Origin of the sequence: Nocardioides jishulii, assembly GCF_006007965.1 — a bacterium.
GTDB lineage: Bacteria > Actinomycetota > Actinomycetes > Propionibacteriales > Nocardioidaceae > Nocardioides > Nocardioides jishulii.
The window spans coordinates 2892927-2950060 of sequence record NZ_CP040748.1; the positions used below are offsets into that span (position 1 = coordinate 2892927).

Here is a 57134-nt window from a genome sequence, read left to right on the forward strand (position 1 = left end):
GTCGCGCAGGTGGACGGCGTACGCGTGGTCGTGCCGCCCGACGCGACGCTGGTGGCGCTCGCCTGTGACGAGACCCTCGACCCGTTCACGCTGACCGACGAGATGACGGCGCGGGGCTGGTACGTCCAGCCGCAGATGTCGTTCCGAGGGCGGCCCGCCACCGTGCACCTGTCGGTGAGCGCGGCGACGGCCGACGTGGTCGACGACTTCCTCGAGGCCCTGGACCAGGCGGCGAAGGCCTCGGTGGCCGCCGGTCCCGTGGTCGTGGACCCGGGCGTGGTGACCTTCATCGAGTCACTCGACCCCGCCCGCCTCACTGACGACGACTTCGAGGGCCTGCTGGCCACCTCCGGGCTGATGGGCGACCCCGACGCAGGGCTGGCCCTCCCGGAGCGGATGGCGGAGGTCAACGCGTTGCTCGACGTGGCCGCGCCATCGATGCGTGAGGCCCTGCTCGTGGCCTTCCTGGACCGGTTGGCGCGCCCGGTCCGCTACTGAGGCATTCCCAGGCCCACAACTGGTCGATGAATGCGGTGCCACGAGCGTCTCGACGCATCCATCGACCAGTTCCTCCGGGCCTCCCCATGTGCACACCCCGGTGCGTGGTCCACAGGCGCTCAGGAGCGGCGTACGCCCTGACTCACCGACCACGACGCTGGCTCCATGGAGGTGCGTCTCACCCGGAGCGGCGAGCATGCCGGAGGTGACTGGGTCCGGGTGACCCACGGCGCCCACCGGCGCCGAGACGCCGACGATCCGTTCCTCTCCGACCTGCAGGCGTGGTTCCGAGTCCTGCCGACCTCGTCGCGGTTCACCCACCTGACAGCCGCCCGGCTCTGGGGTTTGTGGCTGCCACCCCTTCCGGCGGGGCTGCCGGTGGTCGTCGCCTGCGACCCCTCGCGAAGCCGTCCCCGTCGGCTCGGCCTGAGCGTGGTGCGACCGACCCGGCTGGAGGCAGCCTCGACGGTCGCCGGGCTGCCGGTCGATCCGGTCGAGGTGGCACTCCTGGCGGCATGTCGCGACGTCGGCGACCTGGACGCGCTGGTCCTGGTGGACTCCGCCCTGCGTGCAGGGCTCACGACTCCAGCGGCCCTGCTCCGAGTCGCGGCCACCCGGACCCGGGGCGCACCGCGACTGCGCCGGGTGCTGGGTCTCGCGGATGGGCGTGCGGAGTCGCCGTGGGAGACGATGCTGCGCGCCCTGCATCACCACGTCGCGGCATCGGTCGAGCCGCAGTTCGAGGTCGTCGACGAACGTGGAAGCTTCGTTGCTCGAGGCGATCTGCGTCTCTCAGGTCACCGAGTCCTGCACGAGTACGACGGTGGAGTTCACCTCACGGTTGACCAGCAGCGGTCAGACCTGCGCCGAGCCCGGCGGCTCACCAGCGCGGGCTGGGTGCGCCGCGGCTACACCAGCGAAGACGTGTTGCACCGCGCCGTCGGCGTGCTGCGCGACATCGACGACACGCTCGGACGCACCCACGACCCCAGGCGCATCCGAGCGTGGCACGACGAACTGCGTACGTCCTGCTTCACCTCGGCTGGCCGGGCGACCCTGCAGGCGCGCCTCGCCACATGAAACAGCAGACTGGTCAATGGATGCGTGCTGCGACGTGAGAAGGCGCATCCATTGACCACTTCGTACGCCGCCCGCACCCACCGCAGTCGGTTAGGTTGCGCGTCATGGACGGACTGGACGAGCTGGTGGAGCGTGGCCTCATGGCCCCCGACTGGGCCGCGGCCCTCCTGGCGGTCGACCCGCAGGTCGACGCGACCGTCGCCGCACTGGGTGGCTTCCTGCGCGAGGAGGTGGCGGCAGGGCGGGGCTACCTGCCGGCCGGCAACGCGGTCTTCCGGGCGTTCGAGCGGCCGTTGACCGACGTACGTGTGCTGGTCGTGGGCCAGGACCCCTACCCCACGCCCGGGCACCCGATCGGCCTGAGCTTCGCGGTGGCCAAGGACGTACGCCCCCTCCCGCGCAGCCTCACCAACATCTACCGCGAGCTCGAGGCCGACCTCGGCATCGCGCCCGCGACGCACGGCGACCTCAGCGCCTGGGCCGACCAGGGCGTGATGCTGCTCAACCGCGCATTGACGGTCGGGCCGGGGCAGGCCGGCTCGCACCGTGGTCGCGGCTGGGAGCGGGTGACCGACGCCGCGATCACCGCGCTCGTGCAGCGCGGTGGGCCGTGCGTCGCGGTGCTGTGGGGCCGTGACGCCCAGCAGCTGAAGGGCGCCCTGGGGGCGATCGCGGCGGTGGAGTCGCCGCACCCCTCGCCCCTGTCAGCGTCACGAGGCTTCTTCGGGTCCCGCCCGTTCAGCCGGGTCAACGAGCTGCTGGAGGCGGCGGGCGGCGACCCGGTGGACTGGCGACTGGAATAAAGTTCAACTTTGAATCATTATGGGTGGCATGGAACGCATGCCCTCGCTCTTCATCGGCCACGGAGCCCCGCCCCTCCTCGACGACCCGGTGTGGTCGGGCGAGCTCAAGGAGTGGGCCGCCCACCTGCCGCGCCCCACGGCGATCCTGATCGTCTCGGCGCACTGGGAGTCCGCCCCGATCAGCCTCACGGCCAGCGGAGCCGGCCTGGTCTACGACTTCGGGGGCTTCGCGCCGAAGTACTACAACATGCGTTACGACACCCCCGACTCCACCGCGCTGTCGGCCCGGATCGCGGCGATGATGCCGGCAGGTGTCCCGGTCCACCAGCACCGCAGCCGCGGCCTCGACCACGGCGCCTGGGTGCCGCTCAAGATCATGTATCCCGAGGCCGACATCCCGGTCGTGCAGATGTCGCTGCCCACCCATGACCCGGCCACCCTCATGGCGCTCGGCGAGCGGTTGCGCCCCTTGCGGGACGAAGGCGTGCTCATCATCGGCTCCGGCTTCCTCACCCACGGACTGCCGTTCCTCAAGGAGTTCCGCATCGAGGCGGCGGCTCCTGGCTGGTCCCGCGACTTCGACGCCTGGGCCGCCGAGGCCATGCGGCGCGGAGACGTCGACGAGCTCGCGCAGTACCGGACGAAGGCCCCCGGCATGCCGTACGCCCACCCCACCGTCGAGCACTACACCCCGCTCTTCGTGACGCTCGGCGCCGCGACCAAGGCGGACGACCCTGGCGACCAGCGCATCGACGGTTTCTGGATGGGCCTGTCCAAGCGCTCCCTGCAGGTCGCCTGACCCCCGCAGAGGTGAGAAGATGCGCGCGTGAAGATCCTGTCGATCCAGTCCCACGTCGCCTACGGCCACGTCGGCAACTCCGCCGCTGTCTTTCCGCTGCAGCGCCGGGGCCACGAGGTGTGGCCCGTCCTGACGGTGAACTACTCGAACCACACCGGCTACGGCGAGTGGGGCGGCCCGATCATCGCGCCGGAGGACGTGGCGAGCGTGATCGACGGCATCGAGGCGCGTGGCGCGCTGGGCCAGGTCGACGCCGTGCTCTCCGGCTACCAGGGCGGCGCCGGCATCGCCGACGTCATCCTCTCGGCGGTCGACCGCGTCAAGGCGGCCAACCCGGCCGCGACGTACACCTGCGACCCGGTGATGGGCAACGCCCGCTCCGGATGCTTCGTGCACCCCGACGTGCCGCCGATGATCCGCGAGAAGGTCGTGCCGAAGGCCGACCTCATCACGCCCAACCAGTTCGAGCTGGGCTTCCTCACCGGCACCGAGCCGGCCGACCTCGACTCGACCCTGGCCGCCGCGGACGCCGCGATGGACATGGGCCCGAGCACCGTCCTGGTCACCAGCGTCGAGCGTCCGGAGCGCCCCGAGGGCACCATCGAGATGATGGCCGTGACGCGTGACTCGGCGTGGATCGTGCAGACGCCGCACCTGCCCTTCAAGGCCAACGGCTCGGGCGACGTCACCGCGGCGCTCTTCACCGCCCACCTCCACGAGACCGGCTCGCCCGCACAGGCGCTGGCGGCAACCACGTCCAGCGTCTTCGACCTTCTGCAGACCACCCTCGACTCCGGCGAGCGTGAGCTGCAGCTGGTGCAGGCGCAGGAGTTCTTCGCCCACCCGCGCCTGCAGTTCGAGGTCACCCAGGTCCGCTGAGCGACCCCGCAGTCTTCACTGGCCGCGGTACGGCGAGTACTTGATGAGCTTGCGGGTGCGCTTCATCATGAAGGGCGAGGTCTGGCGCTTGAGCCACGGCCGACCGACCCACATGTAGGCGTCGACGTACTTCTTGGCGAGCTGGCGAGTCTTCTCGTCGAGCCCCCAGACCGGGTTCGCGACGTCGGTGGTGGGCGGGATGCCGAGGGTGACGCAGGTGCCCTTGAGCTTCTTGCCGCACACGAACGCGTGGTCGGGGTCCTTGCCGGTGTACCTGCCGAACTCGAAGCCCTTGCCGTTGGACGAGGTGTTGACGATGCCCTTGCGGCCGCGGAGACCCTTCTTGGCGAAGGCCTCGGAGATGTCCGCGACGCGCTGCACGTCCCAGGCGGTCTTGTTGTAGTGCGTGGTGTTGGTGACGACCCCGTCCGCGTGCTGCATGCCCATGGCGGTGAGCAGGCGTACGGCCTCCTTCACGCCGCCCTGGCCGGGCGACGGCCAGTCCCACCCACCCGTCTCGAGGTAGACGCGGGTGTTCGTCAGGGCGCCGTACTCCTTGGCCGCGAAGCGGATCAGCCGTGAGGAGAGCTTGAAGTTGGGCACCGTGCGCAGGAAGGTCGCGTCGGGCTGGAGCATGAGGGCGGTCGGGGTGTCGCCGATGGCCGCAGCCGACGCCCTGATCCACCGCTTGTAGCTGGCGATCTGCTTCTTGGTCGGGGCCTTCTTCTTCGATGCCGTGTACCAAGGGTCCATCCGGAAGATCGTGACCTGGACGAGCGCGTCGGGGTCGCCGTTCTGCGACAGCTCGATGTACCTGCGGGTCTTCGCGGCGATCTCCCCGTCAGGGATCCACGAGCCCATCCAGCCGGCGCGCGGCTGGTTGATGAGCCACCTCAGGTCGGCGCGCTGGGCCTTGGTGCCCTTCTCGTAGGCCACCGAGGCCATGTCGGCGGGGCCGTTGTAGACACCCCACGTGCCGGCGAGCTCCGAGGAGCTGCTGCCGGCACGCATGATCTTGTTGCCGTTGGCGGTGTAGTCGCCGGAGGGGGTGCGCTTGACGACCTTGAGGGCACCGGCCGAGGCAGCGGCGTCGGGAAGGTCGGAGGTCGGGGTGGAGAGGGCGGCGACGATGAGTCCGGCGGACGCCAGCAGAGCAAGACGAGAAAGAGCCACGACTACTCCTTCGGCAGGTGCGCGGTCTTCCTGAGGTCCGCGGAACTTTCACCGTAGGGGAGTCAGCCCCTCGCCGGGGCGACACCGCCAATAGGGGACGAAGTGTGCCGGCAACGCTCGGCGCTGGAGCCGCGTGTCGGAATCGAACCGACGACATCCGTATTACAAGTACGGTGCTCTGCCAACTGAGCTAACGCGGCGTGCGCTCCCTCGAACGCACGCTGATCCTAGTCATCGACAGGTGCACGACGGCGCAGACCCTCGTACGCTGCTCGGCATGGCGCTGCGCATCGTGGCCAGCCGGCCGGACCCGGCCCTGGTCCGACTCCCCTGGCAACTTCCGCTCGAGGAGTGGGGTGACGAGTACGTCGTCCCGCTCCCCCGTGGCCTGTCGCGCCACGTCGTACGCATCGTGCGCCTGAAGTCGAAGGTGTACGCGGTCAAGGAGACCCAGGAGCCCATCGCCTTCGCCGAGTACCGGATGCTGCGCGACCTGCAGCGGCTCGACCTGCCCGCCGTGAAGGCGCAGGGCGTCGTCACCGGGCGCAAGGCGGCGGACGGCTCCCCGCTGCCGACGGCGCTGCTGACCGAGCACCTGCTCTACTCACTGCCCTACCGCAGCCTCTTCAGCCACGGAGTCACCGCTGACCGCATCCCCTCGCTCGTGGACGCGATCGTGGTGCTCCTCGCCCGCCTCCACCTGGCGGGCTTCTACTGGGGCGACGTGTCGCTGAGCAACGTGCTCTTCCGGCGCAACGCCGGCGAGTTCGCGGCCTACCTCGTCGACGCCGAGACCGGGGAGCTGCACGCCTCCGTCAGCGACCGGATGCGGGAGTACGACCTCACCCTCGGCGGGGAGAACATCTTCGCCGAGCTGATGGACCTGCAGGCCTCCGGCAAGGTCTCGGACAAGGTCGACGCCCGCGAGGTCGTCGAGCTGCTGCACGAGCGCTACCGCGTGCTGATGGACGAGCTCACCGGCACCGAGGAGTTCGGCCTCGAGGAGATGTGGCGGATCGAGCAGCGCATCGAGCGGCTCAACGAGCTCGGCTTCGACGTCGACGAGATCGACATCATCACCGACTACGACGGCCAGCGGGTGCAGGTCCAGCCCAAGGTGGTCGACCTCGGCCACCACGCCCGCGAGCTCCAGGGACTCACCGGACTCAGCGTGGAGGAGAACCAGGCGCGGCGCCTGCTCAACGACATCGCCGCCTACACCGCCTCGCACGACCTCGGACGTGAGGACCGTCAGGTCGTGGCCAGCCGCTGGCTCACCGGCGTGTACGAGCCGATCACCGCGATGGTGCCCGACGAGTCGTCGAGCAAGCTGGAGCCGGCCGAGCGCTTCCACGAGATCCTGGAGCACCGCTGGCGGCTGTCCGAGCAGGCAGGCCACGAGGTCGACATCTTCGAGGCGGCCCGCGACTGGATCTCCCAGGTCCTCCCCCAACGCCCCGACGAGGCCATCGCCCGCGACGAGGAGTGACGTCAGGCGCGCGGCACGAGCCCCAGCCGGGCCAGCACCATGGCCGCGATCCGGTTCGGCGGTTGGGCCACGTTGACCACCATGCCCTCCTCGTCCGGCTCGAGGAGCTCGAGGGTGTCGAGCTGGGACTCCAGCAGCGACGACGGCATGAAGTGCTCGCGCGTCTCCATCCGCTGCAGCAGCAACCCCTTGTCCCCGGTCATGTGGACGAAGAAGGTGCGCTCCCCGCCGCGGCGCAGCACGTCGCGGTAGGACCGCCGCAGCGCCGAACAGCTCAGCAAGGTCGGCTGTCCGGCCTCGTCACGCTCGCGGGTCCACGCAGCGAGCGACTCGAGCCATCCCCACCGGTCGGCGTCGGTGAGCGGACGCCCTGACGCCATCTTCGCGACGTTCTCCGGCGGGTGGAAGTCGTCACCCTCGGCGAACTCCCAGCCCAGCAGGTCCCGGACCGCGTGCGCTGCCGTCGACTTGCCCGAGCCGGACACCCCCATGAAGACGAGGTGCCACGGGCTCTCGGTCGTCATCCGACCACCCACAGGCCGCAGGCAAGCACGAAGACCGAGAGTCCCAGCGTCGTCTCCATCACCGTCCACGTCTTCAACGTCGTCTTCACGTCCATCCCGAAGAAACGGCTGACCAGCCAGAAGCCCGAGTCGTTGACGTGGCTCAGCACGGTGGCGCCAGCGGCGATCGCCATCACCAGCGAGACCAGCTGCAGGTCCGTGGGGGCGGCGGTCAGGACACTCGCCGAGATCAGGCCGGCCGTGGTGGTCAGGGCCACCGTCGCCGATCCCTGCGCCACCCGCAGCACGGTGGCGATCACGAAGGCCGAGACGACCAGGGGCAGCCCGAGGTCGCTGAGCGAGTCCGACAGGGCCGTCCCGATGCCGCTGTAGCGCAGCACGCCTCCGAACATCCCCCCGGCGCCCGTGATGAGGATGATCGCGCAGATCGGACCCAGCGCGTCGTTGAGGATCGTCTCCAGCTGGGCCAGCGACCGGCGCTTCGTCCCGAGCGTGTAGGTGGCGTACAGGAGCGTGATGAGGAGGGCGACCGGTGTCTGGCCCAGGAAGATGAAGGTGTCGGCGACCGCCCCGTCCTCCCCGATCGTCTCGTTCTTGCGCAGCGTGTCGAGGATCGTGTTGGCACCGATCAGCACGAGTGGCAGGACCAGCACCGACAGCACGTGGAGGAACGACGGCGGCCGAAGTGTGGCCGTCTCCCGCGCCCCGCCCGTGGCACCGGATCCTCCAGCGTCACCGGATCCTCCCGCGTCGCCCGCGCCGCCCGCTGCCGCCTGCGGGGTCTTCTCGCCGGTGAGCACCGAGTCGTCGATGGGGACGTACACCTTTCCGGCGTAGGTCAGGGTGAAGAGGTAGACACCCACGAACCAGGCGACCACGGCGATGGGAAAGCCCACCAGCAGCGTGAGCCCGACGCTGGCCTGGATCTCGACCGCGGCGGTGACCGGCCCCGGGTGCGGCGGGACCAGGGCGTGCATCGCGGCGAACCCACCGGCGGCGGGCAGGGCGTACATCAGCACGGAGCCGCCGAACCGCTTCGCCACCGAGAAGATGATCGGCAGGAAGACCACGAGTCCGGCGTCGAAGAAGATCGGCAGGCCGAAGAGCAACGCGGCGACGCCGAGCGCCAACGGCGCACGGGACTCCCCGAACCCCGTGATGAGGGTGTCGGCGAGCACCTGGGCGCCGCCGGTCACCTCCAGCAGGCGCCCGATCATGGCCCCGAGCCCGACCAGGAGCGCGACGGTGCCCAACGTCGTGCTGAAGGCGCTGACCGTCACGCCGGCGACGTCACCGATGGGGATGCCGGCCACGATCGCGGTGGCGAAGCTGACCAGGACGAGGGCGACGAACGCGTGCATCTTGAACGCGATGATCAGGATGAGCAGCACCGCGACGGCACCCGCCGCGATGAGGAGCAGCGTGGTTGCTCCGTAGACGGGTTCCATCGGATCCATGCGGCGCACCTCCCTGTGGCGTGCCTCACACGTTAGCCCTTGTCGCCGTCGCCCACGAGCCCTGACGAGGGTGCCAAGGTGGTGACGTGAGCAAGCAAACCCTCCTCGAGCGGCTCGGGCGTCACTCCGCGCGCCACGCGGTCGCGTACGTCCTCACCTGGCTCGTGCTCGTCGTCGCGGGCTTCGTCACCAGCCTCGGCCTCCTCGGCGGCGAGTCCCTCTTCGACCGGTTGGAGACCGGCGACATCGTCGCGCCCGGCCAGGCCACGCAGGCGCGTGACCTGGTCGCGGCCCACGACGACAGCGCGTTGCCGGTGATGCTGCGCGTCGACGGGGTCGACTTCACCGACCCCGAGCTCACGCTCGCCGTGCGCCACGCCGTCCCGCGGCTCGAGAAGATCGAGGGCGTCGGCGAGGTCTCGTCCCCGATGACGCACCCGGGGTGGCCGAAGGACCCTGAGGCGTGGGCGCTGGTGGCCGACAACGACCCGGCGTCGGGGAGCTTCCTGATCGTCGTGGACGCGGGTTCCCAGCTCGACAGCGCGGTCCAGAAGGCCGTCGTGCGCGAGCTGCGCGGCTCCAGCAGCTACTTCATCGCGCCGTACGCCGAGGACCTGCAGGTCGGCGGCACCGGTCTGCTGGTCGACGACATCGTGCAGCAGATCAAGGACGACCTGGCGGTCGGCGAGGGCATCGCCATCCCGCTGTCGCTGCTGCTGATGGTGGTGGTCTTCGGCGGGTTCGTGGCCGCCGGCATGCCGATCGTGGGGGCGATCGCCTCCATCTCGGGGGCGCTGGCGATGCTCCTCGGCTTCTCGCACGTCATGGACCTCGACGCCACCGTGGTCAACATCGTCACGGTGATGGGGCTGGCCCTGTGCATCGACTACGGCCTGCTGCTGGTGAGCCGGTTCCGTGAGGAGCTCGCACGGGTCGCACCGGGGGTCCCCAGCGCCGACCTCACGCGTACGCAGGTCGAGGCGGCGGTCGGGGGCGCGGTGGCGACGGCGGGGCGCACGGTCCTCTTCTCCGCCGTCATCGTGGGGATCGCCCTGTCGGGGCTGATGCTCTTCGAGGCGCCGGTGATGCGTGCCATCGGCGCTGCCGGGGTCTCGGTGGTCGCGGTGGCGTTGCTCGTCGCGCTCACGCTGGTGCCGGCGCTCTGCGCCCTGGGCGCCCGGCGGCTGGGCGAGCGTCGCGGCGCCGAGGCTGCTCCCGACGAGGGAGTCTTCAGCCGTCTGGCAGCCGCCACCCAGCGCCGGCCCGCCCTCGTCACCGCGGTCTCAGTGGCGGTGCTGCTCGTGCTGGCGATGCCCGCCCTCGACCTGCGCCTCAACGCCAGCGGGGTGGAGATGCTGCCGGCGAAGGCCGAGCAGCGGACGTTCTTCGAAGGGTTGGAGCGCGACTTCCCCCTCCTCGCAGCCCCGAGCGTGACGGTCGTGGCCGAGGCCAGCCTCCGGGAGGCCGAGGAGTGGGCCGACGAGCTCTCCGCGGACCCCCTGGTCACCCGGGTGAACCCGCCCCACGAGCTCGGAAAGGACTCCGGACTGGTCGTGGTGGACCTCTTCACCGACGGCGGCGCGATGGGTGACGACGCCCGTGCGCTGGCCGCGCAGCTGCGGAGCGCCGACCCCGGCTTCCAGACGTGGACCGGCGGGCAGGCCGCCTCCCTCGCCGACTTCACCGACTCCGTCAAGGAACGGGCGCCGTGGGCGGCAGGGTGGATCGCCGGGGCGACCTTCCTGCTCCTCTTCCTGCTCACCGGCAGCGTGGTCATCCCGGTCAAGGCCCTGCTGCTCAACGTGGTCTCGTTGGGCGCGAGCATCGGCGTCCTCGTGTGGGTCTTCCAGTACGGCAACCTCGAGGGATTGCTGCACTTCGACTCCACGGGCGGCATCGAGTCGGTGATCCCGCTGCTGGTGCTCGCCTTCGGCTTCGGCCTCTCGATGGACTACGAGGTCTTCCTGCTCGCCCGCATCATCGAGCTGCACGAGCAGGGCCACGACGACGACACGGCCGTACGCCTGGGTCTGCAACGGTCGGGTCGCATCATCACGTCGGCGGCGCTGATCATGGTGATCGTCTTCGCCGGGTTCGCCGTGGGGCAGATGCTGGTGATCAAGCAGACCGGTGTCGCGCTGGCGGTCGCGGTCTTCATCGACGCCACCCTCGTACGCATGGTGATCGTGCCGGCCACGATGACCATGCTGGGCCGCTGGAACTGGTGGGCGCCGCGGTGGATGAAGCGGGTCCACGCCCGCTTCGGGGTCAGCGAGCACACTTCGCCAGTTTCGGGAGAACCGGCGTCAGCCACGGTCTAGGGTGGATTTCATTGGGTCGACCGTTGGGGGCGACGACCACCGACAGGAGAAGACCATGTGGATGCGTCGTGGTACCGCAGCTGTGCTCGCCGTCATGCTGGGCACGCTCCTCGCCGGGTGCGGTCAGGACTCCGAGACCGACCCCAAGAACCTCAACGGCACGTGGGTGCTCGTGGAGTTCCAGGACGGCACGGCCTCCGACCCGCTGATCGAGACCGTCATGACGCTGAAGGACGGACGGGTCTCCGGCAACGCCGGCGTCAACGACTTCAAGGGCGCCTACGAGGCCAAGGACGACGGCACGATCTCGTTCGAGGACATCTCCACCGAGAAGTCGGCAGGACCCCAGGACGCAACTGCCCAGGAGGGGCGCTTCCTGGACTCCCTGGCGAAGGTGGCCTCCTTCGAGGTCGACGAGGCCGAGGACAAGGACGACCGCACCGAGCTCGAGCTGAAGAACAACGTGGGCGTCACCCTGCTGTCCTTCATCGAAGCCCCCTGATGGCCGCTGACTCCTCCGCCCCGCTGCGCGGGCAGGTCGCCGTGGTCACCGGCGGCGCCAGCGGTCTCGGCCTCGGCTTCGCCACGGTCCTCGGGCGCGCCGGCGCCTCGGTCGTCATCAGCGCGCTGCCCGACTCCGGTGTCCCTGCGGCGGTCGCCCAGCTGTCAGCCCAGGGCATCACGGCGGTCGGTCACGAGGGCAACGTCGCCGACCTCGCGAGCGTCGAGGCGCTGCGTGACCTCGCCCTGCAGTGGGGCCGGCTCGACATCTGGATCAACAACGCCGGAGCCCCCGGCATCTACGGCCCCACCCACCAGATCCCGCCCCACGTCTTCGACCGCGTGCTCGACGCCAACGTCCGCGGCGTCTTCCACGGCACCCGTACGGCAGTGGCGGCGATGCTGGAACGCGGCAGCGGGCACGTCGTCAACGTCTGGGGCAAGGGCGCCAGGAAGCCCGTGCCCTGGCAGAACGCGTACGCCTCGTCGAAGGCGTGGAACCGCAGCTTCACCCGCACCGTCAGGGGCGAGCTCAAGGGCACGGGCGTGCGGGTGCACGGCTTCGACCCCGGGCTGGTGAAGACCGAGATGCTCGGCGAGGTGACGGTCGCTCCCGGCATGGAGAAGCGGGTGCAGGCACTGCCGTACGTCGTCGGGCTCTGGGGCCAGACGCCCGAGCAGGCCGCCGCCCCCGTGCTGCGGCTGCTCATCCAGGATCGTGACGACCACGAGGACCTGACTGTGCCGACCGTCGTCACGCGTGGCCTGCGGTCGGCGCTGAAGGGCAATCTCCGCCGTTCGAAGCGCATCAAGATGAACGTACGCACCCTCGACCTGACCGACTGACCCACCCTCGACCGGTCGAGCCTCGTCAGAGCCAGGCGTTGACGGCCGCGGCAGCGGCCTCACCGAACGCGACCAGTCGCGCCTCGGTGACCTGCGAGGGCGTGTCGCGCAGGGTCTCCACCGCGATGCGGGCGGCGTCGTCGAGCGGCCAGCCGTAGACCCCGGCGCTGACGAGCGGGAAGGCGACGGTCCGCGCCCCGAGCTCGTCGGCGACCTCCAGGCAGCGGCGGTAGCAGGAGACGAGCAGCGCAGGGTCCGTCTGACCTGCGCGTCGGTCAGGACCGACCGTGTGGATCACCCAGCGGGCGGGCATGGCGCCAGCGGTGGTCCAGCCGGCGTCGCCGGTGGCGAGACCGTCGGGGAAGCGCCGGACGCAGTCGGCCAGCACCTCGGGGCCCCCAGCGGCGTGGATGGCCCCGTCGACCCCTCCGCCGCCACGCATCCGGTTGTTGGCGGCGTTGACGACGGCGTCCACCGCCTGGGTCGTGATGTCTCCTCGGACCAGCGTCACGTCAGCCATGGACCTACCTCACCACACCCAGGCGCTTGGCGACATCTCACATGGCGCGGGCCAGCGACCGACGCAACGACCAGGCGCCCAGTCCCACCAGGAGCACCGCCATGCCGGCGAGCACGCCCAGCTCCGGGAGGACGTCGACGACTGTCCCGCCGCGGCGCTGCACCTCCGCCAAGGCCTCGTACGCCCAGGCGTGCGGCACCGCGTTGGCGACGGTTCGCATCGTGTCGGGGAAGAGCTCGAGGGGGAACATCGAGCCGCCCAGCGCCGCGAGCACCAGACCCACGCCCACCCCCACGCCGACGGCGGCGCCCTCGTTCTCCAGCAGCGTGCCCAGCAGGATCGCGGCGCCCGCGGCGACCAGCGCGAAGAGCGCGAGGACGACCAGGGCGGTGGGCAGGTTGCCCCACTGCACGCCGAAGAGGAGGGACGAGGCCGCCATGATGTAGGCGCCCTGGAAGAGGCCCAGCACCCAGCGACCGAGCACGGTGCCGACGATCACCTGGCTGGAGGTCACGGGGGCGGTGAGCATGCGGCGCACCACGCCGTAGCGGCGCGCCTGGATCATCGTGGTCGCACCGGTGAGCGTGGTCAGGAAGACGAAGAGCAGCAGCTGCCCGGCGGCACCGAAGTCGTACTGCCCGATGTCGTCGAACTCCTCGCTCACCTGGTCGGTGCTGATCACCTTGACGCCGGACTCGGCGACCTGCGTCCGCGCCCGGGCCAGCGCCTCCTGCGCCTCGGCGGCCGGGACCCCGCGTTCCTCCAGGGCCATCACCTGCGCCTGCTCGGAGCGCACGGCGGCGACGGCTGCCCGCAGGCCCTGCTCCGCCACCTGGGCCGAGGTGGCGGACCCACGCACGACCTCCAGCCGCACTGGCCTCCCCGCTCCGGCGTCCTCCTCCGCCGCCGCGGTCACCCGCACCGCCACGTCGAGACGACCCCGCGCCAGCCGGGTCAGGGCGTCATCCCAGCTGGGGTCGGAGACGACGACGTCCTGACGCTCGAGCTGGTCGACGAGTCGCTCCTGCAGCGGGCCGTCGCCACCCACGACGGCGACCCGTCCCGCATTCGCACCCTCACCGAACTGCAGCCCGATCATCGCCACGAGGAACAGCGGAAAGACGAAGACGAAGAAGATGTTGGACCGGTCGCGAGTGAAGAGCTTCAGCTCCATGCCCGCCACGGTCAGGACCGGCCTCACGACATCGCTCCCCGGTCGGGGACGAAGCGGGAGACCAGGGCCATCACGGCGGCGAAGACGACCATCACCGCCAGTGGGGGCGCCACGTCGGCCAGCGACCCACCGGCAGAGGAGATCCCCAGGCCGCGCAGGAGGGCGGCCACCGGGTTGAGGTCGAGCAGTGTCGACAGTGCGGCGGAGTCCGCCGAGACGGGGAAGAACGCGCCCCCTCCGACCCCGAGCACGATGGCGAAGATCGAGGTGGCCACGCTGGCCTGCTCACTCGTGGCGGCGACGCGCACCAGCACGAACATCAGCGAGGTCGCGGCCGCGGAGGCGGCGACGGCCAGGGTGGCCACCACCCATGGCGACCCGAAGTGGGCGTCGAAGAACCAGCCACCCACGGTGAGCAGCACCGACAGCGAGAGCACCCCCGTCACCATGCTCGCCAACGCCTTGGAGAGCACCACGTCGCGGCGGCGGATCGGGAGGGACCGCAGCCGCGGCAGGGTCCCGTTCTCGCGCTCGACGAGGAGGTTGGTCACCCCGAAGCTGACCGTGAAGAGCAGGAAGAGTCCGGCCTGGCCGGCCACGAGGGCGGCCCCGGCACTGAGCTGCTCGTCGGAGGCCTCGCCGCGCACGAGCTCGTACGCCGGACCTCCCTCGGCTGCGTCCCGCGCGAGCTCGGCGAACTCCGCGGGCGGCAGGCCCACGGAGGCGCCCGCCGCGACGGTGACCGCTCCCCGGGCGTACTGCTGGAGGACCTCGTCGACGACGCTCACCACGAGGTCGTCCTCGAGCCCGCTGCCGTCGTCACCCTCGATGGCCTCGACCGTCACCGACCGCCCTGCCGACACCTCGGCGGTGGTTCCGGGAGGGAAGACGAGCGAGAGCTCCTCCTCGCCGGCCCGCGCCTCCTCCTCGCCTGCCTCGACGACGGTCACCTCCAGCCCGACCTCGTCGAGCTGCCCGAGGACCTCGGTGACGGTGGCGGCCACCTCGTCGCCGGCGGGCGCGGCCACGGCGACGGTGATCGGGGCGAGCTCGCGCTCCTCGGTGTCGCCGAAGACCAGGTTGAAGACGAACATGAGGACCAGCGGGACGATGACCCCGAAGATGACCACGGACCTGTCCCGCAGCCCCTGCTTGAGGTCGTTGAGGGTGAGGACGGCCAGGGCGCGCATCAGCTGCTCACCTCAGTTCCGCAGCGTCTTGCCGGTGACGTGCAGGAAGACCGACTCGAGGGTGGGGCGGGTGATCTCGACGTCGGAGAGGCGGACGCCCGCCTCGGTGGCGGTGGCCACGACGTCGGCGACGAGGGTGGGGGCGTCGCGCACGGTGAGGGTGAGCGCGCTGCGGTCGGCGTCGACGCGCTCGACCCCCGGCCGCGTACGCAGCTTCTCGGCGGCCGCCGGGAGGTCCCCGGCGCCGCCGAGGCGGATGGTGTCGGTCCCGCCGGCGAGCTGGATGAGCTCGTCACGGGTGCCCTCGGCCTGGAGGCGACCGGAGTCGATGATGGCGATGCGGTCGCAGAGCCGCTCCGCCTCCTCCATGTAGTGGGTCGTGTAGAGCACGGCCATGCCCTCACCGGAGAGGGCTTCGACGGACTCGAGGATGGAGTTGCGCGACTGGGGGTCGACGCCCACGGTCGGTTCGTCGAGGATCAGGAGCTCGGGCTGGTGCAGCAGCCCGACGCCGATGTTGAGCCGGCGCTTCATGCCGCCGGAGTACTCCTTGGCCCTGTCCTTGGCGCGGTCGGCCAACCCGATCACCTCGAGGACCTCCCGCACGCGGTGGTCGAGCGCCTCGCCCCGCAGCCCCTGGAGCTTGCCGAAGAAGCGGAGGTTCTCCGTCGCGGTGAGCTCGGGATAGATCGCGAGGTCCTGCGGCACGAGTCCGAGGTGGCGCTTCGGCTCCACCGCGTCGGCCGCCATCGGGCGCCCCGCGATGGTGATGCTCCCGGCGTCGGCCTTGAGGAGCCCAGCGATCATCGAGATCGTCGTCGTCTTGCCTGCCCCGTTGGGTCCGAGCAGCCCGTACGTCTCACCCGGCGCGATCCGGAACGACACGTCGTCGACGGCGGTGAGGTCGCCGAAGCGGCGTACCAGGTGGTCCACGACGAGCACGTCGTCGGGCGTGGGTCGTTCACTCACAGTTCTCTCCCTGGGCAGTTCCTGCCACACCTTGCCCTACCGGGCGCGTCGGCGGAACCGGAACCCGCTTCTTCACCACTTGTTGTGCACGTCCTCGGCGAACCCGACGAGGTCGCGCACCTCGATCCACTCGGCCCCCGCTCCCCTGGCCGTCTCGGCCCGGACGCGGCCCGACCAGTGCCCGAAGACCTGGTGGGTGTGGTGGGCGAGCGCCTTGAGGTCGAGGTGCGACTCCTTGAGGTGGAAGGGCGTCAGGGTCAGCTCGACGTCGGTCCCGGTGACCGTCCAGGGCCGCATCCAGTCGTCCCGGTCGTAGCTCCAGACCAGCTCCTCGCTGACCTTGGTGAGGTGCCCGTCGACGTACAGGGCGTTCTCGACGCTGCCGGTGCCGTCGGTCCACTGGCCGCCGACCTGCACGCCGATGACGCGGCCGTCGACGGTGCCGGCGCCGGCGCCCCAGTTCCAGGTGACGTCGTGGGGCCACCGTCCGCGGCCGTGGTCGAGGGTGGCCCACGACTCGCCCGCCGGTACGTCGTGGCGGGCGCCGTCGACGGTCACGGTGCCGGTGGCGGGGCGGGCAACGTCCTTGACGGTGTACTGCACGAGCTTGTCGCTCCACGGCACCACGACGCCGAGGCTCTCGTGGCCGGCGGGGCGCTGGGCGTGCACGTCGAGCTCGACGCGAGGCCCGCGGGCGCGCAGGTGGGTGCCACCGGTGGTCTCGACGATGTCGACGGTGAGGTGCTTCGTGCGGAGGTGCGCCGCCCCCCTCCCGAGGGTGCCGGGCAGGGTGACCCCGCGGCCCAGCGGCGTGATGGCCTCGTGCAGCACGGTCTGGCCGGTGGCGCGGTCGAGCACCCAGAGGCTGTTCACGCCGGCGAAGTCGAGGTGCGAGACGACCACGGCGACCACGTGGGTCGGGGTGGTGACGGCCCAGTACTCCCACCGCTTGCTGCGCCCCTTGCCGAGGAGCCCCTGGCCGATGCCGTCGGTGGTGACCAGAGGCGTACGGCACCAGCCCACGGCCTCGGGGTTGAGCCGCCCGTCCGGCAGGGTCAGCGAGACGGGTGCGGTGAGCTCGCGCTCGGCGACCGCGATCGGTCGTCGCGGCGCGCCGCAGGCTGCCTCGAAGCGCATCCGCAGGCGCTCGTTGGAGGTGCGGACGACGTCGGCGTCGACCTTGACCACGCGTCGGTCGTAGGTGACCAGACCGTTGGTCTCCTCCTCGACGTCGCTGAGCTGGGTGTGCACGAAGGCGGCCAGGCCCTCCTCGACCGCCGCGCCGACCTGGGCGTGCTGCAACCGCAGGAACGCGCGCTCGTAGGTGTCGCGGTCGGCGATGCGGCGGTAGCCGAACTCCTTGTCGCTCCAGGTGTGCCCGGGCACGCGGTGGGAGTAGCCGCCGTACTCGCTGAGCACCGCGGCCCGCGGGTCGTCGGCGTCGCGCCGGCTGAGCGCGTACGGGCGGACGTAGACGTGGCGACTGACCATGTCGCCGGCGCCCTGGTCGTGCCAGCCGCTGGCGTGGTCGACGGGCCGAGTGGGGTCGAGGCGCTTGACCCGGGCGGCAACCGCGGCGGCGTCGAACTGGCCCCACCCCTCGTTGAACGGCACCCAGGCAGCGATGCTCGGCACGGAGCGCAGCAGCTCGATGGTGGCGTCGACCTCGGCCAGGAACTCCTCGCGGCCCTCGGCGTCCTGGCGGCCGAAGAGGGCGTGGTGGGAGTCGTCGATCCGCAGTCGGGTGGTGGCCACCGGGGCGGTGACGACGGCAGGGCGGTAGTCGCGCCCGCCGTTGACCATGTCCTGCCAGACGAGCACGCCGAGGCGGTCGCAGTGGTGGTACCAGCGCAGCGGCTCGACCTTGATGTGCTTGCGCAACATGGTGAAGCCGAGGTCCTTGGCGAGCTGCACGTCGTGGGCGAGGGCCTCGTCGCTGGGGGCGGTCACCAGCCCGTCGGGCCAGTAGCCCTGGTCGAGCAGCCCGGTGTGGAGGAACGGTGCGCCGTTGAGCAGCAGCCGGGTGCGGCCGCGGGAGTCGGGGCCCTGACCGCATGCACCCAGTCCGAAGGACCGCAGGCCGACATAGCTGGTGGTCCGGTCACGCCCGAGCTGCACGGTGACGTCGTGCAGGAAGGGGTCGTCGGGGCTCCACAGACGCGCATCGCTGCCCAGGTCGAGGAGGGTCGGTTCGTTGACCGGCACGTCGGCGCGGACGAGCTCGCCGCCGTCGGACGCGATCACGACCTCGGCAGTCGGGTAGATCTCGTCGCGCGAAGGGACGACGGTGACCTCGACGGCTGCGGTGCCGGCGGCGTGGTCGAGCACCGGCGTCAGGTGCAGCGTGCGGACGTGGACCGCGGGGACGGCCTCGATCCAGACGGTCTGCCAGATGCCGGAGTGCGGGGTGTACCAGATGCCGCCGGGCTCGAGCTTCTGCTTGCCGCGGCTGCGGTACGAGGTGTCGGTGACGTCGCGCACGCGTACGACGAGCTCGAAGCTGCCCCACGCGGCAGCCGTGATGTCGAAGGTGAAGGGCAGGTGACCGCCGCGGTGGGTGCCGACCGACTGGCCGTTGACCCACACCTCGCAGTCCTGGTCGACCGCACCGAAGTGGAGCAGCAGGCGGTCGTCGATCAGCTGGGGCGGCACCGTGACGGTGCGCCGGTACCAGAGCGCCTCGTCGGGCTGGAGCACGCGGTTGACGCCCGACAGCGGGGCCTCGGGCGGGAAGGGGACGAGGATCTGCCCGTCCCACCGGGTGGGGACTTCTGTCTGGGAGGCGGGCGTGAAGGCGTGCTCCCAGGGGCCGTTGAGAGTGGTCCAGCCGTCGCGCACTAGCTGCGGGCGTGGGTGTTCGCCCAGGACGTTCGTCGGGTCGAGGCCGTCGCCCCACGGCGTCGTCAAGCTGGTCACGGAAGGGCCTCCACGTCGTGGGTGAGGGGGTCGGTCGCGTCGGGCGGGGTGGCGCGTGTGAGCAGCCTCGCAGGCACCACCGTCAGGATCGCGACAAGGGCGGCGGCAGGGAAGATCCACGGGGTCGGCACCTGCTTGACGACGCCGAGGTCGACGTACGTGGCGTCGGCGCCGACGATGACCGCGGCGCCGATGAACGGGCCGACGACCATCGGCACCATGATCGCGAAGACCATCCGCAGGCCCTGCACCTGACCGGCGCGATCAGGCGGGGTGAGGTTGCGGACCGTCGCGGAGATCGAGGCGGCGGCCAGCATGAAGCCGCTCATCATGACGATGCCGGCGAGGATGACGGGGAGCATCCCGCGTACGCCTGCCATGGCCAGCAGCCCCACGGCGTAGAGGCCGACGACGGGCAGGAAGGCGCGGGCGGGGCCGATGCGGTCCAGGAGGCGGCCGCCCGCGATGCTGACGGCGGAGGCGCCGAGCAGGACCGAGGCGAGCACGATCGCGTAGCCATCGATCTCGAGGTAGCGCTGCACGTAGATGATCAGGAACGGCAGGAAGACCTGGGTGCTGGTGCCGAGGACGGCCCAGGAGGCGAGCGCCCAGTAGAGGCGCGGGTTGGCGCGGGCGGTGGAGGGGCGCAGGCCGTGGACGACCTGGGCGAGGTACGTGCCGCTGGCGCGCGGGGCGTTGTCGCTCCGCAGCCCGACCCACGCGACCACCCCGACCAGCGCAGTGGCGACGCCGATGACGGTGAAGAAGGTGCGCCACTGCCCGTCCTGGGTGAGCGGGTCGAGCGCGCCGAAGACGATGAGCATGGCGAGCAGCGGGAAGGTCGCGAGCACGCTGTCGACCCGGCCCCGGTTGCCGCTCGTGGTGTTGTCGGTGACCCACGCGTTGAACGCGGCGTCGTTGGCGGTGGCGCCGAAGACGCTCATGACGCAGTCGAGCGCGATGATCGCGACCACGGCGACCACCACCGCGTCAGCGGCCGGCGCGAGCTTGCTGGCCCCGTCGACCCCGACGAACCCGAACGCCGCGGTGGTCGCGCCCCAGAGCACGTAGCCAGCCGCGATGAACTCCTTGCGCCGGCCCGTACGGTCGCTCCAGGCGCCCGCGAGCAATGTCGCGACGGTGGCCGCGATCGCGCTGCACGCGACGAGCGCCGCGATGACTGTCGGCGAGTCCGTGATCGTGTCGTGGACGAACACGTTGAGGTACATGTTCTCCACCGTCCAGGCGAGCTGGCCGGTGAGGCCGAGGACGATCGCCCAGAGCCAGGTGCGCGGCGTCAGGGCCGGGCTGCGCCGTTCTTGGCCAGGACTGCGCTGCGGGAGGGACGAGAGCATGGGGGCAGGGTAGATGCCCAAGACCGCCTCCGGCGCTGTTCAACAGAGGCATGGGAACGCTAGAGACAGCACGCGGCGCACGGTTTGGGGCTTCAGAGTCTGGCTGAGCGGGAGGGCGGACCGTCTCAAACAACAGCGACCAAACGTGACTCACTGTGAGACGCCTAAGTGCGCCCCGTCAATCCCCACATGCACTAGTGTTTGACCCTATTCGCGGGTTTCAAAACCGCCCGCTATCTAAACCGCACGCAATTTCGCGCAGCACCCGCCGCAGAGGAGCATAGTGGTCAAGCACGCCGGAGTACACGAGAATTGGCCAATTGGCGACCTAGTCAAGGCTACGCAAACGGATCCCAAGAGCCAGATTCCGGGGATCGCGGTAAAGATCCCGCGATTTCAGCGCTCACTGGTCTGGGGCGATGATCAGCGCAAACTGCTGATCGAATCAATACACAAGGGCTACCCAATCGGCTCCCTGCTCCTATACAAGCGCCCGAATCCTAACGGGAAGGTAGAGGTTTATCAGGTGGTTGATGGACTGCAGCGAACCAGCACCCTGGTGGAGTATGCAGAGAACCCGCTCGAATACGCCCCTGTAGCAGTATTCAGCGACGAGTTCGTTCAGGAAGTGGCAGCTGAATACAACACCGGGGCGGAGCACGTCCGGCGAGCCCTCCAGGATTGGATGAAGACGACCGGACGGCTTGACTCGGCATCGGGATACGAGTCGTGGCCATTGAAAAACTATCTTGACGAATTCTTTCAAGCCAAACCAGACCCCAATCCAGGCTTCATTGCCACCCTCGCAAGCACGCTCGATGCGGTGCGCCAGGGACGTTGATATCACGTCTATAACAATTCCAGTGATCACCTACGCGGGAGATGAGTCTAACCTCCCGGACATCTTCGAACGCATTAATCAGCGCGGAACAAAACTAAACAAGTATGAGGTATTCGCGGCCACCTGGATCGACAGCGACACCCAAGTCAATTCAGAGAAAGTCCGCGTCGAGATCAACAACAAGTACTCCGCACTTATCGAGAAGGGGTTCTCGATCGACGGCCTCCAAGAAGACGGGATGATCGCTTCTTTCAATCTGTTCGAGTATCTCTTTGGTTTCGGTAAGGTGATCGTAGGCGAGGGTCGATACCTGTTCTCGGGATCAACAAAAGCGGACCCCACTGAAACCGAACCGGCCGCCTTCTCCTTGGCTTGCTTGTCCCGAGGTCGGCAACTCAGCGCTATGAGAAGCCTGCCCGAGTTCATGCCGCGCTCCGCGGACGGATTGATTGACCCTGCAGCAATGGAGGCCGGGCTGCTCGATGCAGCGAAGGCCGTGCAAAGTTGGATATCTCCCTACACCTCACTCCGACTGAATTCGCAAGGAGTCGACAGCATTGAGATCGCTCACGGCGAACTGCAGATCGTCTCAATGATTGCCCGCGCAGCAGCCGGCCGCTGGAACACGCAGGGAGACTGGTCCGAGAAGGACGGATGGGAAGATGACTGGAAGGCGCTAGAGAAGGCCATGCCCCAACACTATCTTCTCGATATCATCGAAGAGACTTGGCGCGGCCCCCTGTACACGATTGCATTCAATCGGGTCTGGCAGTCCGAAGACTCAGCAGATACCGAGAACCTTGAGCCGTCAGACTACTACAAAAAGCCGATCGAAAAGGAATCCTTCGCGCTGATTCTCGATTCATGGTTCGAGAAGCAGATGGCCCGCGAACAGCGAACACGTTCTTATGTCCGCGGATCAGACAAGGCGCTTCTACGCTTTGTTTACGCGGGCATCGTGTCGCACCTTGACAACCAGATTCAGACCTTTGAACTTGAACACCTGTTCCCCGTCTCAAGGCTTCGTCAAGAAATTCCAGAAGCCGAATCCGGCTGGCCGATCAGCTGCATAGCCAACCTAGCGCTTTTCACGAGGGCACTGAATCGCGAGAAGAGCAAGCAGACGATCTCCGAGTACTTGGCGAAGAACGTCCTACCCGCACCAGAAAAGAAGCTCTTGGACCAATGCCTACTCTGCGATTCGGCGTCGGTTTCAATTCCGGAGGATGGGCTCTCAAGGGAGGCCTACGAGGAGTTCCTACGGACACGCTGGGCAGACATGAAGGAACACCTTTTCCATAACCTCAAGGTCTCGGCGTCCTGAGGCCCTGGGCGCGGCCGGGCGTCTTCGCAAAGTCCGACGACCAACCACCCCGGCCGCGCCGCGGCCTGCCATCCAGAGCGCGCTCGCTGACTAGCTATTGTCGGCGGGCGACCGTACGATGGTTGACATGCCTGAGACGCCGCGCTTCACGTTCATCGACCTCTTCGCGGGCATCGGCGGCTTCCACGCGGCCATGAAGGCGTTCGGCGGCGAGTGCGTCTACGCGGTCGAGATCGACAAGCAAGCAGCGAACGTCTACGCGGCCAACTGGGGCCACGCGCCGAACGGCGCAGGACAGGACCATCTGGGGGGCCAGGCGGGCGACATCACACTGGACGCGGACGCCGACCTGGACGTGATGAACGTTCCCGCACACGACGTCCTGTGCGCCGGGTTTCCGTGCCAGCCGTTCTCCAAGTCCGGCGCGCAACGCGGCATGGACGAGGCACGCGGCACCTTGTTCTTCAACATCGCGTCGATCATCAAAGCTCACCACCCCTCGGTGGTCCTGCTGGAGAACGTGCGGAACCTGATCGGCCCGCGCCACGCACACGAGTGGGAAGTGATCATCCGCACCCTTCGCGAGGAGGGCTACCACGTGTCAGCACAGCCGGCGATCTTCTCCCCCCACCTCCTGCCTGCCCATCTGGGCGGTACGCCTCAGGTCCGGGAGCGGGTCTTCATCACCGCGACCCTGGCTCCGCACCTGGTTCCCCGGCTGGAGAACGGGATCGTGGACGCCGAGACTCTGGGCCCGGATCCGGTCGCCTCAATGAAGGACCGCTTTGCGCTCAACGATTCCTCGGACGCTCCCCTCTTTGTCCCGGGGGGCCCGGAGGACGGCTGGAATCTCCTCGACGACGGCCTGCTCGACGACTCCCACAACGTTCCTGGTTGTGACCTGACGCCGAGCGAGCGCCTGTGGATTGATGCCTGGAACGACTTCACTCTCCTCATGCGTGAGGTCACAGGTGAGCAGCTCAAGGGCTTCCCGTACTGGGCGGACTGCTGGCTCGACTTCCCTGAGGCCAATCGGGCCATGCGGTTCGCCCCCACCCCCGCCTTTGACCCCGCCACAGGTCGATTCACGTCCGCCAACACCGGCGAGCTCAAGTTGCCGGAAAAGGTGACGCGTCCCAAGATCGCGGAGGACCTCCCAGCCTGGAAGCAGTCCCACCTGCGTCGGAACTACGACGCGTTCGAGGCCAGTTTCAAGGACATCCTCGCGTGGGCCTGGCGCTGGGGCGTCTACACGGCTCTCTTCCCCGCTAGCCGACGGAAACTGGAGTGGCAGGCGCAGGACACGAAGTGCCTCTGGGACACGGTGATGCACCTGCGTCCCTCAGGCATCCGAGCCAAGCGAGCGACGTACCTCCCCGCCCTCGTGGCCATCACCCAAACCTCCATCATCGGACCTCTTGAACGCCGCATCAGTCCGCGCGAGACCGCGCGACTGCAGGGCTTGCCCGACTCATTCATCTTCCCGGACCAGCCTGACTCCGCTACGTACAAGCAGATGGGCAACGGAGTCGCGGTCGGAGCCGTCCAGCATGTCTTCCGCCAGCACCTACTGCGCGACCAGGAGATCCTGGACTGCAGTGACGTTCCGGCTGCCAGGTACTTGGCGCGCGCCGCGACCGAGGTGACACCCGAACTGGTGCACAGCAGGCTGGCGAAGCACCGGCCCGCATGTGCCTCTCAAAACCGCTGAGACGGAGACGCCCGCGCCGTAACCTTTCTGCGTGCCTTCCGCCAGCGTCGATCTCCCGCTGTTCATCCCCGCTGAGTCCCAGGCCGAAGCCGTGGCTCGCCTGTTCCACCTGACTGGCGCACCGCCGCAGGGACGGGGCGAGAAGCGTGCCGTGGTCGCTCTGCGTGACGCGCTAGGGCTCGACATCGACATCAGCGCCACCAACGCCACCATGGCCCACAAGATCGCTGACGAGCTCAAGGTCGACTGGTCCTGGGATTACGTGGTCCGCAACAAGGTCAATCTTCACGGCCTCAACGCCCTGCTCGAAGGTGCGACCTGGGCCGTGCACGAGGGCCGCCTCTCGAAGGTGCCAACCACCTCGTCCCCCGAGCTCCATGGAGCCAAATGGGCAGCCTTCGAGCCCGCCCGATCCAAGATCGAGGCGGTAAACCGGATCAGCGCGCTCACGGGCTCTGGCCCGGAACGCCTCGGCCCGGGCAGCAAGGAGCACAAGCGGGTTCTTGTGAACCTGGCGACGCATCTGGCGCCACACCTGGACACCCGGCTCTCCAAGACCAAGCTGGCCGCCGCCCTCGCCTACGAGTTCGACGCCCCCTGGAATGACCAATGCGAGTCCACGGGAGAGACGATCTCCTTGCGCGGGCTCAACGTGCTGCTGGCCGGCGCTGAACGGCGGCTCGGCAAGCTCGGCAAGTCTCACGTGGACTTCACCTCACCGGCAGAGGAAGGTCAGGCCCTGGCGTCTGCCCTGGTTGACGTCTGGAGGAGCGAGAAGCAGGCGGACGGCACGAAGCGGGTCCGCTGGGACGCCCTTAAGAGCATTCAGTGGATGGTTGACCAAGGCGTGACCAACGGCCCCAACCAGTCTGAGTGGCAGGGCTTCTACTTCGAGGCGCGGGGCAAGGCCGCACTCAACGAAGCGTTCACGCCGCGCGAGGCACAGGTGGCAACGCGGTTCGCCAACACCGACTTCGACTACTCGCTCAACTTCCTGTGGGACCTCAAGGCGCACACCAGCGCCTGGTGGTCCCCGCAGACACAGAGCGAGCAGCGTTCCAGCCCGGACAGCATCCTGAACGACAAGGCCGCAATGGAGTTGGCTGTAGCCGCAGGTGGGCTCGGCTTCCTCATGGTGAGTGGACGTGCGGTGAGCGACGACGACGGCACGTTCACGCAGTGGCACAGGGACTTCAAGGCCCGCCAGGGAAAGACGCCGAGAAGCAGCAACTCGGGCAAGTCACGGCGACGCAAGGCTGCCTTCGAGCCCTCACACATCGATGTGTTCTTCGTGCCTGACGTCGAGTCCCTCCTCGAGGCCAGGGAGCGTGGCGTCCTGAAGGAGTACAGCCAAGGCCGTCAGCCCCGCGGCTCGGACGGATCTGTCGGGGCACCTCGACCGCCGAAGTACTCGCTAAACACCGCCAAGGCTCAGGGGACGCAGTGGCACATGGCCCGGGTCGAGTGGTGAGGAACGCTCTCAGGACGCTCGAGGAACGCCCGAGTACAACTCGGACCTGAGTTCTGCAGTTTTCTTGAGGGAACCGGGTAGCTCGTAGAACCCGAGTGTGGGCTTCTCGAGGCTGAAGACGCGCATGAGCGAGAACCGTTCCGGCTCCTCCGCCGAGAGGTCAACCTCGTTCCGGCTAACCAAGAACGGCTGAAGTTCTGTGAACCGGGTGGTCTTCACCTCGAGGAAGCGCTCCGTCCCGCTTATGGTCCAGCTGAGTACGTCGTAGCCCAGACCGTCCCCGTCCTCCACTGCGACGTGGCGCACCCTGTCCGCCAGCTCGGGGTGGCCCGCCTGGAAGAGTCGCCTCTTCTCGCGCTGCACCACCAGCTGCTCGCCGAGCAGACCGACAGCGCGGTTCCGGGCCTCTATCGCCTGGTAGTCCACGTGCTTGGCGACACGGTTGCTGCGCCTGGGCATCCGAGTCACGTCGGGCACGGGGCTCGCTGGACCCAAAGCCCCAGCCACCCGCGAGACCGGGGCCTCTGCGAGGAGCAGCAGTCGCGCGGCCAGCTCGGCGTCGGTCTCGTACCGCTCCGCGACCACCTCTCGGAGCAGGTTCTGGACGTTGACAGCCGGCTTGTACCCGGGGATCGGAACGCCACCCATCTCCATGAGCACCGCAGAGATGTTCTGGAACTTGTACTCGATGGACCCGTCTGACCGAGTCAGGTGCCGCTTCAGCTCACGACGGTGCTCTGCCTTGCTGTAGGCACGACCATCGAGCTCGTGGCGCAGCATCGACAAGTACGCGTCAACGGTCAACGACACCTCTTCACGAGTCCACGCCTCCGCCATGTCCCGGTCCCCCTACGTGTTCGCCGTCCACCGTGAGTGAAGTTTGCCTCATGGCACGTGCCCATGGCCCGGGATCAGGGACACGGAACAACTCAACGCTCTACCTGAACCACCCACGCCCGAGAATCGACAGGGCAGCAACTGTCACGTCAAGGTGGCGCCATGGGCGGTCGAGAGCCAGAGCGGGAGGCACCACCAGCCGCATTGACGGAGAAGATGTCCACGTACCCACGTCGCGACACACGCCCCGAGCTGCTCCTTCGGCGTGAACTGCACCGCCGCGGCCTTCGTTACCGCGTACAACTCAAAGTCCCAGCCAATCGCCGACGCACTATCGACGTCGCGTTCACCCGAATTCGATTGGCAGTGTTCGTTGACGGCTGCTTCTGGCATGGCTGTCCCGAGCACGGGACGCAGCCTCAGCGGAACTCGGAATGGTGGCGCTGGAAGATCCAGCGCAACCAAGACCGGGACGCCGACACAGACGCACTGCTCAAGGCGTCCGGGTGGACCGTGCTGCGAATCTGGGAGCACGAGGACGTCTTGAGCGCTGCGGACAGGATTGAGCAACTGGTACGCGTTCCGGAGAGCCTGCCGCACCCGCCCCTGGCGACTGAATACAAGATCGAGGGAGGGTTTCAGTCACCTGGTGCCTGAGATCCTCCCGCCTTTCGCTTAGGAGGCGGCCGCCTCACACGAACTTGCTCACCTGCCCCCACAGCTCATTCGCCGCCAGCGCCACGAACGCCAGCGCGATGATCGACATCGCCACGTTGTGCCACACCTTGTTGCGCCACTCGTCGGGCACGCGGTCACTGTTGAGCAGGTAGAGCAGCGTGATCGCCAGGAACGGCATGAAGAAGGCGCCCAGCACGCCGTACGCGAGGATCAGCACGACCGGGCGGCCGAGGAACATCATCACCATCGGCGGGAAGGTCAGCCACAGGATGTAGGCGCGGTAGTACTTGCCGTGGGCGAGGCCGTCGGGGTGGTCAGGCGCCAGCTTGCGCGTGCGCGCGACGAAGTCGGCGAACATCAGGCTGACCCCGTTCCAGACACCGACCAGCGACGACATCGCGGCGGCCCAGAAGCCGACCAGGAAGACCTTGCCGGCCCACTGGCCGTACCGGTCCTCGAGCACCTCGCTCAGGTCGAGCAGGCCCTTGTCGCCGGTGGAGACCGCGATGTTGGCCGAGTAGAGCAGCTCGGCCCCGACGATCAGCGTGGCCAGCACGAAGATGCCGGTCACGGCGTACGCCACCCGGTTGTCGAGGCGCATCACCTTCATGTGCCGCGGGGTCACCCAGCCCTTCTCGCGCAACCAGTAGCCGTACGCCGCCAGCGTGATCGTGCCGCCGACTCCCCCGGCGAGGCTCAGGACGTACACGATGCCGCCGCCCGAGGGGATCGTCGGCACGAGACCGCCGAGCATGTTCGGCAGGTTCGGCACGGTCAGCACCGCGGCCCCCACCATGGCGACGAACATCAGGCCGACCAACACGGCGCAGACCTTCTCCACCACCGAGTAGCGGCCGAACCAGACCAGGGCCAGACCGGCGAGACCGCTCAGGATCCCCCACCAGGTCACGCTCATCCAGGGGAAGAGCGACGCCAGCGGCAGCCCTGTCCCGGCCATCGCCGCGGCGCCGTAGACGAAGCCCCAGATCACGATGTAGATGCCGAAGTACCAGGTGGCCAACCGGCCGAGCGACTGCCAGCCCTCGAAGATCGTTCGGCCACTCGCCAGCGAGAACCGTCCTGCGCCCTCGACGAGCACCACCTTCATCACGCAGCCGAGGACCACGCACCACAGCAGCGCGTAGCCGTACTTGCTGCCGGCGATGAGGGTCGCCACCAGGTCGACCGCACCCACACCCGTCGCCGCGACCACCAGCCCGGGGCCGATGATCCTCCACTTCGCCGGCGCGACCTCGGTCGCGGCTCCCGCACCTCCGGACATGACACCTCCTGCGTCAGGGGTGCTCCTCGTACCCACGTAGGCGCGACCTCACGCCCCGACGACCTCAGCCCGATACGTCCCCGTGGGATCCACGACGAAGCACTGACCGTGACGCGTGCGCCACCAGTAGGTGCCTGGCCCGAGCTGGACGACCTCCACACCGGCATGGGTCTTCCACCGGTGATGCCGCCGGTTGAGGGGTTGGGAGTTGTGGGTCCCCGTCTGGCCGGGTGATCCATCAGCGGCCCAGGGCGTCGGATGGTCGAAGTCGACCCGTCTTCCGCTCGATCCCGTGGACCACGGGGCTCGGTCACCCCCTGTCAGCAGCCAGATCCGCTCCCGCAGGGTCTCGGGGTGCTCGTAGGCCGTCACCCGGACCGTCTCGCGCAGGTCGATGACCGGCTTCACGCTCACGTGGGCATGACGGAGCATCTCGGCCAGCTGACTCGCCGCCACTGGTCCCTGGTCCTCGACCCGCGCCACGTGACGGCCGGGATCAGCGAGCGCCTGCTCGCTCACGTGGACGTAGACGCAGGCCGAGGGACGCAGGCGGCTCGGGTCGATAGAACGCAACGCGACAAGCAGGCCGGCCGGAAACGCCGTGGTGCGTGAGGCGACGAGACCGGACGGCCGCTCGTCTTCGTCCACCGCACCTCCCGGTGCCTCATCGTCGTCAGCGTCGAGCCCAGCGCCGACCAGGAGCTCGAGCAGCTCGGCCGGTCGACCCAGCCAGCCGAACGCCTCCGAGCGCAGCACGTCCTGCGACGCCTGCTCGCTCTCCGGCACCCCGGCATCGTCGAGGCGGGCGCGCAGGATGTCGGCCACTCGCTGCACCATGGCGTCCACCCAGACGGCGTCACCGGCCTGGACGCGCGCGATCACGCACCGCAACCCCGCCTCGTCGGTGCGGGAGGCCGTGACGAAGCGCCTGGCCTTCTCGACCGCCACCCGGTGGGCGTGCGCCACCGGATCCGCCTCGATCACCTTCGCCCGCGCGATCTCGAGGACCCGCGAGGGAGACTCCCCCACGATCGCCCGCGCCACCGCAGCGTCGACGACGCTGACGGTGTCGATCCCCAGACCGCGCGAGATCACCGCCACCTTGCGCGCCAGCCAGGGCTCGGCCTCCAGCGTCACCACGAGCTGCCACGTACGAGGCAGTCTGTGCTGCAGGTCCAGCACGTCAGCCATTGCTGCGCGGGCCGTCATCCACCCGACCTGTCGCGCCACGGCGAGATCGCCCAGGCAGAACTCGCGCACCAGCGGCGTCCCTTCACCGCCGACCTCGACGAGACGGTCGTAGGGACTCCCCGCGGGGTCGTCCAACGGGTCGGACCCGTGCAGGGCGGCCCACTGCGCCACCAGCTCCAGGTCACGCACCTCGGCGGCACGCCGGAAGTCGACCGCGTCGACCAGCTGGGCCAGCACCTCAGCGGCGCTCATCGCGTCGGGCTCGCACCCACCCGACGCGGGCGCGAAAGACGCGTCAGACGCGGTGCGGGAATGCGTGGCCAGTGACATGCGCCCATTCTTTCGAACATGCGTTCGAATGGCCACACGCCAAACGGGGTATCCCGAGTCAGTCCGCCCGCTCCACGCCCCCGAAGTGCACCGTCACGATCCCTCGCCGCGTACGCAGGTGGTAGCGCGTGCGCCCCACCTTCTCGACCGTCCCGACCACCCCGTCGAAGCGGCCCGGCACGACGATGCGGGCTTGCTCCCCCACCACGAGCCGCCCGGACGCCGGCGCCGCACCTCTCAGCGCGGCGAGCTCCTGGACGTACGACGGCGACATCGGCACCGTCCGCCCACGGTAGGTCCAGACGAAGACGTGATCGCGGTGGAACCCTCGCGCGCACTCGCGGCACGACGCGACGCGGTGCGGGCGACGGTGCCGCTCCACGACGTGGCCGGCGCTGCACACCCCGACCCAGTCGCCGGGCACCCGGGGCGCCTCCGGATCGACGCACCGACGCCCGGAGCTGCCGATGCGCAGGGCGGTGGCCCGCCACCGCTCCGAGTGGCCCTCACGCGGCGGAAGCAGGGCGTGGGCGATCTCGTGCAGGATCGTGTCGCGCACCTCTGCCTCGGAGTGCAGGCGGGTCAGAGGCGCACTCAGCGAGATGGTCCGCGACTCGTAGCGGCACACACCGGCACGCCGCTTGGCGTGGTCGAAGGTGACCCTCCACCCCCTCAACCCGTGACGGGCCACCAGCTCCTCGGCGAGCCTGCGCGCTGCTTCGACGTCCACGCCGCAGATTCCAGCACCCTCCGCCGACAGCAACGGCCCCCACCCACCGGGGCAGGAGCCGTCGCGTGAGCGAGGAGACGCAGGTCAGGCAGCGACCGGGGTGGTCACGACCTCGTCCTTGAGGACCTCGCCGCCGCGCGGGGCGTCGTACACGGTCTCGTTGAGGATGCCCTCGCGCTTCGCCACCAGCGTCGGCACGAGGCTCTGACCCGCCACGTTGACCGCGGTGCGGCCCATGTCGAGGATCGGGTCGATGGCGAGCAGCAGCCCGACGCCCTCGAGCGGCAGGCCGAGCGTCGAGAGCGTGAGCGTCAACATGACGGTCGCGCCGGTGACGCCAGCCGTGGCCGCCGAGCCGATGACGGCGACGAAGGCGATCAGCAGGTAGTCGGTGAGTCCCAGGTCGAGCCCGAAGAACTGCGCGACGAAGATCGCGGAGATCGCCGGGTAGATCGAGGCGCAGCCGTCCATCTTGGTGGTCGCGCCCAGCGGCACGGCGAAGGCCGCGTACGCCCGCGGCACACCGAGGTTGCGCTCGGTCACCGCCTGCGTCATCGGCATGGTGCCGACCGAGGAGCGCGACACGAAGGCGAGCTGGATCGCAGGCCAGGCGCCGGAGAACCACTGCTTGACCGAGAGCCCGTTGACCTTCAGCAGCACCGGGTAGACCACGAAGAGCACCAGCGCGAGGCCGATGTAGATGGCGATCGAGAAGGTGCCGAGCGAGCCCAGCGCGTCCCAGCCGTAGGTGGCCACGGCCTTGCCCAGCAGACCCACGGTCGCGATCGGCGCCAGGAGGATGACCCACCACAGCACCTTCTGCACGACGGCGAGCGCGGAGCGTACGACCGCGAGGAACGGCTCGGCGGCGTCGCCGACCCTCAGCGCGGCCACGCCGATCGCGATCGCCACGACGAGGATCTGGAGCACGTTGAAGGAGAGGCCGACCGAGCCGTCGGAGCCGGCGCTCGTCTCCAGGCCGAGGAAGTTCGCGGGGACGAGACCGGTCAGGAAGTCGAGCCACGAGCCGGTGCTCGACGGGGCGGCAGCCGCGTCGGCGCTCACGCTGGTGTTGGCGCCGGGCTGGAGGACCAGCCCCAGGGCGATGCCGATCGCCACGGCGATCAGCGCGGTGCCGGCGAACCAGACCAGCGTCTTCCACGCCAGTCGCGCGGCGCCGGTCACCTCACGCAGGTTGGCGATGGAGGCGACGATCGCCAGGAAGACCAACGGCGGGACGATCGCCCGCAGCAGGGTCACGAAGATCGAGCCCACGGTGGTGAGGGTCTCGGTGAGCCAGTTGGGGTCGACGACCCCGGTCTCGGGGTCGACCCCGTCGGCGCCCATCTGGCGCGCGACGAGACCGAGCACGACACCCAGGACGAGACCGATCAGGACCTGGACGCCGAACGACGGGAGCCAGCGACGCCGCCGCGGAGCGGAAGCGTCCGGCTGCGACTCGGAGGACGTGACAGCAGAACTCATGAGGTGCCTTTCAGGAGGCAGGGAGAAGGGTCGGAGGAGGCGGGGCGCCCACGGCGGCCCCGGCCCTCAGCGACAACGGCTGCTGTGCGTGCGTGAGAGGTCGACGACGAGGCGGCGCGTCAGGCGCACGCCGGAGTCGAGGCTCGTCACAGAGGTCACGAGCAGCACAACGCCCCCTCGCCCGCAGACATTCCTGCGACGTACGTCACGCCCACCGCGCGGCCGTGTCAGCGGCAGCCTCGACGACCGTCTCGGCGTCACCGGAGCGCAGCACCTCGGCCGGCGTACGCCCGTGCCACTGCTCGTCGGGCGTGGTCATCCACAGCCCCACCGACCACACCGGCGCACCCTCGAAGGCCGCCATCACCTCGGCCACGCCGGGCAGGACGGCGCCGTCGACAACCTGCCACGTCGGGAAGACCCAGTAGCCGTCGGCGGTCGGCAGCGCCAGCACCTTGCGCGCCTCGCGCAGGGCCCGGACCTCGACCGGCGCCAACGGCTCACCGTCGCTTCCGAGCGCCTCCCCCATCGCCCGTTCGTCGTAGAAGTCGGGACCCACCTGTTCCGCCATCGGGTTCGCCGACACCCCCGACGACGATCGTCCCGAGTCCTTCCCGCCACGCGCTGCCATGACCATCCCTCTTCCCACGTCCGGACACGCAAGTGGGGATGCCCCAGCCACCCGTTCCCAAACGTCATCGCCCAGCCGTTCCGTAGCAATTCGTGGAACGCCCGGGGCCCTCGCGTGACCGGCTGGTGGAGCGCTCCTTCGTAGCGTTGGCACCGACGTCCCACCCACGAGACCCGAGGAGCCACCGGTGACCCCACCCAGCTGCCACCTGCATCCTTGGGTCGCCCTCGTGGCTGCCGCCCTGGTCACCCTCGTCGCGGTCGACGACGGACCGGTCCCCTCCGGCGCCACCTTCACCTCCAACTCACGCGCCGCGGGCCAGGTCACCGCCGCGGCCGACTGGACCGCCCCCACCGTCGCCGTCGTCTCGCCGGGCAGCTCCGTCAAGGACGTCACCACCATCGCGGTGGAGGCCTCCGACGCCGAGTCGGGCATCGGCTCGGTCACGCTCGAGCAGCTGGCCCCGGGCACCGACGTGTGGGTGACCGTCTGCACCGACACCACCGCTCCCTACTCCTGCGCCTGGGACACCCGCCCCCTCGCCGACGGCTCGTACGCCCTGCGAGCGAGGGCCACCGACCGCACGGGCCTGCAGGCGACGTCGGCCGAGGTGCGGACGACCGTGGCCAACCGGCTCGTCGTCACCCTCGACTCCCCCGGCGACGAGGTGCGCGGCACGGTCGCGCTCACCACCGCTGTCCACAACCCCGGCACCCTCACCCACACCGTGCGCCTGGAGTACGCGGCCGAGGGGGCGAGCACCTGGCGGGCGATCTGCTCCGGCCTGCGCAGCCCCTACGCCTGCGCCTGGAACACCACGACGGTCGCCTCCGGTGACTACGAGCTGCGGGCCGTCGTCCTCGACAGCCAGGGCCGCGCCGTCGCCACCTCCACGCTCGTCGAGGTCACCGTCGACAACGTCGCCCCCACGGTGACCATGGTCGACCCGGGCAGCCCGCTGAGCGGCACGCGTACGTTTGCCGCGACCGCCTCGGACGCACACTCGGGCCTCGAGCTCGTCGTCCTCCAGTACGCCGCCACCGGCACCTCGGTGTGGCGCGACCTGTGCACGCTCACCCAGGAGCCCTGGTCCTGCCGCGTCGCCACCTCGACCCTGCCCGACGGCAGCTACTCGTTGCGAGCCGTGGCCACGGACGCCGCCGGCAACTCCACCACCTCGGCTCCCGTCACCCAGCGCCTGGTCGACAACACCGTCTCCTCGATCTCCGTCGACGGACCCGACCTGATGACCGGCACCGTGCAGGTGACCGCGGCCGCCAGCTCTACCGCCGACGTGGCCCAGGTGCGCTTCCAGTACGCCGTCGACGGCAGCTCCACCTGGACCGACCTGTGCACCGACACGGCTGCCCCGTGGAGCTGCGCGTGGGACACGACGACCGTCCCCAACGGCACCTACTCGTTGCGCGCGGTCATGGTCGACGGCCTGGGCCGGAGCCTGACCTCGGCTGCGGCCCCCGGGCACCGGGTCGACAACACCCCGCTGCGCGGCCTCGACGTGCAGACCGCCAACGGCGGGACGAGCGCCGGCCGGACTGACAACGGCGACACGATGACCTTCACCTACAGCGGCGCGGTCAACCCGGGCAGCCTGCTCGCCGGGTGGGACGGCACGGCGCGCAACGTCTCGGTCCGCCTGCGTGACGGCGCCGTGCTCAAGCTCGGCAAGACCGACGACACGATCGACGTGCTCACCACCAACGGGGCGGCCGTCCACCTCGGCTCGGTGAACCTCAAGGGCGACTACATCCGCAAGAACCGCACCGCGACGTACGCCTCGACGATGACGGCCCGTACGACGACGCTGGCCGACGGCACCCAGCAGACCACGGTGACGCTCAAGCTGGGCTCGGTCTACTGGCTCCACCTCACCTACCCGAGGACCGTCAGGAGCTCCAGCACGATGGCGTGGAGCCCATCCGCACTGGCCACCGACACGCTCGGTCGCGCCTGCTCCACCGCCCTGGTCCACGAGTCCGGCGCCGCCGACCGGGAGTTCTGAGGCGTCGGCACCACCCCCGATCAGACCCCTGGTCCAGTCCGTCCCGTCCGGACAGGGCCAGGGGTCTCACCACGTGTCCCGCCCGGATCCACACCTGTCCACGACCGTGGTTCCGCGCTGGTTCCCACCCGTGTCCAGCGGTTGCCAACCGTGTCCCGAACAGGGGCTGGGCGGGGAGTTCACGGGGGGTTGCTGTGGATCGCTGCGCCGTAGATTTTTCCTTGTCAGGCCGGGAAACACGAAGAAGTTCCGGCCACCACCCTCCAAGGAGAACACCATGAACGCCGCCACCACCGCCACCGGGACCAGCCGCTCCAAGAAGGTCCTCATCCCCCTGGCCACGCTGCTCGCAGCTGGTGCGATCGCGGTCGGCTCGGGCGCCACGTTCACCTCCACCACCGGCAACACCATCAGCGCCGTCACCTCCGGCACCCTGAGCCAGTCCAACAGCAAGGACGGCCAGGCGGTCTTCAACCTCACCGACATGAAGCCCGGCGACACCGTCACCGGTTCGCTCACGATCACCAACACCGGCTCGCTGCCCGCCGCCTTCTCGCTGACCGAGGTCACCTCGAGCAACTCGTTCGACAAGGACAAGCTGACGCTGACGATCAAGACCGCCACCGGCACGCCGGTCTTCTCCGGCAACTTCGGTGACCTCGAGGACGGCAAGAAGAGCGCACTGGGCACCTTCGCCCCGGCCGCAGCCACCACCTACACCTTCACCGTCGGCCTGGAAGCCTCCGCCGACAACACCCAGCAGGGCAAGACCGCCAGCGCCGTCTACTCCTGGGACTCGGTCCAGCTCGCCGGCGAGAACTTCGCCGGCTGACCATCCCTGACTGACCGTCCCGACTGAGTCCAGGAGCCACGATGTCGCGTCCCCTCACCGCCGTCCGCACCGTCGCAGGGTGGCTCGCCAACCTGCTGCTGGTCGCGGTGGTGCTCGGCTGCGCTGCCTACGTGGCTCCTGGCCTCTTCGGCTACGAGCGCTACGTGATCACGGGTGGCTCGATGTCGGGCACCTTCGAGAAGGGTTCCCTGGCCTTCGAGAAGCGCGTCCCGGTCGCCGAGCTCGAGGTCGGCGACGTCATCACCTACCTGCCGCCCGCCGACAGCGGCGTGAGCACCCTGGTCACCCACCGCATCACCTCGATCGAGCCGGGCGAGGACGGCACCCGTGTCATGCAGACGCAAGGTGACGCCAACCCCGACCCCGACCCGTGGGAGTTCAGCCTCACCGCCCCCACCCAGCCCGTCGTGGCGCAGACCGTCCCGCACCTGGGCCACGTCTTCATCGCGCTCGCCAACCCCCAGGTCCGCGTCCTCGTGATCGGAGGCCCCGCAGCGCTCATCGCCCTGCTGGCCCTGCGCGACCTCATCGTGGCCCTGCGCTCCCACACCCCGCCCTCGCGCCCGCACACCCCCGGCACCGGCGGGCGCATCCCGGGCCAGGCCGCCGGGGGCGTCTCTCCGGCGTAGCAGCTGGCCCTGCCGGTTCCCCCGGGCGCTCCGCGTAGCAAAACGTGGAACGTACGGGGATCTGGTGTGGAAGAGCTTTTCGTAGGGTGTGACGTCCAGGCACCTCCCACCTCCGGATCCATGAGCCAGAAAGGGGCCCGAGATGAAGCGCACCAGCACCTGGGCCTCTCGCCTCACCGCCCTCAGCACCACGGCCATCGCCCTCCTCCTGCTCCAGCGGCTCACCCACCCGCTCACCAGCAGCTCCGTCGTCCTGGTGGTGGCGATCGCGGTTGCGGGCATCGGAGCTGCCGTGAAGATGACCCTGCACAACTGCTTCGAGTCGCACCTGATGGTCAGCCTGGTCGCGGGGGCCACCCTGGTCGGCACCCTGCTGAGCGTCACGCTCGGGCTGCCCGGCGCCGAGCGCGCCGACCTCGGCCCGGTCCACGGTGCGTTGATCGCGCTGCCCGTCGTCGCGCTCGGTCTGCAGAACGCCGACGCCCGCCTGCAGAGGCGGCTGCGGGGCGAGCGGTCGCGCCGCACGTATGCTTCCTGACCATGCCACCCCAGGTGCTGCTCGTCGAGGACGACGACAAGATCGCTGCCCCGCTCGTGCGCACCCTGGAGCGTGAGGGCTACGACGTCAGGCGGGTGCCGGAGGGCCAACGCGCGCTCGACACCCTCGCGACCTCGCAGGTGGACCTCCTGCTGCTCGACCTCGGCCTTCCCGACATGGACGGCCTCGACGTCTGTCGCCGCGCCCGGGAGGACGGCTACACCGGCGGCATCATCATCCTCACCGCCCGCGACGGGGAGCTCGACCGCGTGGTCGGCCTCGACGTCGGTGCCGACGACTACCTGGCCAAGCCGTTCGGGCTGGCCGAGCTGCTGGCCCGGACTCGCGCGCTCCTGCGCCGCAGCGCTGCTGCACCGACGCCGACCGTGGCCCCAGCGGCCCCCACCGCAGCAGCGGCGGCCATCGACTCGTCCCGCCTGCGCGTCGACGTCCAGGCCCGCCGGGTCTGGGTGCGCGAGCAGGAGCTCGCCGTGACCACCAAGGAGTTCGACGTGCTGGCGCTCCTCGCCGCGATCCGCGGAGCCGTGGTCAGCCGCGAGCAGCTGATCAACGACGTCTGGGACGAGAACTGGTTCGGCTCCACGAAGATGTTGGACGCCGCAGTGGGACGACTGCGCCACAAGCTCGAGGAAGCCGCAGCGCCGGCCCGCATCACCACCGTACGAGGCATCGGCTTCCGCCTCGAGGACGTCCCAGATGCGTGAACGCCTCGTCATCGCCTTCGTCGGCATGACCGTCGCGATGATCGCGATGTACGGGATCCCCCGGGCCTACGTGCTGGCTGACCTGGTCAACGACCAGGAGGAGCTCAAGGTCGAACGCTCCTCGCTCCTGCTGGCCGCCCTGGTCGACGAGCGCGTCCGGGGCAAGGACGAGGTCGACGAGGCCTTCCTCTCCGACTTCGTGCTCGAGCGGGGGTCGATCACCTACGTGGCCGCCGACGGCACCGAGGTCCAGGTCGGCGACACCGGGTCTCCGGACGGCAACCTGACCCGTACGCGGGAGCTCGATGACGGCGGCACCCTCACCCTCACCCGCTCGGAAAAGATCGTGAGCGAACGCATCTCCCAGGCCCTGCTCCCCCTGGTCACCACCGGCCTCGGGCTCATGGTCTTCGCCGCGATCGGCGGCTTCTTCATCGCGCGACGCCTGGCCCGCCCCTTCCGCGAGCTGGCCGGGGCAGCCGAGCAGCTCGCCGACGCCAAGTTCGACGTCGACCTGCCGCGCTACTCGATCCCCGAGGCCGAGGCGATCAGCAGTGCGCTGCGCCTGGCCTCGTCGCAGCTCGACGACCTCCTGCGCATGGAGCGCGAGTTCGCCGCCAACGCGTCCCACCAGCTGCGTACGCCCATCACGGCGCTGCGCCTCACGCTGGAGGACCTGACGATGTGGCCCGAGACCCCGCCGGCGGTCGCCGACGAGCTCAACGCCAACATCGGCGAGCTCGACCGGCTCAGTGCGTCGATCAACGAGCTGTTGGAGCTCTCCCGGGGCAAGCGCCTGGGCGAGGCCGTCGACCTCGACCTCAACCGGCTGGCCAGCGAGTCCGTGCAACGGTGGCGCAGCAAGGTCGAGGAGACCGGTCGGGCGCTCGTGCACTCCCCCACCGGGCCCGTCCCGGCCCACGTCACGCCCGGACCGGTGCTGCAGATCCTCGACGTGCTGATCGAGAACGCGCTGTGCCACGGCGAGGGTCGCATCACCGTGGGCGCCCGCCAGCGAGGCCAGTACCTCGACGTGCTGGTGGTCGACGAAGGGCCCACCCGCGTCGACGAAGCGGTCTTCCAACGCGGGACCCGGTCCGACTCCAGCGACGGCCAAGGGCTCGGCCTGACGATCGCCTCGCAGCTCGCGACCGCTGCGGGAGGACGTCTGAGCGTCGCGGACGCCGAGACCACGACGTTCGTGCTGTCGCTGCCGGCGCCCCAGCCCTGAGCCGAGGCCCGCGAGCGGCCTACCGCGTATTGGTCAACTTGCCCTGACCTTGCTTGAGCCTGTTTGAGATCGACCCCTGCCCGGGCAGCCTCCCGGGAAGCGGTGCTGCGGACAGCCCCAGCACCCGGAGGGGGTGGTCTCGTGTTTCGAGCACCAGTCGTCGGCGTGCTGACCGCCTCCGTCGTCATGGTCGTGTTCCAGTCCGCCCCCGGCGCATCGGGCGAGCAGCGCCCGACGGTCACCTGCATCGACGCCACCGTACGGACCGTGGACGCGCGCATCGACCATCTCCGCCACGTCGTCGAGGCCATGCGGCGGGGAGCTGACCCCCGGTCCCTGCCCAAGGCCCCGTCGGACGCGCCGCTGGCCGCGTGCGGCGTGCGCTGACCGTTCTCAGCGCGGCGGATCGTGCCGTCGGGGTCCGCTCATCGCGAAGAGGAGCGAGTCCCGAGGCACTCCGCGGATGACGAGGTGGTCGCGAAGGCACTCCTCGTACGCCATCCCCACGCCCCGCAGTACCCGTGCGGAGGCCTCGTTCTCGGGTCGGCAGGTCGCCCACACCCGGTGGAGTCCGAGCCCTTCCCACCCGAACCGCAGCAGCTCCGCGGCAGCCTCACGGGCGTAGCCCTGTCGCCACTGGTCCGGGTGCAGGACGAAGCCGAGCTCCGCCTCGCCGGGCAAGTCCCCCAGGTGGAGACCCACGCTGCCGACGGGTTCATCGGTGCCCCTGATGACGATGGCGAGCGCATACGTCGTACGCGGCTCCACGAGGCAGTCGGCGGCGCACTGGTCCAGGAACCGCTGCGTGTCCTCGCGGGAGTTGGGACCCCACGCCACGTGCTCGACGACGTCGACCCGCGAGGCGAAGGCGTGCACAGCCTCGAAGTCGCGCGGCTCGTAGTCACGCAGACGCAGGCGCGGGGTGGTCAGGTCCATCGCGCCATGGTTCCAGACACGCGGCTCCCAGTCGCGTGCTGGCAGAAATGGGTCCGGCCCCGAGAGGAGGAGGTGCTTCAGCGCAGTTCCTCGGTGCAGCTCGCTGTCGATTCTCCGCGCGGACAGACCGCCAACCCCGCGGCGATGGTCTGGACATGGGCCCTGGAGCGCCTCTCGTAGTGGACCTCGATCGCTGTCCGCGCCGTCTTCTCCGCCCCGACCCACGTGTAGCCGAGCAGGAGCTCGTACCCCATGCGGCCGGCGTCCGTCATGACGTACCCCTCCGCCGGCGTCGTGTCGCCCAGGTCCGGGTCTGAGGGAGGAAACCCGTCGAGAATCTGGACGGCGCCGATCTTCCGGTCCGGGCCGGCGATGAGCGCTCCCTCGTAGCGCAGGGACTCATCCCCGCCGACTGACCGAATCGCAGTGATCGTGATGGGGTCGTCGGCGAGGAGACGGACCACGTCGAGGCCTTCGGTGAAGGAGGCGCCGGCGACGCCGGGGCGGACCGCGGCGACGTGGGGCCCGAACACCTTCAGCGCGTCCCCTTGTGCGGGTGAGCTGTCGCGCCCGGGTGAACAACCGACCGACAGAGCCGCCAGGAGCACCGCGACACCACAGCGGTTTACCCCGCTCAGGATCGCTCCTTGACACGGTGCGCGTACGAGGGGCAGTCCACGTCACCGCATACCCGTGCGGTCTTGGCGACGTCAGTGTCTACACACATCGATGACGCCGGCGCGAGCCTAGTGACGGTTGGGCCGTTTGACTACGCGCAAGTACATCGACGTGCCCACACCGTCTCTGACGACACCACGTTCTACGTCGATCTATGACCTCGCCCGAAGCCCTCGAATTCCCTGCAGACGCCAAGAGGCCCGGAACCATTCGGTTCCGGGCCTCTTTCGCGTGCTCAGAGATCACTCAGAGTTGTCGCTCAGTCAGTGAGAATCCGTCACTGACGAAGGAGAACTGACGTCATCAGCTGCAGCCCGACGTGCTGCCGCAGCCCTCGCAGACGTAGCAGGAGCCGGCGGGACGCATCTTCGTGCCGCAGGTCATGCAGAGCGGGGAGTCGACCGCGGTGCCGGTGATCTTCTCCAGGAGCTCGGCGGAGGTGTGCGCCTCGCCGACCACGGGCCGGGCCGGGACCTCGCGGGCCTCGGAGCCGTGGGTGTCCTTGGTCTCGACGTCGACCACCTCGGCGTGCTCGGTCTTGAGCGACTCGGCCTCGCTGAGCTCGACGATCGGCTCGTAGGAGCCGGTCTCGAGGTGGCGCTGACGCTCCTCGGCGGAGTAGATGCCGAGCATCGACCGCTCCTCGAAGTCCATGTAGTCGAGCGCCAGGCGGCGGAAGATGTAGTCCATGATCGACTGCGCCATCCGCACGTCGGGGTCGTCGGTCAGACCGGCCGGCTCGAAGCGCAGGTTGGTGAACTTCGAGACGTAGGTCTCCAGCGGCACGCCGTACTGGAGGCCGATCGAGACGGCGATGGAGAACGCGTCCATCACACCGGCCAGGGTCGAGCCCTGCTTGCCGAGCTTGAGGAAGACCTCGCCCAGCTCGCCGTCCTCGTGGGCACCGGAGGTCATGTAGCCCTCGGCTCCACCGACGGTGAACGACGTCGTACGCGAGACGCGCGACTTCGGCAGGCGCTTGCGGGTCGGGCGGTAGACGATCTTCTCGACGACCTTGGTCTCACCCGCGGCCTCGGCCTTGGCGGCCGCCGCGTCGGCAGCGTCCTTCTTGGCCTTGCCGCCACCGTCGGCCAGGGGCTGGCCGACCTTGCAGTTGTCGCGGTAGACAGCCGTGGCCTTGAGGCCCAGCTTCCACGACTGCATGTAGACGTCCTCGATCTCCTCGACGGTCGCCGTCTCCGGCAGGTTGACCGTCTTCGAGATGGCGCCGGAGAGGAACGGCTGCGTGGCCGCCATCATCCGGACGTGACCCATCGGGGCCAGCGAACGGGCGCCCATGGCGGTGTCGAAGATCTCGTAGTGCTCGGTCTTCAGGCCGGGGGCGTCGATGACGTGGCCGTGCTCGCCGATGTAGGCAACGATCGCCTCGACCTGCTCCGGCTGGTAGCCGAGCTTGCGCAGCGCGCGCGGGATCGTCTGGTTGACGATCTGCATGGAGCCGCCGCCGACGAGCTTCTTGAACTTCACGAGCGAGAAGTCGGGCTCGATGCCGGTGGTGTCGCAGTCCATCATGAAGCCGATGGTGCCGGTGGGCGCGAGCACGGAGGCCTGGGCGTTGCGGAAGCCGTTGGACTCACCGAGCTTGATGACGTCGGCCCACGCCTGGGTGGCCAGCTTGTGCACCTGGGCGTCGGCGACGTGCAGCGTACGCACTTGGTCGTTGGCCGCCTGGTGCTTGCGCATGACGCGCTTGTGCGCCTCGGCGTTGCGGGCGTAGCCCTTGTAGGGGCCCACGACCTTGGCGAGCTCGGCCGAGCGCTTGTAGGACTGGCCGGTCATCAGCGAGGTGATGGTGGCGGCCATCGCACGGCCACCCTCGGAGTCGTAGCCCAGGCCCATGGCCATGAGCAGGGCGCCGAGGTTGGCGTAGCCGATGCCGAGCTGGCGGTAGTCGACCGTGGTCTGGCCGATCGACTCGGTCGGGAAGTCGGCGAAGCAGATGGAGATGTCCATCGCCGTGATGATGACCTCGACCGCCTTGGCGAAGAGCTCGCCATCGAACGTCTCGTCGTCCTTGAGGAACTTCAGCAGGTTGAGCGACGCGAGGTTGCACGAGGAGTTGTCGAGCGACATGTACTCCGAGCAGGGGTTGGACGCGGTGATGCGGCCGGTCTCGGGGTTGGTGTGCCAGTCGTTGATCGTGTCGTCGTACTGCAGACCCGGGTCGGCGCACTCCCACGCAGCCGTGGAGATCTTGCGGAAGAGCTCGCGGGCGTCGACGGTCTCGATGACCTCGCCCGTGTCGCGGGCACGGAGACCGAACTCCTTGCCCTCCTCGACGGCGCGCATGAACTCGTCGCTGACGCGGACCGAGTTGTTGGCGTTCTGGTACTGGACCGAGGTGATGTCCTTGCCGCCCAGGTCCATGTCGAACCCGGCGTCACGCAGCGCGCGGATCTTGTCCTCCTCGCGCGCCTTCGTCTCGACGAACTCCACGATGTCGGGGTGGTCGACGTCGAGGACGACCATCTTGGCCGCACGACGCGTGGCGCCACCGGACTTGATGGTGCCCGCGGAGGCGTCGGCGCCGCGCATGAACGAGACGGGGCCAGAGGCGGTGCCGCCGGAGGAGAGGAGTTCCTTCGACGAACGGATGCGGGAGAGGTTGAGGCCGGCGCCGGAGCCGCCCTTGAAGATGAAGCCCTCTTCCTTGTACCAGTTGAGGATCGAGTCCATGGAGTCGTCGACGCTGAGGATGAAGCAGGCCGAGACCTGCTGCGGCGAGGAGGTGCCGACGTTGAACCAGACGGGCGAGTTGAAGGAGAAGTACTGGTTGGCCAGCAGCCAGGTGAGCTCCTCCTCGAAGACCTGCGCGTCCTTGTCGGTCGCGAAGTAGCCGTGCTCGAGGCCGGCGGCGGTGTAGGTCTTCACCACCCGGTCGATCAGCTGCTTGAGGCTCCACTCACGTACGTCGGAGCCCACGGCGCCGCGGAAGTACTTGGTGGTGACGATCGTGGAGGCGTTCACGCTCCAGAAGTCGGGGTACTCCACACCGCGCTGCTCGAAGACCGTCTCACCGGTCTTCCAGTTCGTCTGGACGACGTCGCGTCGCTCCCAGGTGATCTCGTCGTACGGGTGGACTCCCTCGGTGCTGAAGACGCGCTGCATCTTCAATCCCCCCTTGGTCACCGTCTTCGCGGGCATGAAACTCCTCAGTTCCTCGTTGCTGACAACGTTGTCTGTTCTTGCGTCTGGAGCCCGGCACGCAGCTTCCCCACTGCGTACCGGGCGGTCTGTGGTTATCCGGTGGGGACGACGTCAGCGCTGCGCTCGGCACGCATGACGGCGATCTCCGCCTCGAAGTCAGCCGCGCTCTCGAAGGCGCGGTAGACGGAGGCGAACCGGAGGTAGGCGACCTCGTCGAGGTCGCGGAGGGGGGCCAGGATTGCCAGGCCCACCTCATGGGCCTGGATCTCGGCAGAACCGGTGGAACGCAGGGCGATCTCCACCTCCTGGCCCAGGCAGGCCAGCTGGTCCTCGGTGACGGGACGCCCCTTGCACGCCTTGCGCACACCCTGGACCGCCTTGTCGCGGTTGAAGGGCTCGCTGGCACCCGAACGCTTGAGCACCGTGAGCTGCATGAGCTCAACCGTGCTGAAGCGCTTGCCGCAGTCCGTGCAGGCACGACGACGACGGATCTGGCCGCCGTCCTCCGACACCCGTGAGTCGAGGACCCGGGTGTCGCTGTGCCGGCAGTGCGGGCAGTGCATGGCGTTCCCTCTCCGTGGTGACGTCCCCTGTGGATGAAGCCGCTCCAACTGTGGAACAACCGCATCAGGCTGTGCATCCATCATCCACTTCTGTGGACTAGATGTGGAAAACCACAACCGTGTAACTACTAGATGTTGTGGTAACCGTACGCGCCCTCCCCAATAGATGGCAAGCGGAACCGAGGAAGTGGGACGACGAGTTGTGGCGCCCTCGCAGAGCAAGCTCGTTTGCGCAGGTCACGGCCCCGGAACCCGCCGCGCAGCAGCCAGTCACCTGTCAGAATGGGGCTCGTGGCCCAGGGGAAGCGAGCAGGATCGAGGCGTTCGGCGCCTGCGTCGCGGACCCCCGACAAGGCCGCTCTCGGGTACGCCGGCGGCATCACCCTGTGCGTCATCGCGTGGGGCTACCTCGTCTACGCCGCCATCGAGTTCGGATCGAGCGCCCGCAGCGGCAACACCGGCGCCTGGGCCCTGCTAGCCCTCGCCGGCGCCGGAGCGGCGACCTGCCTCTTCGTCGGGTTGATGCTGGTTGCCCGCCTGGGCGCTGCACTCGGCCTCACGCGCCCCTCCGAGGGCGACGAACCGGCACCGCCACGACCGACCGGCGGCCGACGCGCAGCTCGCTGAGCAGGACGGCGTACGTCAGCCGGCGACGGGGACGTGGATCTTCTGGCCCAGGGTGACCACGGACGAGTCGAGGTCGTTGAGCTCGCGGATCTCGGTGATCATCGAGCGGACCTCGCCGTCCTCGGCGACTTCGGCGGCGATGCCCCACAGGGTGTCGCCCTCGTTGACCACGACCACCTCAGTGGCGCGAGCGGCGCCGGCCTCCTCGCTCGCCGAGGAGACACCGCTGAGAGCGATGCCGACGACCAGCGCAAGGACCAGGGCGGCCAGCACGACGACGACACGGCCCCGACGGGTCAACCGGACCTGACCGAGCGGCGAGGCCGGGATGGTGGCGTGGGTGGCGATGCTGGTCATGGAGACCTCCTGGGGAAGTGGTGGTCGTGCGTGGTGCGTGCGTCTCGAGTGAATGTCTATGCGGAGCCGCCGACAGTTTTGGAGAACTGAACCCCTGCACCACCGGCGGATTCGATCAGACGTTCGATCGAGCACATGTTCGACGTTAGAGCACATGTTCGAACGAAGCAAGCGTCGTTCGAACAAAAGTTCGATGCGATCCAGAGGGGTCCCGGCATCTACCTGATTCGGCATGCGCAGGAGGGGCCATCTCCCATGTCACCCTTTTCGGGCATGCACCGGTCGCCACGCACCCCTAGCGTCTGGCGCATGCGAGACCTCCTCACCACGGCCTCAGACACGATCGAGGCCGACTTCGCGGCGCTGCAGAGCGCGATCTCCCGATCCCCCTCCCTGTCGACGGCCGACGAGCCCGACGCGACCGTCTACTGGTCGTCGGAACCACTCACGCTGCTCAACGTGGTGGCCAACGCGCGGATCGCCCCCGACTCCGTGGCGACGCGGGCGCCCGGGCTGCTCGCCCCCTTCTTCCGGCGGGGACTGCCCTTCCAGTGGGTCACCACGCCGTCGACGACCACCCCCGCACTGGAGGCGAGGCTCGCCCAGGCCGGCCTGCTCGCCCGCGAGTACCCGGCGATGCACACCAAGCTCGGCGCCCCCATCGACCCGGAGACGCCTGACGACGTCTTCATCGACGTCGCCTGGCCCGACGGGATCGAGCCGGCCAGCCGCGCCGTCCTCCAGGCGCTGGGGCATCCCGCAGCCCAGCAGGACGTCACCCTGGGCGTCCTCGACACCCTCGACCCCTCCGACAACCTCTTCTTCGTGGCCCGCAGCCTGCGGACGGGCGAGGTCCTTGGCGCGAGCACCATGCACACGCGAGGCGCCAGCGTCATGCTCGCCAACATCAGCACCACGCCTGCGGCCCGCGGTCGCGGCATCGGCCGCGCCCTGGGCGCCACCATGATGAACCGAGCCGCCTCGATCGGGATCCAGACAGCCACCATGATCACGAACTCCCGCGCCTACCCGACCTACGTCGAGCTCGGCTTCCGGACGCAGTTCACCTGCGTGACCTGGGTCTGGGACCCCACCCGCTGACCTCCACGGCCCGGCAGCGTCGACGGGGGCGTGACACGCCGTTCGAACACATGTTTGAACTGGTGTCTGGATCCGACTAGCGTGAGGCCCACGCCAGTCCGCAACACCCAGGAGGATCCAGATGCCCAAGTCCAGCGGCGACACCGGCAAGGTCGTGTCCCTGCCCGACGGCCCTCCTGACGCGACGGGCCTCACCACCCGGCAGCAGCTGGTCCTGACGACGATCCAGGAGGCACTGGAGACCCGGGGCTACCCGCCGAGCATGCGCGAGATCGGCACGGCCGTCGGCCTCACCAGCTCCAGCAGCGTGGCCCACCAGCTCAAGACGCTGGAGGAGAAGGGTTTCCTCAAGCGTGACCCCAACCGGCCGCGCGCCCTCCAGGTCTTCCTGCCGGAGTCGATGGCGGCCTCCCGCGCCGTCTCCAGCGCCGACGAGTCGGAGTTCGACCCCACCGGCGTCGGCGACGCCGCCCCTGCGGCGACGTACGTGCCCGTGGTCGGTCGCATCGCGGCCGGTGGTCCGATCCTGGCTGAGGAGCGCGTCGAGGACGTCTTCCCGCTGCCCAAGCAGCTGGTGGGCGAGGGCACGCTCTTCCTGCTCGAGGTCTCCGGCGACTCGATGGTCGACGCCGCCATCTGCAACGGCGACTACGTCGTCATCCGTCAGCAGCCCGACGCGGTCAACGGCGACATCGTCGCCGCGATGATCGACGGCGAGGCCACGGTGAAGACCTTCCAGCGCAAGGACGGCCACGTGTGGCTGCTCCCGCACAACGCGGCGTACGAGCCCATCGACGGCACGCACGCCACCATCCTGGGCAAGGTCACCGCGGTCCTGCGCAGCCTCTGACCCCGTAGGCCGTCAGTCCGCGGTCGCGATGCGGCCGAGGGCCTGACGGACCACGGCGGGATCCGTCGTCGACCACATCGGCGGCAGGCTGGCCTTGAGGAAGCTGCCGTAGCGCTTCGTCGCGAGGCGTGGGTCGAGGATCGCCACCACGCCCTTGTCCTCCGTGGTGCGGATCAGGCGACCCACCCCCTGGGCCAGCAGCAGCGCTGCGTGGGTCGCGGAGACCTGCATGAAGCCGTTGCCACCCGCCTTGTCCGCCGCTCGCGAGCGCGCCGACATCAGCGGGTCGTCGGGACGCGGGAACGGGATCCGGTCGATCAGGACCAGCTGGCAGGTGTCGCCGGGCACGTCGAGCCCCTGCCACAACGTCAGGGTCCCGAAGAGGTTCGTGTGCGGGTCCTCGACGAACTGGCGTGACAGCTCGGGCAGCTGAGCGTCGCCCTGGGCCAGCGTGGTCAGGTGGGGCAGGCGCTCCCGGACCGCCTCGGCGGCTGCCTCCGCGGCGCGACGGGACGAGAAGAGGCCCAACGTACGCCCCTGCGCTGCGTCGATCAGGTCGACGATCTCGTCGACCTGGGCCTTGCCCAGGCCGTCGCGCCCGGGGTCAGGGAGGTGGCGGGCCACGTAGAGGATCCCCTGGCGCGCGTAGTCGAAGGGCGAGCCCACGTCGAGGGCCCGCCACGGGAGCGCGTCGTCGGCCGCCGACTCGCCGGCGCCGGTGTCCACGCGCTCCGACGGCTTGAGCCCGAGGCTGCCGGCGACCGCGTTGAAGTCGCCCCCCAGCATCAGGGTCGCGGAGGCGAAGATGACGGTCTTCTCGGTGAGCAGCCGCTCGCGCATCTGCGCCCAGACCTGGAGCGGAGCGACGGCCAGTCGGGCCGGGATCCGCTCACGCGCCTCGTTGAGCCAGAGCACGTCCGACTCCTTGAAGGCGGCCATCCGCTCGGCGGTCGCGAAGACCTCCTGCGCCAACCCCTTGGCCTGCGTACGCCCGGCGTCACCGTCCGCCTCGTCCTTGCCGAAGGCGGAGACCAGCGACCGTGCGGCGTCGCGCACGAGCACCAGCGCGTCGGAGAGCTGCTCCCCCGGCGTCTCGATCCGGCCTGCCGAGGTGGCGGCCAGGGCGTCGGCGAGCGCGTCCGCGGCATCGGCCAGGTCGTCGGCCGCCGTCGAGGCGTCGCCCTTGTCGGCGACGTGCTTCTGCGAACGACGTGCCGCGCGCTCGACGTCTCCGACGGTGAGCTCGTCGGTGGCGGCCTGGGTGACGCGGCTGACGAGCTCGTGGGCCTCGTCGATGACCACGACGTCGTAGTCGGGGATCATCGGCACGCCCTCGATGGCGTCGATGGCCAGGAGCGAGTGGTTGGTGACGATGAGGTGGGAGTTGGCGGCCTTCTCCTTGGCCCGCTCCGCGAAGCACTCCTGGGCGAAGGCGCAGCGTGCGGCCCCCAGGCACTCGCGGTGGTTGACGCTGACCTGGCGCCACACCCGCTCGGTGTGGCGCGGCGCGTGGTCGCGCTCGCCCGTGCCGCCAGCCTCGGACTCCTTCTCGGCCCAGCCACGCAGGGCGAGGACCTCGGCGCCCATCGACCCCTCGGGGATGTCGACGAGCACGCCCTGGTCGTCGGGCACGCCCTCACGGATGCGGTGCAGGCAGGCGTAGTTGGAACGGCCCTTCAGGACGGCGTACGTCGTGTCGAGCCGGTCGCCGACCGCCTCGACGAGCCGCGGGATGTCGCGCTCGACGAGCTGGTGCTGCAGGGCCAGGGTCGCCGTCGCCACCACGACGCGGTCGTGGTTGAGCAGGCTCGGCACGAGGTAGCCGAGCGACTTCCCGGTGCCGGTGCCGGCCTGGATGACGAGGTGCTGCTGCTCCGTCATCGCCCGCGCGACGGCCTCGGCCATCTCGACCTGCCCGGTGCGCTCCTTGCCCCCCAACGCCTCGACGGCGGCGGCAAGGACCTCACGGACGGGCGACTCTGCTGGCACCGGCTGAACTCTAGCCAGCGAGGCCGACAACTCCGGCACCGACGCCTCGTCGGGTCAGACGACGGCGCCCGAGTCGTCGCGCTCGATCGTGGCCTTCTGGGCCTTCTCCTTCGCCATCGGCCACTTCTGCTGCAGGTAGGTGACCAGTGGCGTCGCCACGAAGACCGAGCTGTAGGTACCGACGACCAGACCGACCAGCAGGGCGATCGAGAAGTCGCGCAGCGAGTCGCCACCGATGATCGCCAGGGCCGCCAGGATGAACATCGTGCCCAGACCGGTGTTGACCGTGCGCGGGAGCGTCTCCACCGCCGCCTTGTTGGCCTGCGCGGCGAAGGTGTCGGTCGGCTTGGAGCCCCGCCAGCGTTCGCGGATGCGGTCGAAGACGACGACCGTGTCGTTGACGGACAGACCGATGATGGTCATGGCCGCGGCCAGGAAGATGCCGTCGATGGGCTTGCCGAGCCACGCGAAGAGGCCGACCACGATGGCGACGTCGTGCATCATCGCGATCACGGCGGAGACACCGAAGGTCCACTTGAAGCGGACGGCGAGGTAGAGCAGCTGCGCCAGGAACGCCACGCCGAAGGCGATCAGCGCCCGGTCGCGCAGCTCCTTGCCGAAGGACGCACTGATCTTCTCGTCGCGCTCGAGGTCGGCCGTGCCGCCGATCGTGGCGATGACGTCCTGCACCTGCTGCGCCTCCTCACCGGAGATGGTGCCGGTGCGGACGAGGATCTTGCCGCCGTCGGTCTCCTGGACCGAGGCCACGTCGTTGACGTCGGCGTTGGCCAACGCCTCACGCGCGTCGTCGGCGGTCACCGTCTTCTGCGTGGAGTACTCCAGGACCCGGCCACCGGCGAACTCGACGCCGAGGTTGAGGCCGTTGACGAAGATGCCCGACAGCGCGATGACGGTGACGACACCGGACAGGGCCAGCCAGTTGCGGCGCCCCTTCATCAGGTCGGGGTTCTTGCGGTCGAGCCACTTGCGCACCCGGCCGATGTCACCGATGCCGGTGACCGCGGGGTGCTTGGAGATCCACTTGTTGGAGACACCGACCTCGGTCAGCACCCGCGCGATGATCAGCGCGGAGATCATCGAGGCGATGACACCGATGGTCAGGGTGACACCGAAGCCCTTGATGGGTCCGGAGCCGAGGAAGAAGAGCAGGCCGGCTGCGAGCAGCGTGGTGACGTTGGAGTCGATGATCGCGCTCCACGCCTTGTTGAAGCCGACCATCAGGGCGCGACGCAGCCCGGCGGAGGGGTACGCGGCGTACTCCTCCCGGGCGCGCTCGAAGACGAGTACGTTGGCGTCGATCGCCATGCCGATCGCGAGCACGAATCCGGCGAGGCCGGGCAGTGTCAGCGTCGACCCCAGCGCGATCAGCATCGCGTAGGCGAGCAGGGCGTACGACGCGAGCGCCAGGGTGGCCATCAGGCCGACGAAGCGGTAGACGGCGACGATGAAGAGCCCGGTGAGGGCGATACCGACGACACCGGCCCAGATGGAGTCGTCGATGGCCTGCTTGCCCAGGGTCGGGCCGGCGAAACGGACGTCGATCGGCTTGACCTCGAGGGGCAGCGAACCACCCTCGATCAGGGCCGCGAGCTCGTTGACCTCGTCGACGGTGAAGCCGCCACTGATCTGGGTGCCGCCCTGGATGGAGGAGCCACACGGGACCTGCACCTCGGGGGCGGAGATCACCTTGTTGTCGAGCACGATCGCGATGCGGCGCTGGTCGCCCTCGGCGCAGGCGGCAGCAGCGGAGAGGTCACTGAACTTCTTCGAGCCCGCGCGGCTGAAGTCGACGTCGACGACCCATTCGGTGCCCTGCGGCTGACCGGGCTGGGCGCCGGTGATGTCCTCACCCTCCAGGGCGGTGGGGCCGATCTCGAGGTAGCCCTCACCCGGGGTGTCGCTCTCGACGATCCTGTTGCCCTTCTTGGAGGGCTTCTGGTCCTTGTCGGTGATCGAACCCGCCACGACCGGGTGGACGGTCAACTGTGCCGTCTGGCCCAGCTGCTCGGCCGCCTCGTCGGCGTCCTTGACGCCCGGGAGCTCGACGATGATGCGGTTCTCACCGGAGCGGACGATGTTGGGCTCGGAGAGGCCGAGGGCGTTGACGCGCTGCTCGAGGACGGCCTTGGTGCGGTCGGTGTTCTCCGCGTTGGCCTTCGTCCCGTTGGGCGAGTCGTAGGTCTGGAGGGTGACCGAGACGCCACCCTTCAGGTCGAGGCCCAGGGTGGGTTCCTTGTTGAGCGCCAGCGCAGCACAGCCGGCCAGGAGGCCGAGCACCAGCACGAAGCGAATCCAAGCAGCACGAGACATGCGCGTCATCTTTCCTCAGCGTTGCGCGCCGCCCCCGTCCGGGGCGGTACTGAGACTCCAACGAGCCCCCAGCGGATCAGGTTCCCATGGAACGTCACGACATCCGACACGAACCCGCCCATCGATCGCCCCGAGCGTGTCGGACGGGAGGGACGGCGGCGCTCAGACTGCGTACTCCTGCAGCTCGCCCGCCAGGTCGGCGTTGACGCGTCCGGAGACGTGGGTGCCCTCCCCGGTGTGCTCCAGCGTGGCGATCTCGCCGTGCTGGTGCAGCTTGTTGAGCAGGTCGCCACGGTCGTAGGGCAGCAGGGCCTCGAACTCGATGTCGGGGTGGGGCAGCTCCTCCTCGACCAGCTGCAGCAGCTCGGGAATCCCCTCGCCGGTCCTGGCGGAGACCACCATGCTGTGCGGCTCGCGCTGACGCAGGCGGGCCAGCGTCAACGGGTCGGCGGCATCGGCCTTGTTGATCACGACGATCTCGGGGATCTTGTCGGCCTCGATCTCGGCGAAGACCTCCCGCACCGCGGCCAGCTGGCCTTCCGGGTCGGGGTGGGAGCCGTCGACCACGTGCAGGATCAGGTCGGCCTCGCCGACCTCCTCCAGCGTCGAGCGGAAGGCCTCGACCAGCTGGTGCGGCAGGTGGCGCACGAACCCGACGGTGTCGCTCATCGTGTAGACGCGTCCGTCGCTGGTGGTCGTACGCCGCGTCGTCGGGTCCAGCGTCGCGAAGAGGGCGTCCTCGACGAGGAGGCCGGCGTCGGTGAGCCGGTTGATCAGCGAGGACTTGCCGGCGTTGGTGTAACCGGCGATCGCGACGCTCGGCACCTTGTTGCCGCGCCGCTTGGAGCGCTTGGTCTCGCGGACCTTCGACATGCCCTTGAGCTCACGACGCAGCTTGGCGATCCGGTCGTTGATGCGACGACGGTCGGTCTCGATCTTCGTCTCACCGGGGCCGCGGCCACCGATGCCCTCACCGCCGGAGACCCGTCCACCGGCCTGGCGCGACAGGTTGCCACCCCATCCGCGCAGGCGCTGCTTCATGTAGCTCAGCTGGGCCAGCTCAACCTGGGCCTGGCCCTCCTTCGACTTCGCGTGCTGGGCGAAGATGTCGAGGATCAGGGCGGTGCGGTCGACGACCTTCACCTTGAGCCGGTCCTCGAGGTTCCTCAGCTGGCTGGGCGCGAGCTCTCCGTCGCAGATGACCGTGTCAGCGCCGGTGGCCTTGACGATCTCGGCCAGCCCCTCGACCTTCCCGCGACCGATGTAGGTGGCCGGGTCCGGGCGCTGGCGGCGCTGGTAGAGCGCCTCCAGGACCTCCGAGCCGGCAGTCTCGGCGAGTGCGGCGAGCTCGGCCATGGAGTTCTCGGCGTCCGCCACGGTGCCCTCGGTCCAGACGCCCACCAGGACGACCCGCTCCAGACGCAGCTGGCGGTACTCGACCTCGGTGATGTCCTCGAGCTCGGTCCGCAGCCCCGCAGCGCGCTTCAGCGCGTAGCGCTCGGCGAGGTCCATCTCGCCGGCGGTCGCCTCGTTCAGCTCCGGGTCGGGCTCGTCGACATACCCGGAGACGAAGTCGTCCGACCCGTCCTCGTCAACGTCATCCAGGGGCTCGAGCGCGTCGAGGTCCTTGTCGTCGTCCCAGGCGCGGGTGGCGGCGAGCTCGTCTGCAAGGGTGAAGTTCTTCTCGTTCGTCATATGGCGTCCAGCCTAGGTCGCCGCGCCTGAGCGCGCGACCCGTTATCGCCGGCCGCGACGCCTCAGAGGTCGGTCTCGCCGCGCGCCACCAGCACGGCCGGACCAGTCATCAGGATCCGGTCGTCCTCGGTCCAGGTGATCGAGAGCGTGCCACCGGGCACGTCGACGGCGTACGCGGTGCCCCGCGCCGCGTCGTCGAGCAGTGCGGTCGCGACCATCACCGCGCAGGCTCCGGTGCCGCAGCTCCGGGTCTCGCCCGAACCACGCTCGTGCACGCGCATGGCGACGTGGTGCTCGCCGCGTCGTACGACGAACTCGACGTTGACCCCGTGCGGGTAGACGCCGGCGTCGTGGCCGGGCGCCACGAGCAACGAGCCCGCCTCCGACAGGTCGTCGACGAAGGCGACCGCGTGCGGATTGCCCATGTCGACGTTGGCCGCGGTCCACGCGCGCTCCCCCACCGAGACGGTGGACGGGTCGCCCACCAGCGGCTTGCCCATGTCGACGGTCAGCAGGTCACCGGAGACGGTGACCACCTTGACGCCCCCGCGGGTGGCGACCTCGACGGGCCGGTCGGCCGCGACCAGACCTTCGTCGAGGAGGTGACGCGCGAAGACCCGCACCCCGTTGCCGCACATCTCCGAGACCGAGCCGTCGGAGTTGCGGTAGTCCATGAACCACTCGGGGCCGGACTCCCCCAACGCTTCGGTGCGGACCACGCGCAGGACACCGTCGCCGCCGATGCCCGCGCGGCGGTCGCACAGCGCCCGCACCCGCTCGACGGGGAGCTCCCCGTGGAGCGAGCCGTCGTGGTCAGGCAGCAGCACGAAGTCGTTCTCGGTGCCGTGGCCCTTGAGGAAGGGATAGCTCACCGGGTCATTCTCCCACGGGGGCGAGGCCCGGGCCGAGGACCGTGTAGCGGGTGCAGACGAAGTCGCCGTTGCGCACGACCTCCTCCAGCCGCAGCTCCACGCGCGCCGGGAGCAGCGGCGCCCCCGCCCCCAGGGTCACGGGAGCCAGCTGCACCCAGAGCTCGTCGACGAGGCCGGCCTCGACGAACCGCGCCACCAGTTCACCGCCACCGACCAGCCACACGTCCTTGCCCCCTGCCGCCTCGGAGGCTGCGGCGTGCACGCTGCGTACGTCGTCGAGGGTGTCGGCAGCGACGAACGAGACCCCCTCGACCGGTTGGAACTCCCGGTGCGTGAGGACCCAGGTCGCCAAGCCACCCATTGCCGCCTGCTCACCGTGGTCGAGCAACCACTGCCACGTGGAGGCTCCCATCACCGCTGCGCCGAGGCGCGGCTGGAACGTCTCGAAGCCCATGGCGCCGCCCGCGTCGATGTCCCGCGTCACCAACCACGACAGGTCGTGGTGGGGGTCGGCGATGTAGCCGTCCAGGCTGCAGCCGGTGTAGAAGATCGTGCTCATCGGGCCATTCTGGCGCCCGGTCGAGGCCGCAGGAGTCAAGCGTGTCCACGTGATGGGCACCACACTTCCCAGACCTGCTACCACTCGGTAAGTTGCGGATCCGTAGGGAGGCTGGGAGACCTTCCTACGTGCAGAAACCTCCGTCGCCCGGCACCACAGCGGCGGAGCCCCGTACTGGGGAGGGAGACACGGAGGGCGGTCCCGCAAGGGATCGCCCTTCGGTCATTTCCCGTCGCGCCCCTCGGCCAGCGACCGCACCGCTGCCACGGCGCGGTCGACGCGATCGGGGGCGTCGAAGGGCACCCAGGTGATCCGGTCGTCCTTGCGGAACCATGAGTCCTGGCGCCGGGCGAAGCGCCGGGTCGCGATGACCGTGCGCTCCTTGGCCTGCGCCAGGTCGAGCTCGCCGGCCAGGTGGGCCGCCACCTCGCGGTAGCCGATCGCCATGGCGGCCGTACGCCCCTGCGCCAGCCCTCGCGCGAGCAGGCCCTCGACCTCCTCGACGAACCCCTCGGCGAACATCTCCTCCACGCGCTGCTCGATCCGTGCGTCAAGGGTGGGTCGATCGATGTCGACCCCCACCTGCACCGTCAGGGGGTCGACGTACTCCAGGCGCGGGAGCGTGGCGCTGTAGGGGCGACCGGTCAGCTCGACGACCTCGAGGGCGCGCACGATGCGCCGGCCGTTCTCGGCCAGGATCCCGGCGGCCGCCTCAGGGTCGACCGCGGCCAGACGACGGTGCATCTCGGCCGGGCCGACCTGCGCCAGCTCGTCCTCCAGCCGGAGGCGGAGGGTCTCGTCGGTGCCGGGGAACTCGAACTGGTCCAGCACCGCGCGCACGTAGAGCGCGGAGCCGCCGACGAGCACCGGCGTACGCCCGCGCCCCCGGATCTCCGCGATGCGCGCGCGGGCGAGCTGCTGGAACTCCGCCACGCTCGCCGACTCGGTCACCTCCATCAGGTCCAGGAGGTGGTGGGCGATGCCGCGGCGCTGGGCGGGCGGGAGCTTGGCCGTGCCGATGTCCATGCCGCGGTAGACCTGCATGGCGTCGGTGTTGACCACCTCGCCGTCGAGCAGCTCGGCCAGGTCGAGCGAGAGACCGGTCTTGCCAGCCGCCGTCGCACCGACCACGGCGACGATCGGCGGCAGGCTCATGGGACTAGTGTTCCAAAGAGCCGGGAGCGCTGCGGGCCCTCCCCCGACGCAGGAGATTCCATGGCAGCACACGACGACGCCACCACGCTCGACCGCTTCGTCGTCGTCCCCGCCTCGTACGTCTACCTGCTCCGCGAGGGAGCCTCGGGCACCGAGGTGCTGCTCCAGCAGCGCGGCGACGTGCCCTACATGGCCAGCCACTGGGCAGCGGGCGCTGCCGGGCACGTGGAGCGGGGCGAGGACGCCTTCGCCGCAGCCCGGCGCGAGCTGCGCGAGGAGCTCGACGTCTCTGCCGACCTGCACTTCGAGTTCACCATGCAGCGCACCCTGCACGCCGAGGCGATCGACGAGCGCGTGGACTTCTTCTTCACGGCCAGGTCGTGGGAGGGCGAGCCCCGCATCGTCGAGGGCTCCAAGTGTGCCGGGCTCGGATGGTTCCCGCTGGACGCGCTCCCCGCTCCGATGGTGCCGCACGAGGCGCACGCGCTGGCCCACCTGGGCAGCGGGCTCGGCTACCTCACCTTCGGCTTCTGAGGGTTGTCGCCCCGACGGTGCGGGTAGGGGGACAGGACTGTCCCTCGACACTGTCCCTTCGACCACCAGGAGTTGACGTGAGCACCCTCCCCCCGAAGCCCGACCCGGTCACCGAGGAGCCCGAGCTCCACCCGGGCGGCGCCGACGCGATCGCGGACGACCAGGACCGCCAGGACCGCCAGGGCCTCTCGCGTGACCTCGCCCCCGAGAACAACCCGGCTGTCGACGACGTCCTGCCGGACGAGATCGCCGAGCCCGACGACAAGGACCAGGCCCCGTCCGGCCAGGCCGACGACCAGGAGGCCGGCACCCAGCACGGCCCCGAGGCCGGTCAGGTCGACGAGGAAGGCAGCCCGGAGCCTCCGGCCTGACCTCCACCGCCCAACGTCGACCAAAAGTCCCGCACCAGCCCCACAGGCGACGGTCAAGCGACTTTTGGTCGACGTTCGGCTGCCGTCGCAAGCGCTGACCGCACCAGCTCAGGCCGCAGCACCACGTCGTCCCAGGTGAACCGCAGGACCCGCCACCCCGCGAGCACCAGCTCGTTGTAGCGCCGCGCGTCCCTCACCAGTCCCTGCCTGCTCCCGTGCCACGCGAAGGAGTCAGCCTCGACGACCAGCTCCAGTCGCTCGTCCACCAGGTCGGGACGACCGATGAAGGCGGCCTCGACGTACAACGGCACCTGTGGCACCAGGCGCAGCGCAGGAACGTCCAGTGA

53 protein-coding genes and 1 tRNA gene (2 of these 54 cut by a window edge) are annotated in these 57134 nt (G+C 69.4%); 26 read left to right on the plus strand and 28 right to left on the minus strand.

Features of this window, described 5'->3' with window-relative positions; translation table 11 throughout:
- The 5 genes from FCL41_RS13730 to pdxY form a co-directional block, all read left to right on the plus strand.
- On the plus strand, positions 1–498 hold the 3' end of the coding sequence (locus FCL41_RS13730; protein WP_137065097.1) for a pyridoxal phosphate-dependent decarboxylase family protein. It extends 933 nt beyond the left edge of the window; 498 of the gene's 1431 nt are visible here — the last part of the coding sequence; the start codon falls outside the window, past its left edge; its stop codon occupies positions 496–498.
- A 165-nt stretch (positions 499–663) separates the two neighbouring features.
- On the plus strand, positions 664–1578 hold the full coding sequence (locus FCL41_RS13735) for a PDDEXK family nuclease (protein ID WP_137065096.1): 915 nt from the start codon (positions 664–666) through the stop codon (positions 1576–1578).
- A 104-nt stretch (positions 1579–1682) separates the two neighbouring features.
- The gene (locus FCL41_RS13740) at positions 1683–2381 is read left to right on the plus strand and encodes a uracil-DNA glycosylase (RefSeq protein WP_137065095.1); all 699 of its coding nucleotides are present in this window, start codon (positions 1683–1685) and stop codon (positions 2379–2381) included.
- Between the two features lie 28 nt (positions 2382–2409).
- On the plus strand, positions 2410–3180 hold the full coding sequence (locus FCL41_RS13745) for a dioxygenase family protein (RefSeq protein ID WP_239021651.1): 771 nt from the start codon (positions 2410–2412) through the stop codon (positions 3178–3180).
- 27 nt (positions 3181–3207) lie between these two features.
- Positions 3208–4059 carry a pyridoxal kinase PdxY gene (gene pdxY, locus FCL41_RS13750; protein ID WP_137065094.1) on the plus strand — a complete coding sequence of 284 codons (852 nt, stop codon included), beginning with the start codon at positions 3208–3210 and terminating at the stop codon, positions 4057–4059.
- Between the two features lie 15 nt (positions 4060–4074).
- Here the strand turns inward: pdxY and FCL41_RS13755 are convergent, their stop codons facing one another.
- Positions 4075–5232, minus strand: coding sequence for a glycoside hydrolase family 6 protein (locus FCL41_RS13755; RefSeq protein ID WP_137065093.1), 1158 nt, complete (start codon positions 5230–5232; stop codon positions 4075–4077).
- A gap of 124 nt (positions 5233–5356) precedes the next feature.
- A tRNA-Thr gene (locus FCL41_RS13760) sits at positions 5357–5432 on the minus strand.
- A gap of 41 nt (positions 5433–5473) precedes the next feature.
- Here FCL41_RS13760 and FCL41_RS13765 point away from each other — a divergent pair.
- Complete coding sequence (locus FCL41_RS13765; RefSeq protein ID WP_338088635.1) at positions 5474–6721, plus strand: DUF4032 domain-containing protein; 1248 nt, start codon at positions 5474–5476, stop codon at positions 6719–6721.
- A gap of 2 nt (positions 6722–6723) precedes the next feature.
- Here the strand turns inward: FCL41_RS13765 and FCL41_RS13770 are convergent, their stop codons facing one another.
- A complete protein-coding gene (locus tag FCL41_RS13770; protein ID WP_137065092.1) occupies positions 6724–7245 on the minus strand; it encodes a gluconokinase in 522 nt (173 codons plus the stop codon).
- On the minus strand, positions 7242–8702 hold the full coding sequence (locus FCL41_RS13775) for a GntP family permease (protein ID WP_137065091.1): 1461 nt from the start codon (positions 8700–8702) through the stop codon (positions 7242–7244). Before FCL41_RS13775 ends, FCL41_RS13770 begins: the two co-directional genes overlap by 4 nt.
- Before the next feature lie 86 nt (positions 8703–8788).
- Between FCL41_RS13775 and FCL41_RS13780 the strand changes: the two genes are divergently transcribed.
- From FCL41_RS13780 to FCL41_RS13790, 3 genes are read left to right on the plus strand one after another with little or no spacing between them, the layout of a single operon-like run.
- On the plus strand, positions 8789–11023 hold the full coding sequence (locus FCL41_RS13780; protein WP_137065090.1) for an MMPL family transporter: 2235 nt from the start codon (positions 8789–8791) through the stop codon (positions 11021–11023).
- A gap of 55 nt (positions 11024–11078) precedes the next feature.
- Positions 11079–11525 carry an META domain-containing protein gene (locus FCL41_RS13785; RefSeq protein WP_137065089.1) on the plus strand — a complete coding sequence of 149 codons (447 nt, stop codon included), beginning with the start codon at positions 11079–11081 and terminating at the stop codon, positions 11523–11525.
- Positions 11525–12370: an SDR family NAD(P)-dependent oxidoreductase gene (locus FCL41_RS13790; RefSeq protein ID WP_137065088.1), complete on the plus strand. Its 846-nt coding sequence runs from the start codon at positions 11525–11527 to the stop codon at positions 12368–12370. The genes FCL41_RS13785 and FCL41_RS13790 overlap by 1 nt, the downstream gene beginning before the upstream one ends.
- 25 nt (positions 12371–12395) lie before the next feature.
- Here FCL41_RS13790 and FCL41_RS13795 read toward each other — a convergent pair whose 3' ends face one another.
- From FCL41_RS13795 to FCL41_RS13820, 6 genes are all read right to left on the minus strand, one after another.
- Entirely contained in the window at positions 12396–12890 is a 495-nt protein-coding gene (locus FCL41_RS13795; protein WP_137065087.1) for an O-acetyl-ADP-ribose deacetylase, read from the minus strand.
- Between the two features lie 37 nt (positions 12891–12927).
- Positions 12928–14091, minus strand: coding sequence for an ABC transporter permease (locus FCL41_RS13800; protein ID WP_137065086.1), 1164 nt, complete (start codon positions 14089–14091; stop codon positions 12928–12930).
- Positions 14088–15254, minus strand: coding sequence for an ABC transporter permease (locus FCL41_RS13805; RefSeq protein ID WP_137065085.1), 1167 nt, complete (start codon positions 15252–15254; stop codon positions 14088–14090). The genes FCL41_RS13800 and FCL41_RS13805 overlap by 4 nt, the downstream gene beginning before the upstream one ends.
- Before the next feature lie 12 nt (positions 15255–15266).
- Positions 15267–16223: an ABC transporter ATP-binding protein gene (locus FCL41_RS13810; protein WP_212723064.1), complete on the minus strand. Its 957-nt coding sequence runs from the start codon at positions 16221–16223 to the stop codon at positions 15267–15269.
- A 72-nt stretch (positions 16224–16295) separates the two neighbouring features.
- Positions 16296–19139, minus strand: coding sequence for a DUF2804 family protein (locus tag FCL41_RS17285; protein WP_137065084.1), 2844 nt, complete (start codon positions 19137–19139; stop codon positions 16296–16298).
- Positions 19136–20494: an MFS transporter gene (locus tag FCL41_RS13820; RefSeq protein WP_137065083.1), complete on the minus strand. Its 1359-nt coding sequence runs from the start codon at positions 20492–20494 to the stop codon at positions 19136–19138. Before FCL41_RS13820 ends, FCL41_RS17285 begins: the two co-directional genes overlap by 4 nt.
- A gap of 283 nt (positions 20495–20777) precedes the next feature.
- Here FCL41_RS13820 and FCL41_RS13825 point away from each other — a divergent pair, with 283 nt between their 5' ends.
- The 4 genes from FCL41_RS13825 to FCL41_RS13840 all read left to right on the plus strand — a co-directional run bounded on the left by FCL41_RS13825 (position 20778) and on the right by FCL41_RS13840 (position 25841).
- Positions 20778–21335 (plus strand): DUF262 domain-containing protein, encoded by a 558-nt coding sequence (locus FCL41_RS13825; RefSeq protein WP_170970194.1) that lies wholly within the window; start codon positions 20778–20780, stop codon positions 21333–21335.
- Between the two features lie 22 nt (positions 21336–21357).
- Complete coding sequence (locus FCL41_RS13830) at positions 21358–22659, plus strand: hypothetical protein (protein WP_137065081.1); 1302 nt, start codon at positions 21358–21360, stop codon at positions 22657–22659.
- Positions 22660–22786: 127 nt separating this feature from the next.
- Entirely contained in the window at positions 22787–24370 is a 1584-nt protein-coding gene (locus tag FCL41_RS13835) for a DNA cytosine methyltransferase (protein ID WP_137065080.1), read from the plus strand.
- Between the two features lie 31 nt (positions 24371–24401).
- Positions 24402–25841, plus strand: coding sequence for a hypothetical protein (locus tag FCL41_RS13840; protein ID WP_137065079.1), 1440 nt, complete (start codon positions 24402–24404; stop codon positions 25839–25841).
- A gap of 9 nt (positions 25842–25850) precedes the next feature.
- Here the strand turns inward: FCL41_RS13840 and FCL41_RS13845 are convergent, their stop codons facing one another.
- A complete protein-coding gene (locus FCL41_RS13845) occupies positions 25851–26678 on the minus strand; it encodes a protein NO VEIN domain-containing protein (protein WP_137065078.1) in 828 nt (275 codons plus the stop codon).
- A gap of 162 nt (positions 26679–26840) precedes the next feature.
- On the opposite strand from FCL41_RS13845, the gene vsr reads away from it, so the two are divergent.
- Positions 26841–27335, plus strand: a complete 495-nt coding sequence (vsr, locus tag FCL41_RS13850) for a DNA mismatch endonuclease Vsr (RefSeq protein WP_137065077.1) — start codon at positions 26841–26843, stop codon at positions 27333–27335.
- Positions 27336–27369: 34 nt separating this feature from the next.
- On the opposite strand, the gene FCL41_RS13855 is transcribed toward vsr, so the two are convergent.
- The 5 genes from FCL41_RS13855 to FCL41_RS13875 all read right to left on the minus strand — a co-directional run bounded on the left by FCL41_RS13855 (position 27370) and on the right by FCL41_RS13875 (position 32945).
- Positions 27370–28638, minus strand: a complete 1269-nt coding sequence (locus FCL41_RS13855; RefSeq protein ID WP_137065076.1) for an Nramp family divalent metal transporter — start codon at positions 28636–28638, stop codon at positions 27370–27372.
- A 48-nt stretch (positions 28639–28686) separates the two neighbouring features.
- Complete coding sequence (locus tag FCL41_RS13860; protein WP_137065075.1) at positions 28687–30081, minus strand: hypothetical protein; 1395 nt, start codon at positions 30079–30081, stop codon at positions 28687–28689.
- A 136-nt stretch (positions 30082–30217) separates the two neighbouring features.
- On the minus strand, positions 30218–30889 hold the full coding sequence (locus FCL41_RS13865; RefSeq protein ID WP_137065074.1) for a SprT-like domain-containing protein: 672 nt from the start codon (positions 30887–30889) through the stop codon (positions 30218–30220).
- 84 nt (positions 30890–30973) lie between these two features.
- Entirely contained in the window at positions 30974–32374 is a 1401-nt protein-coding gene (locus tag FCL41_RS13870; protein ID WP_137065073.1) for a dicarboxylate/amino acid:cation symporter, read from the minus strand.
- A 205-nt stretch (positions 32375–32579) separates the two neighbouring features.
- On the minus strand, positions 32580–32945 hold the full coding sequence (locus tag FCL41_RS13875) for a hypothetical protein (RefSeq protein ID WP_137065072.1): 366 nt from the start codon (positions 32943–32945) through the stop codon (positions 32580–32582).
- Positions 32946–33192: 247 nt separating this feature from the next.
- Here FCL41_RS13875 and FCL41_RS13880 point away from each other — a divergent pair, with 247 nt between their 5' ends.
- From FCL41_RS13880 to FCL41_RS13910, 7 genes are all read left to right on the plus strand, one after another.
- A complete protein-coding gene (locus FCL41_RS13880) occupies positions 33193–35025 on the plus strand; it encodes an Ig-like domain-containing protein (protein WP_137065071.1) in 1833 nt (610 codons plus the stop codon).
- Positions 35026–35302: 277 nt separating this feature from the next.
- On the plus strand, positions 35303–35857 hold the full coding sequence (locus FCL41_RS13885) for a TasA family protein (protein WP_137065070.1): 555 nt from the start codon (positions 35303–35305) through the stop codon (positions 35855–35857).
- Positions 35858–35898: 41 nt separating this feature from the next.
- A complete protein-coding gene (locus FCL41_RS13890) occupies positions 35899–36507 on the plus strand; it encodes a signal peptidase I (RefSeq protein WP_137065069.1) in 609 nt (202 codons plus the stop codon).
- Positions 36508–36649: 142 nt separating this feature from the next.
- Positions 36650–37045, plus strand: coding sequence for a hypothetical protein (locus tag FCL41_RS13895; RefSeq protein WP_137065068.1), 396 nt, complete (start codon positions 36650–36652; stop codon positions 37043–37045).
- A gap of 2 nt (positions 37046–37047) precedes the next feature.
- Positions 37048–37770 (plus strand): response regulator transcription factor, encoded by a 723-nt coding sequence (locus FCL41_RS13900; RefSeq protein ID WP_137065067.1) that lies wholly within the window; start codon positions 37048–37050, stop codon positions 37768–37770.
- Positions 37763–39001: an ATP-binding protein gene (locus tag FCL41_RS13905; protein ID WP_137065066.1), complete on the plus strand. Its 1239-nt coding sequence runs from the start codon at positions 37763–37765 to the stop codon at positions 38999–39001. Before FCL41_RS13900 ends, FCL41_RS13905 begins: the two co-directional genes overlap by 8 nt.
- Before the next feature lie 141 nt (positions 39002–39142).
- Positions 39143–39388: a hypothetical protein gene (locus FCL41_RS13910; protein WP_137065065.1), complete on the plus strand. Its 246-nt coding sequence runs from the start codon at positions 39143–39145 to the stop codon at positions 39386–39388.
- 6 nt (positions 39389–39394) lie between these two features.
- Here the strand turns inward: FCL41_RS13910 and FCL41_RS13915 are convergent, their stop codons facing one another.
- The 4 genes from FCL41_RS13915 to nrdR form a co-directional block, all read right to left on the minus strand.
- Entirely contained in the window at positions 39395–39937 is a 543-nt protein-coding gene (locus FCL41_RS13915) for a GNAT family N-acetyltransferase (protein ID WP_137065064.1), read from the minus strand.
- A 77-nt stretch (positions 39938–40014) separates the two neighbouring features.
- The gene (locus tag FCL41_RS13920) at positions 40015–40470 is read right to left on the minus strand and encodes a hypothetical protein (protein WP_137065063.1); all 456 of its coding nucleotides are present in this window, start codon (positions 40468–40470) and stop codon (positions 40015–40017) included.
- Between the two features lie 448 nt (positions 40471–40918).
- Positions 40919–43780: a vitamin B12-dependent ribonucleotide reductase gene (locus FCL41_RS13925; RefSeq protein ID WP_137065062.1), complete on the minus strand. Its 2862-nt coding sequence runs from the start codon at positions 43778–43780 to the stop codon at positions 40919–40921.
- Between the two features lie 95 nt (positions 43781–43875).
- On the minus strand, positions 43876–44346 hold the full coding sequence (nrdR, locus tag FCL41_RS13930; RefSeq protein WP_137065061.1) for a transcriptional regulator NrdR: 471 nt from the start codon (positions 44344–44346) through the stop codon (positions 43876–43878).
- Positions 44347–44637: 291 nt separating this feature from the next.
- Between nrdR and FCL41_RS13935 the strand changes: the two genes are divergently transcribed.
- On the plus strand, positions 44638–44973 hold the full coding sequence (locus tag FCL41_RS13935; protein WP_137065060.1) for a hypothetical protein: 336 nt from the start codon (positions 44638–44640) through the stop codon (positions 44971–44973).
- Between the two features lie 15 nt (positions 44974–44988).
- Here the strand turns inward: FCL41_RS13935 and FCL41_RS17155 are convergent, their stop codons facing one another.
- Positions 44989–45330 carry a LysM peptidoglycan-binding domain-containing protein gene (locus tag FCL41_RS17155; protein ID WP_170970193.1) on the minus strand — a complete coding sequence of 114 codons (342 nt, stop codon included), beginning with the start codon at positions 45328–45330 and terminating at the stop codon, positions 44989–44991.
- A gap of 309 nt (positions 45331–45639) precedes the next feature.
- Here FCL41_RS17155 and FCL41_RS13945 point away from each other — a divergent pair, with 309 nt between their 5' ends.
- Positions 45640–46431: a GNAT family N-acetyltransferase gene (locus FCL41_RS13945; protein ID WP_170970192.1), complete on the plus strand. Its 792-nt coding sequence runs from the start codon at positions 45640–45642 to the stop codon at positions 46429–46431.
- Positions 46432–46552: 121 nt separating this feature from the next.
- Positions 46553–47281: a transcriptional repressor LexA gene (gene lexA, locus FCL41_RS13950; protein ID WP_137065057.1), complete on the plus strand. Its 729-nt coding sequence runs from the start codon at positions 46553–46555 to the stop codon at positions 47279–47281.
- Between the two features lie 12 nt (positions 47282–47293).
- Here the strand turns inward: lexA and FCL41_RS13955 are convergent, their stop codons facing one another.
- The 6 genes from FCL41_RS13955 to miaA all read right to left on the minus strand — a co-directional run bounded on the left by FCL41_RS13955 (position 47294) and on the right by miaA (position 55882).
- Positions 47294–49270, minus strand: coding sequence for an ATP-dependent DNA helicase (locus FCL41_RS13955; RefSeq protein ID WP_420846560.1), 1977 nt, complete (start codon positions 49268–49270; stop codon positions 47294–47296).
- A gap of 54 nt (positions 49271–49324) precedes the next feature.
- Entirely contained in the window at positions 49325–51601 is a 2277-nt protein-coding gene (secD, locus tag FCL41_RS13960; RefSeq protein WP_137065056.1) for a protein translocase subunit SecD, read from the minus strand.
- Between the two features lie 162 nt (positions 51602–51763).
- The gene (hflX, locus tag FCL41_RS13965; protein WP_137065055.1) at positions 51764–53296 is read right to left on the minus strand and encodes a GTPase HflX; all 1533 of its coding nucleotides are present in this window, start codon (positions 53294–53296) and stop codon (positions 51764–51766) included.
- Between the two features lie 62 nt (positions 53297–53358).
- Positions 53359–54168, minus strand: coding sequence for a diaminopimelate epimerase (gene dapF, locus FCL41_RS13970; protein WP_137065054.1), 810 nt, complete (start codon positions 54166–54168; stop codon positions 53359–53361).
- A 4-nt stretch (positions 54169–54172) separates the two neighbouring features.
- Positions 54173–54727 (minus strand): dihydrofolate reductase family protein, encoded by a 555-nt coding sequence (locus FCL41_RS13975; RefSeq protein ID WP_137065053.1) that lies wholly within the window; start codon positions 54725–54727, stop codon positions 54173–54175.
- 222 nt (positions 54728–54949) lie between these two features.
- Positions 54950–55882, minus strand: coding sequence for a tRNA (adenosine(37)-N6)-dimethylallyltransferase MiaA (gene miaA, locus FCL41_RS13980; protein ID WP_137065052.1), 933 nt, complete (start codon positions 55880–55882; stop codon positions 54950–54952).
- A 60-nt stretch (positions 55883–55942) separates the two neighbouring features.
- Here miaA and FCL41_RS13985 point away from each other — a divergent pair, with 60 nt between their 5' ends.
- Positions 55943–56416 carry an NUDIX domain-containing protein gene (locus FCL41_RS13985; RefSeq protein WP_137065051.1) on the plus strand — a complete coding sequence of 158 codons (474 nt, stop codon included), beginning with the start codon at positions 55943–55945 and terminating at the stop codon, positions 56414–56416.
- Between the two features lie 77 nt (positions 56417–56493).
- Positions 56494–56787 carry a hypothetical protein gene (locus FCL41_RS13990; protein ID WP_137065050.1) on the plus strand — a complete coding sequence of 98 codons (294 nt, stop codon included), beginning with the start codon at positions 56494–56496 and terminating at the stop codon, positions 56785–56787.
- A 53-nt stretch (positions 56788–56840) separates the two neighbouring features.
- Here FCL41_RS13990 and FCL41_RS13995 read toward each other — a convergent pair whose 3' ends face one another.
- Positions 56841–57134: the final stretch of a DUF559 domain-containing protein gene (locus FCL41_RS13995; RefSeq protein WP_137065049.1), read on the minus strand. 642 nt of this gene lie beyond the right edge of the window; the window shows 294 of its 936 coding nt (coding positions 643–936); its start codon lies off the right edge, out of view; the stop codon is at positions 56841–56843.

What these genes read in the sequence shown, in the direction of transcription:
- FCL41_RS13735 (WP_137065096.1), top strand. Translation starts at nt 664, where the DNA reads ATGGAGGTGCGTCTCACCCGGAGCGGCGAGCATGCCGGAGGTGACTGG.
- FCL41_RS13740 (WP_137065095.1), top strand. Translation starts at nt 1,683, where the DNA reads ATGGACGGACTGGACGAGCTGGTGGAGCGTGGCCTCATGGCCCCCGAC.
- FCL41_RS13745 (WP_239021651.1), top strand. Translation starts at nt 2,410, where the DNA reads ATGGAACGCATGCCCTCGCTCTTCATCGGCCACGGAGCCCCGCCCCTC.
- FCL41_RS13770 (WP_137065092.1), bottom strand. Translation starts at nt 7,245, where the DNA reads ATGACGACCGAGAGCCCGTGGCACCTCGTCTTCATGGGGGTGTCCGGC.
- FCL41_RS13775 (WP_137065091.1), bottom strand. Translation starts at nt 8,702, where the DNA reads ATGGATCCGATGGAACCCGTCTACGGAGCAACCACGCTGCTCCTCATC.
- FCL41_RS13785 (WP_137065089.1), top strand. Translation starts at nt 11,079, where the DNA reads ATGTGGATGCGTCGTGGTACCGCAGCTGTGCTCGCCGTCATGCTGGGC.
- FCL41_RS13790 (WP_137065088.1), top strand. Translation starts at nt 11,525, where the DNA reads ATGGCCGCTGACTCCTCCGCCCCGCTGCGCGGGCAGGTCGCCGTGGTC.
- FCL41_RS13795 (WP_137065087.1), bottom strand. Translation starts at nt 12,890, where the DNA reads ATGGCTGACGTGACGCTGGTCCGAGGAGACATCACGACCCAGGCGGTG.
- FCL41_RS13805 (WP_137065085.1), bottom strand. Translation starts at nt 15,254, where the DNA reads ATGCGCGCCCTGGCCGTCCTCACCCTCAACGACCTCAAGCAGGGGCTG.
- FCL41_RS13820 (WP_137065083.1), bottom strand. Translation starts at nt 20,494, where the DNA reads ATGCTCTCGTCCCTCCCGCAGCGCAGTCCTGGCCAAGAACGGCGCAGC.
- FCL41_RS13835 (WP_137065080.1), top strand. Translation starts at nt 22,787, where the DNA reads ATGCCTGAGACGCCGCGCTTCACGTTCATCGACCTCTTCGCGGGCATC.
- FCL41_RS13845 (WP_137065078.1), bottom strand. Translation starts at nt 26,678, where the DNA reads ATGGCGGAGGCGTGGACTCGTGAAGAGGTGTCGTTGACCGTTGACGCG.
- vsr (WP_137065077.1), top strand. Translation starts at nt 26,841, where the DNA reads ATGGGCGGTCGAGAGCCAGAGCGGGAGGCACCACCAGCCGCATTGACG.
- FCL41_RS13855 (WP_137065076.1), bottom strand. Translation starts at nt 28,638, where the DNA reads ATGTCCGGAGGTGCGGGAGCCGCGACCGAGGTCGCGCCGGCGAAGTGG.
- FCL41_RS13860 (WP_137065075.1), bottom strand. Translation starts at nt 30,081, where the DNA reads ATGAGCGCCGCTGAGGTGCTGGCCCAGCTGGTCGACGCGGTCGACTTC.
- FCL41_RS13870 (WP_137065073.1), bottom strand. Translation starts at nt 32,374, where the DNA reads ATGAGTTCTGCTGTCACGTCCTCCGAGTCGCAGCCGGACGCTTCCGCT.
- FCL41_RS13875 (WP_137065072.1), bottom strand. Translation starts at nt 32,945, where the DNA reads ATGGCGGAACAGGTGGGTCCCGACTTCTACGACGAACGGGCGATGGGG.
- FCL41_RS13885 (WP_137065070.1), top strand. Translation starts at nt 35,303, where the DNA reads ATGAACGCCGCCACCACCGCCACCGGGACCAGCCGCTCCAAGAAGGTC.
- FCL41_RS13890 (WP_137065069.1), top strand. Translation starts at nt 35,899, where the DNA reads ATGTCGCGTCCCCTCACCGCCGTCCGCACCGTCGCAGGGTGGCTCGCC.
- FCL41_RS13895 (WP_137065068.1), top strand. Translation starts at nt 36,650, where the DNA reads ATGAAGCGCACCAGCACCTGGGCCTCTCGCCTCACCGCCCTCAGCACC.
- FCL41_RS13900 (WP_137065067.1), top strand. Translation starts at nt 37,048, where the DNA reads ATGCCACCCCAGGTGCTGCTCGTCGAGGACGACGACAAGATCGCTGCC.
- FCL41_RS13905 (WP_137065066.1), top strand. Translation starts at nt 37,763, where the DNA reads ATGCGTGAACGCCTCGTCATCGCCTTCGTCGGCATGACCGTCGCGATG.
- FCL41_RS13915 (WP_137065064.1), bottom strand. Translation starts at nt 39,937, where the DNA reads ATGGACCTGACCACCCCGCGCCTGCGTCTGCGTGACTACGAGCCGCGC.
- FCL41_RS13925 (WP_137065062.1), bottom strand. Translation starts at nt 43,780, where the DNA reads ATGCCCGCGAAGACGGTGACCAAGGGGGGATTGAAGATGCAGCGCGTC.
- nrdR (WP_137065061.1), bottom strand. Translation starts at nt 44,346, where the DNA reads ATGCACTGCCCGCACTGCCGGCACAGCGACACCCGGGTCCTCGACTCA.
- FCL41_RS17155 (WP_170970193.1), bottom strand. Translation starts at nt 45,330, where the DNA reads ATGACCAGCATCGCCACCCACGCCACCATCCCGGCCTCGCCGCTCGGT.
- FCL41_RS13945 (WP_170970192.1), top strand. Translation starts at nt 45,640, where the DNA reads ATGCGAGACCTCCTCACCACGGCCTCAGACACGATCGAGGCCGACTTC.
- lexA (WP_137065057.1), top strand. Translation starts at nt 46,553, where the DNA reads ATGCCCAAGTCCAGCGGCGACACCGGCAAGGTCGTGTCCCTGCCCGAC.
- secD (WP_137065056.1), bottom strand. Translation starts at nt 51,601, where the DNA reads ATGTCTCGTGCTGCTTGGATTCGCTTCGTGCTGGTGCTCGGCCTCCTG.
- hflX (WP_137065055.1), bottom strand. Translation starts at nt 53,296, where the DNA reads ATGACGAACGAGAAGAACTTCACCCTTGCAGACGAGCTCGCCGCCACC.
- FCL41_RS13975 (WP_137065053.1), bottom strand. Translation starts at nt 54,727, where the DNA reads ATGAGCACGATCTTCTACACCGGCTGCAGCCTGGACGGCTACATCGCC.
- miaA (WP_137065052.1), bottom strand. Translation starts at nt 55,882, where the DNA reads ATGAGCCTGCCGCCGATCGTCGCCGTGGTCGGTGCGACGGCGGCTGGC.
- FCL41_RS13985 (WP_137065051.1), top strand. Translation starts at nt 55,943, where the DNA reads ATGGCAGCACACGACGACGCCACCACGCTCGACCGCTTCGTCGTCGTC.